The organism is Larkinella fluvii, assembly GCF_051857545.1.
Taxonomy (GTDB): Bacteria; Bacteroidota; Bacteroidia; order Cytophagales; family Spirosomataceae; genus Larkinella.
In genome coordinates, this window is the sequence record NZ_JBPZHB010000003.1 from 57,672 (window position 1) to 115,342 (window position 57,671).

The window sequence follows — 57,671 nt, forward strand, 5'->3', positions numbered from 1 at the left end:
GTCGAAGCGTTCGAGGAGTTGGTAGTCGGTCTGCGTGGGGTCGAAGGCGGCATAAATGGTTCCGCAGACCAGCAGTTCGAGGCTACAGGCAACCAGGGTAATCCACTTATAAACGTTTTTCCGGCTGTCGGGCAAAAGAACCACGAGCAGCGACCCGAGCAAGGGAATGAATAGGAGTGATGACAGCATAATAGTTTGTCAGGAACCGCCAACGCGGCTGCCGACTAGATCAAAAACCAGAGAATTACTAATAAACCCACCACCGCACTGGCAATGTAGGATTGCACCCGGCCGTTTTGCACCGATCGCGTCAGGTTGCCCAGCCGATGCGTCAGCCACGACGCCCCGTTGACGAGCCCATCGACAATCATGCGATCCGCCCAGCCGATCATGTGTGCCAGCACGACGGTGCCGATGCCGATGAAATCAACCAGCTTGTCGATGACCCGGCGGTCGAAACCGTATGAAAGATACGCCAGCCGAACAAAGGGTCGAACAATCAGCCGTTTATAGAAGCCATCGAGGTACCAGTTGTGTTCCGACAACCGGCTCAGAGAGGTTGATTTCGTCAAAACCGGCATTCGCCAGCCCAGCCACAACCCAACCGCAACGACTGAAATGGAAAGCAGCGCAATCCAAAGATGACCTCCGTGATTGTCCAAGGCGGGAAATAGGTGAAAAAACCAGCTCTGTTCCGCCGAAAACGGGTTTCCGGCAAACACAAAACCGATGGATAAAACCGCCAGCATCAGGACCGGAACCGTCAGCAGCCGATCCGATTCGTGCGCCCGATTTTCCGGGTTTCGGGCGTCACCAAAGAACACCAGCCGACCTTGCCGGGCCATGTAACAGGCTGTTAAGCCAGACGATAAAATCGCCAGGATGGGAATGACATAGGCCAAACCGCCCTGCGCGCCAGCCCAGTCGAATGCGCCGGTCAGAATGGTTTCTTTCGACAGAAAACCGGAGAAAAAGGGAATGCCGGCCAGCGCAGCCGCGCAAACCGCCCAACCAATGAAGGTGAGGGGCATGGCTTTGCGTAAACCGCCCATCTGCCGCATGTCCTGCGTATGAACGCCGTGAATGACCGACCCGGCCGCCAGAAACAGCCCGGCTTTGAAAAAGGCGTGGGTCGTTAGGTGAAAAAGCGCTCCGGTTACGTTGCCGGTTCCCATCCCGATTACCATCAGACCGAGTTGCGAGACGGTAGAATAGGCCAGTACTTTTTTAATATCGGTTTGATAGAGCGCCGAATAAGCCGCCATCACCATGGTGATCGTGCCGACGATGGTGATGAGCAGCAGGGCGTCGGGTGTCAGTAAGAAGTGGATGCGGGCGAGCAGGAAAATACCGGCGGCTACCATCGTGGCGGCATGAATCAGGGCCGAAACCGGCGTTGGCCCTTCCATCGCGTCGGGGAGCCAGGTCGTGAGCGGAAACTGGGCCGACTTGCCAATACAGCCGCAAAAGAGACAAAAACCGGTCAGCGTCGCCAGCGGCCCGTTGGAAACAAACAGATCCGGGAGTTCGGCCAGGTCGGTGGTTCCCGATTGAAAAAGCAACAGAAAAATACCGAGGAGAAAACCCGCATCGCCAATGCGGTTCATGATAAACGCCTTTTTAGCAGCAGCAGCCGCAGCCGGTTTTTGAAACCAGAAACCGATGAGCAGATACGACGACAGGCCAACCAGCTCCCAGAAGGCATACAGAACGATTAGATTGCCCGCCAGAACAATGCCGAGCATGGAACCGATGAAAAGACTCAAAAAACCAAAATACCGGTAGCGGTCGCGTTCGTCGTGCAGATAGGAAATGGAATAAAGCTGGACCAGCAGGGCAATGAAATGCACAATGACCAGCATCAGTAAGGTGAGCGCGTCGAGCCGGAAAGTGATGGGAACCGCCCGACCCGGGATCAGAAGCCAGTCTGTGCGGAGAGTCAGAACATCGGTGCCGGTTTGGGTGGCCACGAAGACCGACAAACCCAGCCCGGCCAGCGTCAGGACTGCGGCTGCACCCCCGGCCCAGAGATTGATTCGCCGACCCGCCAACAGGCTCAGGGTGCCACTCAGAAAGGGCAGAACGATGAGAAGCCAGAGAAGTGTATGGATGGTATTTTCGTCGAACATCGCGCAAGATAACGCCGGACGTTTGCCGGGGCAAATATCCTGAATAAACCAACCAATAAAAATAATTAATTACTTTTATGGCATCGTAAGTGACGTGCTAATCAATAGCGTTATAAATTTGGTTCACACCCTTAATCCTCTTTATTCCGATGGCCGTGGCAACCTCACAATCTACCGAAAATTACAGCATGAATCTTCCGTGGACGGAGTCTCCTTTTTTTCGTTCCGAATTAAAAAAGGCGAATTTAAGTCCCGAAATGGAACGCATTGTAACGCAGTTTTCAGAAGGCGGTTTTGTGGTTTTCGATCCCGATATTGACGAATCGATTCTGAACACGGCCCTGGAAAAGCTGGAGCCTAAACACCTGGCAGTCAAGGATGACCGGATTCAGGATGCCTGGCGGGATGTCGACGCCGTGCGGCAGATTGCCATCGCTCCGAAGGTGCTGGACGTGCTGCGAACGCTGTATCGCCGGGAGCCAATTCCGTTTCAGACCCTGAACTTTAAACTGGGTACGCAGCAACGGACACACAGCGATTCGATGCACTTTCATTCGATTCCGCAGCGGTTCATGTGCGGGGTCTGGGTGGCGCTGGAGGACGTCCGCGACGACAACGGTCCGCTACACTATTATCCGGGTAGTCACAAGCTGCCATTTTATGATTTGTCAGACATTGGAATTCGGGCCACGTCGGCCAAAAGCCTGGATGAAGCCTACGGGAAGACCTATCCCAAATACGCTGATTTTCTGAGCGATATGATTGAGGCTCAGGATCTGAAGAAGGCGATTCTGAATATGAAAAAGGGTCATGCCATCATTTGGGCCGCCAATTTACTCCACGGTGGCGAGAAGATTCTGACCCCCGGTTCGACCCGCTACAGCCAGGTAACGCATTACTTCTTTCAGGATTGCGTGTATTACACGCCGTTACAATCGGACATGCCGTTGGATAAATTGTATCTGCGCCAGATTACCAACATCATCACCGGCGAAAAGGTCGCCAACAAATACATCGACGAGTACATCAAACAGGACAACGAAGGCTACGCGATGCGCATCACGATTCCAACGTCGGTGCGCCGGATCGGGGGGCTGATTCTGAAACCGTTCCGGAAGTTGCTGGGGCGATAGGGCCGCGCTGGTTGGGTCAAATTAATCGTATGCCGTTCGTTCGGATTTCACCCCGACTTCCACCTGTTCAAAACTCCTTCTCCCCAAATTCGCTGGCCGGCAGCCGGGCCTTTTTGGCCGTCTGGTTAAAGGTGTAACTGAGGTTCAGCAGGAAAATGTCGGTTTCCTGGATGTAATTGGTCGTGGTGTAAAAATTCCGGCCAAAGGTCGTGATGCGTTGCTGGTTGGTGCCCAGTAAACCCAGGTCAATGTTTTGCCATTGCAGGGTGGCCGTCATCCGGCCCTTTAAAAAGGTCTTTTTGGCCGACGCACCCGGAATGATAAACCGGGAATCCTCGCCCTGGGCCGTGATCCGTTTCGAGAGGTAATTCAGGGTGGCCTGAACCTGAAACGTGGGCGACAACCGGACCGTCGTATTGGCGTTGATGGAATAAACCACACTCGACGTGTTCACGATCACGGCGTTGTTGAACAGCGCCCCCTTGATCTGGTAGCGGTACACATTTCCGCCCGCATACACCTGCCAGGCTTTCGTTAGATTCAAAGTCGTTCCGGCTTCCAGTCCCCAGGACGTGGCCAGCCCGGCATTCGTATAAATCCGGTTCAGAATCGTGTCGTTGTAAACGCTGTTGACGCGGTTGACCACATTTTTAATCCGCTGGTTGTAGAGCGTTACGAAGAGGTTTCCCTTATCAAAATCCTTGATCAGTCCGATTTCCGACAGGTCGATGAACTCCGGCAGAATGTTGGGATCGCCGGATTCGAGGGTTTCGGAGTGTTCGCGCTCCGGGAATGGATTCAGCTCGTTGTTGGTCGAGCGTTGCACCCGTTTGCTGTATCCGGCTTTGGCCCGCAGGGTTTTGCTGATGGCGTACTGGACATTCAGGGACGGGAAAAGGTTGGATAAATTCAGGTTACGGGTTTCCTGATTCCCCGCCGTAAACGCCCGCGTGGCGTATTCATACCGCAGCCCGCCGATGTATTCCAGCTTACTGGTTTTGGCCGAATACTGCCCATACACCGAATGAATCTCGTTGAGAACTTTCGTCGTGCTGCTGAACTGGGGAACGGCAACAAACGCACCGGTTTCCAGATTCTGGTCGAGGTACTGAAAATTGCCTTTCTGAACCTGGTTGCGGTATTGGTAACCGGTTTCGAGTTTGCCCTTGCCCAGCGTGACGGCGTAATCGGCCTTCAACCGGTACGCATTCAGCGGATTCTGGCTGGGGTTGCGGGTGTTCTGCAAAACCGTCTGCCGGTCGGGCATCCGCAGGTTCGCATTGGTCGTTAACCCGTCCAGATCCGCCTTTTCGAAAAGGCCGGAAACCGTAAGAAGGGATTTGTTGGAAAAAGTGTGGCTGTAATCCAGATTGCCGAGCGTAATGGCGCTGGTCTTGCGGGCAATGTTCGAATTAAAATACGAAATCCGGCCGATGACATCCCCCGTAACCAGGTCGGTTTTGGTATTGTCGTAAACGATGTCGGCCCGGCGCGACTGCGAACGAAAACCGGTGTAGAACCCCGCCGAAAACGCGTTGTTTTCGTTGGGCGTATAGGTAGCCGAAGCCCGGCCTGTGTAGTTATACCGGATAAAACTCCGTTCGCCCACCGAGGGGAAGGCCGTGTAGCGGTTGCCAATGGTGGTGTTGACGTCGCCCACCCGCCGACCGGCAATGTCGTTGCGGAAATAATTCCCGCTGACGGTTACATCCCACTTGGCCGACTTCATACTGAACGTGGCATCGGCCCCAAACCGGACGGGCTTGTTCAGGTTGTCATAGGTATACAGCGAAGGCAAACCGCCCTGAATATTGGCCGAAAAAGACCGCTGGCCGACCTGTGCGGTTTTCGTCGTAATGTTGATGATACCGCCCTTGCCGTCCGGGTCGAACCGGGCCGAGGGGGAAGTGATCACTTCGACGTTTTCAATCGAATTGGCAGGAATCTGGTTTAAAATCAGGGCCGGATCGGTTTGAACCGGTTTTCCGTTGACCAGCACCAGAAAACCCGACGACCCCCGGAGCGTAATGCCACCTTCGCTGTCGACTGTGACGGAAGGCGTGTTTTTCAGGACGTCGATGGCCGTTCCGCCCTGGCTGCCGATGAATTTATCCGCCCGGTAGACCTGCCGGTCAATTTTGTTTTCGACGGTTTGCCGTTCGCCCTGGACGTTCACCTGCTGAAGTGTCTGCGTATCAGCCTGTAATGCGATGGTTTGGGGAGCGGGTGACTGGCCCGAGACCGGAAAGCTGAACCGTTTTTTGCGGTAGCCGATGTACTGGGCTTCCACGTAGTAGGGCGCAGCGGGCACGTTATCGAATCTGAAATTTCCCGCGTCGTCCGTCAGGGTGCCATTTACCAGGGTCGAATCCTGGCTTTTGTAAAGTGCTACCGAGCCAAAAGGCAAGGGGCGGCTGGTTTCCTGATCGACCATTTTACCGGTAATTGATCCGGAATTTTGGGCGTGAACGAACGGGATCGCCAGAAATGTGGCCAGCAGGGTTACAAAAAATTTCATTGGAAGTATACCTTCGCCTGTTGAGTTAGTCAGGGGCAAAGGTATCTCCCGCTATGTCAGGCGGTTTTGTAGATTACAGCCGTAAACTGGTACATTCAGGAAATTCCCTTCCGGTAGATGCTCGGCAAAACGCCCGTCTGGCGTTTAAAGAACTTGTTAAAATGGGAGGGGTCCGTAAAACCCAGTTCATACGTCACTTCCTTCAAGGTTTGGAAGGAATACAAAAGCAGTTTTTTCGATTCGGTCGTCAGCCGTTCGTCGATGATTTCGCCCGCCGTTCGGTTCACGATTTTCCGGCAGGTGTTGTTGAGCGTTTTAGACGTAACATTCAATTGTCGCGCGTAGTCGCCCACCTCGCGGTTGGTTCTGAATTGCGCATCGACCAGCGCGAAGAACTCTTTTAAAAGGGTTGGAAGTACCTGGCTTTCATCCGATTTAATTTCCCTTTTCAGCAGGTTGAGCAGCAACTGGAGATAGGTCTGAATGATGGCCTGGTAGTTACTGTTCTGCTGTTCATATTCGACCTCGATGCTTCGGAACAGCTCTACGATGGTTGGATGGATATGGCTCAGGTCAAAACCGCTCGGAAAAGCCAGCGGAAACGTTTGAAACAGCGCTTCGTAAAAAGGATGATCCAGCAAAAAGTCCTTCTGCACCATCACCACGTACCCCTTCGGAATCTCGGTCAGTTCCCAGCTATGGATCTGGCCCGGCATCACCAGATACAGGCTATGCGGTTTTACGGTAAACCGGTTGAAATCAATCTGATGCGTACCGGCACCGGCGTCGAGGTAAATGATTTCGAGGTAGTCTTTGTGACCATGCGGATTCGTGGTTTTAATCACCTCCTTCATCCGTTTGATTCGGAACAGTTCGCGCTGGTTCAGCTTGTTTTTGATGGTAATCTGCATGGGTTAAGGGTCGTATACAGGTAGAAATGCTGGAACCGGCTGTCGGTTTTGTTCTGTTTTCATAACCGCCACCCGGCCACCTTTGCGTCACAACAATCGCTAAAATTACAATGAAATTTGCAACGTTGATTCTGGCCTGTCTCAGCCCTGATGAGTAGTTGCGGTCAAATCCCGGTGCTAAAAACTGCTGAATGTTACGCTGGACTTGAAAAGATGCAAGATGGATTGTAAGTTGAGAATGCGTATTTCTAATTTTCCTACTCTTTCCCTCAGAAAATGCCAGTGGCAATCAACTCTAATTGCTGCTAGTGTTGGCCTGACGGTTTTTTTCGAAAACGGTATGCCTTATTTTATAGAAAACTCAGAAATTTATTATGATTTTAATGATAACCTCAACCACTTTCAGGGGGTAACGTGTGAATTAAATTTTAAGCCTCACCAGCGACGCCGAATTATTAAACAGGCCAACCAACAATCTAAAGAAGCTTTTCAGAGATTCAAAAACCAGATTGATCCGTATTTGGAAAAATATATTTTAGCATCCAGCGAATATGATAAATTTTTAGATTTTAGATATCAGAGAAGACACGGGGCTGATTACGACGAAGTTTTGGCTTATTGGTCTAGCCTAAAAGATATAATCGATGGTATAAAAAGTAAGTGCTTTTATGGCTTTTTCTGGACTTCACCCTCGCCACGATATTTTTCATCATCTTTTCACGTAATGAAAAGAATATTGGTAGATGCTTATGATGAGAAACACGTAATTAGACTTAATGATGCAGATTTGCTTCCACGACGAACAACACAATGGAATACACAAGAAAAATTATTTACATTTCTATTGGCTCGTAAAAGTTATTTTTTTTACTGTTTTCGATACTTAAATAAGTATGTATATAGTTTTCATTCTTCTGATAGCTTTGTATTATCAGAAGAAGGGCTTAGGATTTTAATAATTTTTTTAATTGACAACTCTTATGTTAAAAGCTCCGATGAGAGGTCTTTATATTTTTTATTTAAAGGACATGGAAGATGCCACGGAATTACTTGGTTAAAGTCAAAAATTGAATTAGCCTTCCTTATATATGATTTAGATAAAACCACCCGAATGCAGAATCGATATAATTTTAACAGAACGAAGACAGTAGATATCATTACTTCTAGTTTTCAAGATAAATACGGCTTAAAATTTAATAGGAGTACATTTAGCCAGTACTTGAATCAATTGAATGACCCAGCGGGTGCTTACAGCGAAAACTCCAAAATCATAATAATAAAAAACTTTCTCGAACATATAAAAACTGAAAAATGATATAAGTGGTTTATAATCAACTGATTGTCTATTTTGTATTTTGTTTTTTGTGACAGGTTAATTCGTTGATAGTCAATGTATTGAGGGATTTTAAAAACTCCCTAATTTTGTTAATGTATTGACTTACAGTATTTTAATCTATCTACCACACTATGAAGTTTTTAGTATGTTTTTTAATATTCTTTTGTGCTTCACCAAACTTAACATCCCAATGGCGAAGCACCGTCCCCTTACTGAAAATAAACCAGATCGTTACATAACCCGCCGTGAAGCCGCTCATCAATTAGGAATTACGCGTTTAGAGCTATGGAATAGAACCCGAAGAGGGGAAATCCGGGGCTATCGGCTGGGTGGCTGTATCTATTATAAATTAATCGATGTTGAAAACCTGCCGGAAGAATGATAAAATTAGTCTGTATTGTACTAATTTGCTGCTTTCCTATTCCTGAATCATGATGACCACTTCCCGCAGAAAATTTCTTCAGAAATCGTCCCAAATCGCCACCGGTGTCGGTCTGACGACGGCCTTGACCGACCTCGTTGCAGCACCCGTAAAAACCGCCCCGACCGATGAAGTGGTGGTGGCCCTGATCGGCTGCAACAGCATGGGCTGGTCCGACCTCAACTCGATGCTCAAACAGCCGGGTGTGCGGTGTGCCGCCTTGTGCGATATCGACAGCAACGTGCTGAACAAACGCGCGGCTGAACTGGAAAAATCGTCGGGTAAAAAACCGGTTCTGTACAGCGACTTTCGAAAACTGCTGGAAAACAAGGACATCGACGCCGTGATCATCGGCACACCCGACCACTGGCATTGCCTTCAAACCGTCTACGCCTGTCAGGCTGGCAAGGATGTGTATGTGGAAAAACCGCTCGCCAATTCCATCGAAGAATGTAATCTGATGGTGGATGCCGCCCGAAAACACAACCGCATTGTGCAGGTGGGGCAGTGGCAACGCAGCGGTCTGCATTGGAATGCGGCTCTGGATTTTGTGCGTTCGGGAAAAATCGGCCGGATTCGTTCGGTGAAAACCTGGGCGTATATGCCGTACGGGAAAAGTTTTCCGGTTATGCCAGACGGCCCCGTTCCGTCGGGTGTCGATTACGACTTCTGGCTGGGACCGGCTCCGAAACGCCCGTTCAACCCGAACCGGTTTCATCGGAGTTTTCGTTATTTCTGGGATTATGCAGGGGGGCTGATGACCGACTGGGGTGCTCACATGATCGACATCGGGCTGGCGGGCATGAACGTCAGTTCGCCCAAAACCGTCGTGGCCCTGGGGGGCAAATACGGTTTTCCGGATCACGCCAGCGAAACGCCCGATACGATGCAGGTGGTATATGATTACGGGAATTTCACGCTGCTCTGGGATCAGTCACTCGGTACGGGGCGCGGCCCGTTCGACCGTGAACACGGCGTGGCTTTCGTCGGAAACCTGGGAACCGTCGTGATCGATCGTTCCAAATGGGAGCTTTTTCCGGAAACCGACGCGGGGAATTACCTCGTTCCGGCCATGCCGCCGAAATTCGGGAATGGAAAGGATCTGGACAACCATACACAGAACTTTGTGACCTGCGTCCGGACCCGGCAGAAGCCCAACTGTCCGGTGGAAGTGGGCCGGGATGTGGCCCTTCACGCGCACCTGGGCAATATTGCCTACCGAACCGGTGAGAAGCTGGTCTGGGATGCTGAGAAAAAACAGATTGTTGGCAATGAGAAAGCCAACCTGCTGGCTCAGGCCCATTATCACGGCAACTGGGTTGTTCCCCGCTCGTAGCGAACGCCTTTCAATCATTTTTGCCCTTCAAAATAGTGACTTTCGGGAACAAAAAACTTCTAAAGTAGTATGTTTGTACAATAAAAAAATGAACACACCGAAAGACCGCCTATGAAAACGACTACGCGCCTGATGAAGGTTTTGCGAAACGCTTCTTTGATCCTGGGATTGGGACTGTTGGGAGCCCGTGTGACGGTGGCGCAATGCACCCATAAAAATGCGAAGGATCAGACTGTTGACTTTCGGTTGACATACGATAAAGCCACCCAGCGCATCACCGCCTGGTACGTGCCTTCCATATCGAGTACGCACCGGCTGGTAACCGCCCAGTTTAGCATCATTACCCCCAACGGCTTTACGGCCCCGGAAGCCGGTTCGGGGCGGGATTCGCAATTCGAAATCACGAATATAAACGGCACTTGGCAGGATTTTGTGCTTGATAATGAGTTATTTACGTCAAAGTCCTATTCCCCCATGGCGTCGATGGAGAATGTGGCGGTTCATCAGGTGGGCATGGCTCCGCAGGCCACGGATGTCGGGGCGGTGACGGCAGGTGTTCCGGTGCCACTCTTTTCCTTTGTTTCAACCCAACAGGAAGGTGTAGTGCGGATTGCGGAAACCGGAGAAAAAATTCAAAAGGATATTCTGAGCAAATTCGGAAGCAACATCAGCAATGAAATGGCCATTCAATCGCCGGTCAAAGCCTTTGTCCGGGCCGAAGAGCGGTATTGCAAAAACGACGTTCAGAAAAAAATCGAGTTTACAAAACCGGTTCTGATCGACCCGAGCGCGGCCACAACCGTCAAACCAACGGCGGGCGTGCAAACCGTAGGCGTGGCCGGAACGGATGAGTTGCTGGGCAATGAACAACTGATGGTGACGCCGAATCCGGCCACGGTCGAAGTAACGGTGTTGTACCAACTGCTGTCGGCCGGCAATGCCGGGATTGATCTGGTGGATGGGCAGGGCCGGATCATTCAGACGCTGGTGGCCCGCAAACACCACGCGATTGGCAAATACCACCTGAAAGTGACCTTGCAGGATGTGGCCGCCGGACTGTATTTCTGTTCCCTGAAAGGCGAAAATGTTCAAAAAGCCGTGAAAGTGATCATTGCAAAATAGTAAAAAATGCCCCTGAAAGTAAAAAGCCGGAAACTGCCTCGTTTCCGGCTTTTTTGTTTGGGCAATCGTATCCTGGGTCTTCGACCGTTTCCGACATTTTCTGGTCATTCCGTCTTTGCAACCGCTGACAGGGTTTCATCGTGTCCGTTTCAGGACGTAAACTGTCCGCATTTGGACACTCCCCCGGTGGGAATACGCTGAAATAGAGCTACAAGAGTGCATTGGCTGGTTTGGCAAAGGATTTGTACGATAAAATAGAGACTAATGCCGGAACCCGATGCGTCGTACTTATTTAGGAGAGTTTGAAGAGATCGTTTTGTTGATGGTGGCCATTCTCGACGGGGATGCCTATGGCGTAACCGTCAGCCAGGAGATTGAGCAGCATACGGGCCGCCAGGTGACGTTCGGAACCGTTCACAACACGCTCATCCGTCTGGAAGAAAAAGGCTTTGTGACGTCCCTGCTCGGCGGGTCCACCGCCGAACGCGGTGGCCGGCGGAAGCGGCTGTTCAAGGTCACGGCACTGGGCAGCCGGGCGTTGCAGGATATTCAGCAACTCAGGAATGAACTCTGGCAACTGCTTCCTCCCAACACCCTGAAACTCGGCGGCTCATGAAGAAGACTCCTCTACCTATCCGCCCACAACCGCCCCGCTGGGCACAGCGGCTTCTGGCTTGGCTTCATCCGTCGGAAACGCTGGAGGAAGTCGAGGGCGATCTGGATGAATTATACGTCTACTGGCACCAGCGGGCGGGCAAAACCGAGGCTACGGTGCGCTATGTGCTCAATGTCGTATCGGTGTTACCGCCGTTTGTGCGCCGTCGGCAACGCAAAGAAGTGCATCAAACTCCCTCAAACTTTCACCCTGCCATGTTGCGGAGCTACTACAAAATTGCATTCAGACATCTGATCAAAAACCGGGTGTATTCGTTCATCAACATCGGCGGGTTGGCCCTCGGCATGGCCTGCTGCCTGCTAATTTCTCTTTATGTAAATGATGAACTGAGCTACGACCGATTCAACACCCACTACGAGCACATTTACCGCCTGGTTGAAAAGCAGCAGCAGCCGGGCGGAATTTATGACGTAGCCGCCACCCCCGGTCCGTTGGCGGCCACCCTCACGAAAGATTTTCCGGACGTGCAGCAGGTCACCCGCGTCGGGCGGTGGTCGGGTTTGCTGAGCCGGGACCGTCAGTCGGTAGAATCGAATCAGATGCTGGTGGTCGATCCCGGTTTTTTCAGGCTATTCAGTTACCGGCTTCTTGTGGGAAATCCCCTGACGGTTTTCCGGGCGCCCAATGAAGTGATTTTCAGCGAGGCCATGGCCGAACGGTTTTTCGGGGCCAACTGGCGGCAGCAGAGCGTGCTGGGGCAGTCGGTCAAACTCAACAATGAGCAAACACTCATGCTGGTGGGCGTGGCGGAAAATCCGCCGGTTCAGTCGCACATTGAGTTTGACGTCCTGCTGCCCTTCAAGTGGCTCGAACGGAACGATGAATGGAGTATGAAATGGAACAGCAACAGCTACCATACGTACGTTCAGCTCAAACCCGATCCGTCGGGCGGCCCCGCCGACCCAACCGCGTTTGGGGATAAAGTTCGCCACCAGCTCAAACGGTATGATGCGGGCAACGAAACGCCCCTGTTGCTGCAACCGCTGTCGGAAATCTATTTATACTCCAAATTTGCGTTCGAAACCGATCACGGCCGACGCAGTGATATCGCCTACATCCGCATTTTCGTCACGGTGGGGCTGATTGTGTTGCTCATTGCGGTGATCAATTTCATCAACCTGGCCACGGCGCGGGCTTCGCAGCGGGCCAGAGAAGTGGGCGTTCGGAAAAGTGTCGGGGCGCAGCGGGGGAGTCTGGTGACGCAATTTCTGGGCGAAGCACTGCTGATGACCGTTCTGGCCGTGGCGGTATCGCTGGCACTGGCTCAATTGCTGTTGCCGTTGTTCAACGATCTGGCGAACAAAAACCTGGAGATTCCGTATCAACTGCCGGTTTTCTGGCTCACCTTGGCCGGATTCACTGTGTTTGTCAGTTTGTTGACGGGCCTCTACCCGGCTTTTTTTCTCTCCTCTTTCCGGCCCATCCGGGTGCTCAAAGTCGGCGTTGCGGGCCATTTTTCGAATGTCAAAGCCGGGCGGGGTTTTCGGCAAACGCTGGTGATCGGGCAATTTGTGTTGTCCATTGCACTGGCGATCAGTACCATCGTGATCTATCGGCAGTTGTCCTACATGCAGAATACCAAATTGGGATTCGATCAATCGCAGTTGTTGTACGTGCGGCTCAAAGGCGATTTGCGCGGGAAGTCGCAGCTACTCAAAAGGGAAGTGGAACAGTTGCCGGGGGTTGAACAGGTATCGACTGCGACGAGCAATCTGGTCAATATGAACAACAGCTCGACGATTGAATGGGAAGGGCAGGTTCCGAAAGATGAGTTTCTGATTACCAACATGAATGTGGATGCCGATTTTGTGAAAACCGTCGGTATGTCACTGGTTGCGGGGCGGAATTTTTCGACCCGAATCACCAGCGACACCTTGTCTACACTGGGGGCTTACCTCATCAACGAAACAGCCGCCAAACGCATGGGATGGACACCCGTTCGTGCCGTGGGAAAACGGGTCAAATTCTGGGGGACGAACGGGACTATCGTTGGCGTGGTGAAAGATTTCCATTTCCGGCCTTTGCACGTCGGTATCGAGCCCTTCATTTTTCGCTTCCGGCCCAAAGAGTTCTATTTTACGCTGCTGGTGAAAACCAAACCCGGTCTGGTGGCGCGAACGCTGAGCGACATCACGCAGGTGTATAAAAAGATCGACCCCGATCACCCCATCAGCTACGGTTTTGTGGACCAGGATCTGGATGCGCAATACCGCTCCGAACAACGGATCGGGCGCATTATTCTCTGCTTTGCCATTCTGACCATTCTGGTGTCGTGTCTCGGTTTGTTTGGTCTCACGGCGTTTACGGCGGAGCAGCGTACCAAAGAAATTGGCGTTCGGAAAGTGTTGGGCGCATCCGTCGCCAGCATTGTGGCCCTGCTTTCCAAAGATTTTCTGAAACTGGTGGTGATTGCGCTGGTGATTGCCAGCCCGCTGGCCTGGTACGCCATGAATTACTGGCTGGAAAGTTTCGTCTACCGAATCGAAATGCAGTGGTGGATTTTCGCCTTGGCCGCATTTCTGGCCGTCGGCGTTGCGCTCCTGACCGTCAGTTACCAAAGCGTGAAAGCCGCGCTGATGAATCCGGTGAAGACGCTACGAAGCGAGTGAAAAAGAAAGGAATGATAAAGACCAAATGATAAATGCCAAATGTAAAAGTCGAACGTATATAAGGCCATTTTATCATTCATCATTTTGTATTTATCAGTTGACATTAAAAAATTTCAGATGACCTCCACAAATCCCCCAAATCCTCCCCGCTGGGCGCAGCGGCTTTTGGCCTGGCTTCATCCAGCGGAAACGTTGGAGGAAGTCGAGGGCGATCTGGACGAATTGTATACGTATTGGTATAACCGAGCGGGGGAAACTCAGGCGGTTTTACGGTATTTGCTCAATGTGCTGTCAGTTTTGCCGCCGTTTGTGCGCCGACGACATCGTAAACATCACTACAGTAACCCTTCAAACCTGCGTATTTCTATGATTCGGAATTATCTAAAAATCACCTTTCGCAACCTGAAACGACAAAAAGTTTCCACGGGCATCAACATAGTGGGGTTAGCCATCGGATTGGCTACCTGCATACTAATTATGCTATACGTGCAGGATGAATTATCCTACGACCGGTACAATGAGAAAGCAGATCGGATTTTCCGGGTCAGACTCAACTTGCGGTTGAACGGTAAGGACCTTGGTGGAGACGGTTTAGGCCAGAATGCCGCCCGAAATTTGAAACAGGAATTCCCCGAAGTAGTAAACGCAACGCGTATCCGCGGGGGAAGTGAGTTTGTCAGCTATGGAACCACCTCATTCCGACAAGATAACCTGCTGCTTGCCGACTCCTCTTTTTTCGAAGTATTCACCATTCCGTTCCTGAAAGGGAATCCGAAGCGGGCGTTGACAGAGCCAAACACGGTGGTATTGACCGAAGAAACCGCCAGGAAATACTTCGGTAATCAGGAGCCGATCGGAAAAATCCTGTCATTCGGCAGCGACAAGACGCCCTATCGGGTTACAGGCGTGGTCCGAAATGTACCGACGAACTCTCATTTTCAGTTCGATATGCTAGCGACGCTGGTCGGTCGTGACGAAATCATTGATGGGTCGGGCTGGTTGTATAACATGAGCTATCAAACCTATCTGCTTCTGCCCGAGCGCTACGATTATAAACGGCTGGAGGCCAAACTTCCCCAACTCGCCGAAAAACAGATTGGGAGTGAAATACAGCAATTCCTGAAACTGACCCCGAAACAGTTTCGCGAGCGGGGTGATGATTTCGGCGTTTTACTGCAACCACTCACCGAAATCCATTTGTATTCCAGGACCGAATCGAACAAGGGTGGGAATATCATGTACATATACGTGCTGACAGCCATCGCCGGCTTTATGTTGCTGATTGCTTGTGTAAACTTCATGAATCTGTCGACGGCCACGGCGGTCCGTCGTTCGCGTGAGGTTGGGGTACGTAAGGTGATGGGGTCGGTGAAAGGACAACTGCAGCAACAGTTTCTGCTCGAATCGGTTCTGTTGGCGCTGTTGGCACTGTTGGTTGGTTTGCTGGTTGTTGGTATAGCACTTCCCTACTTTAATCAACTCACTGACAAGACCCTGACAATCCATTTATTGACCGAGCCTTACATAGCGGCTGGTTTGGTAGCGGGAACGGTATTGGTGGGACTGCTCGCCGGTAGCTACCCGGCTTTTTACCTGTCTTCCTTTAAGCCGGTTTTGGTCTTGAAAGGGCGGTTTACAGCCGGAAGAGGGAGTTTCAACCTGCGAAGCGGTTTGGTGGTCTTTCAATTTTTCATCACCATTTCAATGATTATTGCTACCGTTACCGCAGATCGACAACTGCGCTACATGCAAAGCCAGAAAGTGGGTTTTAATCGCGAACAGGTACTGGTGATTCATGATTCGAACATGCTTCGAAGCAACGAAGCCGTATTTCGCGATCAGATCATCCGATCTCCGCAAGTCGTCATGGGGAGTATTTCGGGGCAGGTTCCTGTCGGGAAAACCAACCTGGATAACACCACCGTCAGGGCTAAGGAAAATCCGGATCAGGGCGTCATGACCCGGTTCTACTTTGTTGATCCGGAGTACATTCCTACTTTGGGAATGCATATGGTCCAGGGGCGCAATTTCTCAAAACAGTTTCCTACTGATGCTTCAGGGGTTATTCTGAATGAAACCGCTGTTCAGGCATTGGGCTGGCAGAAGAATCCGATTGGAAGGGAGTTGATCGGCTCCACGGACGATAAGGGCGCATATGTAATTTACCGGGTAGTTGGCGTGGTAAGTGATTTCCATTTCGAATCCCTGCGGCAGAAAATCGGGCCATTGGCCATGTTTTTGGGTAGAAATTCCGGCAACATTCTGGTCAAAACCCGTACAGATAACCTTCCGCAGCTTCTCACTTCCTTAAAGCAGCAATGGGAGGTATTTTCGCCCGCAGCCCCTTTTTCCTATTCGTTTCTGGACGACCGGTTTGAACAGGTTTATGTCGGTGAGCAAAAAATAGAACAAGTATTAACTCTCTTCTCCAGCCTGACGATCTTCATCGCTTGTTTAGGGCTATTCGGATTGGCAACCTACAACGCCGAACAACGTACGAAAGAGATTGGCGTTCGGAAAGTGCTGGGCGCATCCGTGGGCAGCATTGTCGCCCTGTTGTCGAAAGACTTCCTGAAACTCGTGGGGATCGCCATCGTCATTGCTGCACCCATTGCCTGGTATGCGGTTTCGACCTGGCTGGATGACTTTGCCTATAAAATTGATCTGTCCTGGTGGATTTTCGCCGTGGCTGGTATCCTGGCCGTCGGAATTGCCCTGCTGACTGTGAGCTTTCAAAGCATCAAAGCCGCGTTGATGAATCCGGTGAAGACACTGCGTTCGGAGTGAACGGATATTAAATCGAATAACGAATAATAAATGCCGAATATCGAATAACGAAGTTTGACGGCGGTTTTTTTGGTTTTTTGGATAAAAATGGCTGATTGGGCGAATTTGGCACAGGATCAACAGCATTTGGCACAGGATTAACAGGCTATCTGATATAAGGGTCGGAACTTTGGGTACATTTAGAAACCCAACTCCCGCTCTCATGAAAAGATACGCTACCTTATTTTTGAGTATTGGTCTGTATGTCATCAGCGTGGTTAGTTGGTCGCAAACGCCACAACTTCGCTTGCAGACCGTTGCGACGGGACTAACCAAACCGGTCGATGTCGTCAGTGCCGGTACAAATCGGTTGTTTGTCGCCGAAATGGGTGGTAAAATCAAAATTATCGAGTCGACCGGTACGGTTTTTTCAACGCCTTTTCTCCATATTCCAGCCGATCGACTGATTGATGTCGAATTCAATGGGGTTTACAGCATCGCTTTCCATCCCAATTTTGCCAGCAATGGCTATTTCTACGTCTTTTATAATCAGAAAGACGGACAAGGTGTTCTTTCCCGGTTTTCCCGGAATGGCAGCAATCCGAATGTCGCGGATTTGGCGAGTGAGCGGGTGCTCATGACCTTTCCTTTTCCGGATCAAGGCCATCGGGGGGGCAAAATCCTGTTTGGACCCGACGGCTATCTGTACATTTTTGTCGGCGATGATGGAAACGTGGGCCGGGGGCAAATGGGCGATGTGCTGGGCAACGCGCAGAATCTTCAGAAATGGTACGGAAAGATTCTGCGCATCGACGTCAACAGCGGGTCACCATACCGCATTCCGCCGACCAACCCGTATTTGACTCCCGGCGATGGGATTCCGGACGAAATCTGGGCCCGCGGTCTGCGCAATCCCTGGCGGTGTAGTTTTGACCGGGAAACGGGTGACCTCTGGCTGGGCGACAATGGGCAGGACGGGTATGAAGAAGTTGACTTTGTGGCGGCTACTACTGGTAAAAGCGTGCCTGCGGCCCAGAATTTCGGGTGGCGTTGCTACGAAGGCGCGCATCCGTATGCAACGGCCGACTGTAACCCGGCGCAAAGTCTGGTGATGCCCCTGCACGAATACGCCGGTTTTTCCAACAATGGCAACCAGTCGGCTTCGGTGGTGGGGGGCTACGTCTACCGGGGCAATGCCTATCCATCCCTGCGGGGTTGGTATGTATATGGGGACTATGCGCAGGGAAAATTGTGGCTGTTGCGCCGGGAGGCCAACAACACGTACCAGACGATTCTGCAAACGCCAGCCTTGGTGAATCCCATTGGTTTTGGCGAAGGGGCGGATGGCGAACTCTACGTTCTGACGCTCAACGAGGGTTCGTTGTACCGGATCACAACGACCGAATCACCGGTGGCGACGAATCGTCCGCCCGTAGCGCCTTCCCCGCCTGCACTGGCCGCAACGGTTGGTCAGGTTTTCACAACCACCCTGCCGGTTTTTACCGATTCGGATGCTGACCCCTTAACCTATGCGCTGACAAGCTTGCCTGCGGGGCTGACCTTCAACGCCGGTAGCCGCCAGATCAGCGGGACGCCTACCCGGTCAGGCACGTTTCCGCTGGTTTATTCAGCAACCGACGGTTTCCTGAAAACCGACTTGTCGATTTCTTTGACGGTGGCTGCGGGCGGTGCGTTCGTCACCGGCAATTTTGAAGGCTTTCTGGATGTGGTCAATTGCAGTACCATTTCCGGCTGGGTCTGGAACCGGGACAAACCCAATTTGCCCCTTCCCGTCGAGTTTCTGGACGGTGCCACGAGTGCCACGGCGGTTTTGATCGGGTCGACGCTGGCGAATATCTACCGGCAGGATCTTAAAAATGCCAACAAAGGCAATGGCGAACACGGGTATAGTTTTGTTGTACCGGAAAGCCTGAAGGACAACCAGACGCACACGATCTGGGGGCGGGTACAAGGCTCGACGTACATTTTGAAGTGGGCTCCCAAAACCATCAACTGCGTAGGCACCGGTCTCCCGCCGACCAATGCGGCCCCGGTGGCACCGGCGGTTTCAGCCCTGACGGCTCCGGTCAACGTGGCCTACACTTCGGCCGCCCTGCCTGCTTTCTCGGATGCCGAAAGTGATCCATTGTCGTATTCCCTAACGAGCCTGCCGTCGGGCCTGAGTTTCAATGCCGTTACCCGGGTGATCAGCGGGATGCCCACGCAGCCCGGGACTTTCAACCTGACGTATGCGGCCACGGACGGTAAACACACGCCGGTTTCGACTACGCTGACCCTGACCGTCAATGGAACGGTTGCTCCTCCGCCGGTTGTGACCGGTAATTTTGAAGGGTATTTGTCGGTGGTGAACTGTCAGGAAATGCGGGGCTGGGTCTGGGATCGAAACAAACCGAACACGCCCCTGACCGTCGAGTTCTTTGCGGATGGCAACGCGATCGGAACCGTCGAAGCCAAAAATTACCGGCAGGATTTGAAAGATGCCGGCAAGGGCAATGGCGAACACGGGTACGTCTTTCAAACGCCTTCGGCGGTGCGGGATAACGTCAATCACCAGATCAGTGCGAAGGTGAAGAACAGCATCTACACGCTCAAAGGCTCCCCGATAGCGTTACAATGTGCGCCTTCTGCCCGGTTGTCGGCATTCACCGAAGAGCTTGGGCTGGAGGTGATTATTCGGGGAAATCCCGTCACCGGCGATGAACTGGTGGTGGAAGTTCGGGGAGCCGCCGGTCAGCCGCTGCGTCTGCAACTGAACGACCTGAACGGGCGACTCATCAGCGAGCGACAACTGGAGCAAGCGCAGGAAGTGGAGCGTCACGCGCTGGGCTTGAATCATCACCCGGCGGGTCTGCTTTTGCTCCGGATCAGTACGCCGACCCGGAGCAAAACGGTTAAAGTCGTGAAACTAAACTAACCGGTTTGGGAATCAGGCTTCGGCCCGCAACACTTCCAGGGGCGGCCGCACCAGCACCCCGCGGCTGTTGAGCAAACCGATGACGATGGTCAGACTGGTGACAATGCCCACAACCGCCAGCAAGGGCGCGAAATTGGGGCTGAACGGCACTTCGAAGACGAAGTAAGCCAGTGCCCAGGTGCCGAACAGCGATAAGACAATCCCCGAAAAAGCTGCCAGCAGACCCAGAAACAGGTATTCGATCAGGGTAATGAGCAGAATCTGACGGCGGTTGGCACCCAGCGTTCGGAGCAAAACGCTCTCCTGAATTCGCTGGTATTTGCTGATAATCACCGAACTGCTCAATACCAGCAAACCGGTAATGATGCTGAACAGCGCCATAAACCGGATCACGAACGAGACTTTTTCCAGCACTTCATCGATCGTTTGCAGAATCAATCCCAGGTCGATGGCCGAGACATTCGGGAAATTAGTGACCAGATCCCTCTGGAACGTTGCCGATTGCTGGGTGTCGCCAACGCGCGTCATCAACACATGAAACTGCGGTGCCTGATCGAGCACGCCTTTGGGGAAAACAATCAGGAAATTGGTCTGAATGCGGTTCCAGTCCACCTCACGGGTTCCGCCCACGATGGTCGGCACGATCAAACCCTGCACGTTGAACGTCAGTTTATCGCCCAGCTTCAGTTTCATTCGTTCCAGATATCCTTTTTCCACCGAAATGTAGACCTGGTCATTGGTCTGGTAAGGTGCTTTTCCGGCGGTTAATTTTTCCGAACTGATCAGTGAATCGCGGTAGGTCACGCGGTATTCGCGGGTCAATGCCCAGTCGGGAATTTTGGCACTCGTATCTTTTTGAATGGCTTCCACCGTCCGCCCGTTGATTTCGGTCAGCCGCATGGTGACCACCGGAACGTTCTGAAGAACCGGCAAACGGTGGTTTTTGACCAGTTGCTGAACCCCGGCTTTCTGCTCATTCTGAATATCGAACAGCACCATATTGGCCTGATTTCCACTAGACGAGAGTTGCACCCGGCTCAACAACAGCGTCTGCGTCAGGTACAGCGTGGCAATCAAAAATGCCCCTAGCCCAATCGAAATTACCAGAATAAGTGTCTGATTCTGTGGTCGATACAAATTTGCCAGACTTTGCCGCCAGATGTAACTCCACGAAACCGGGAAAAACCGGCGTACCAGAACCATCAACAATTGGGCAATGCCGGTCAAGACACCAAAGGCAAAAGCCAAACCAGCCGTAAAACCGACGGCCATCTTCCAGTCGCGGATCTGCCAGTAGGCAAAACCGGTAATCGACAGCACAATCAGGAAATAAACCGCCCACTGAAGCGGATCACGGCCGGTCACATCGTCGTCGTACGAACTGCGGAGCGTGCGTAGGGGCGACACCTTCCGGATCACCAGCAACGGCAGCAGCGCGAACAAAATGGCAATGATCAAGCCCGCGCCGACGCCCTGGGCCACGGCTTTCCAGGATATTTCAGTAACCACATCGACCGGCAGAAAACTCCCGAAAACCGCAGGCAACATCAGTTGCACCACCGAACCCAGAAGCGCCCCGACGATGGCACCCAGCAGACCCATCAGCGAGGTTTGGATGAGGTAAATCAAAAACGCCTGCCGACCCGTGGCACCCAGACAACGCAGCACGGCCACCGAAGCCACTTTCTCTTTCACGTAGAGATGCACGGCACTGGCCACGCCCACGCAGCCCAGCAACAGGGCGACAAAAGCGACCAGATTCAGGAACTTGGTCAAGTCCGCGAAAGCCCGCCCGGTTTGCTCTTTGCGCTCCGTCACCGTGTCGGAATTGATGCCCAGTTTGTCGAGCCGGGACGAAATCGTTTTGAGGTATTTGTCAACATCGGTACCGGGGGCAAACTGGTAATACGACCGGTAGGTCGCCCGGCTGCCGCGTTGCAGCAGGCCCGTTTCCGGCAGAAAACCGTACGGAATAAAAACCGTCGGCGCCACCGTAGTCGTAACCGCCGACTGCCCCGGAATTTTCATCACCCGACCGGCCACGTAAAACATCAGTTTGCCAACTTTCACCGAATCGCCGGGTTTGGCATTCAGTTGCACGAGCAGCGCATCATCGACCAGCGCAACCCGCTGCCGGTTTTGGTTCGCTTTCCGAAAGAGCGCAACCGCATCGGCGGGCTGGGTGTCCCAGGCCCCGTAATACGGAAATTTGCCCTGAATGGCTTTCACCTGTGCCAGCCGGACGCCCTGGGAACGCGGAAACAGAACCATCGACGGAAACGCCACCTCCCGGCTGCGTTCCGGGCTGATTTTGGCCAGAAACTGCTCCGTGCTTTTATTGATTTCTTTGTTGGACGACAGCACCAGATCGGCACCGATCAGTTCGCGGGCCTGCTCATCGACGCTGCGCGAGAGGTTGTCGCCGAACGAATTGATGGCGACCAGGGCTGCAATGCCGAGCACAATGGCCGACATGAATAAAAACAGCCGTTGCCGGCTCCGGCGACTGTCGCGCCAGGCCATTTTCCACAGCCAGGGATCGAAAATCGAGGCCGCCTGCGGTTTTATGTTGGGAATTTCACGATCCATCAGTTGGTAGCGATACGGTTTCCGGTTAATGTATCCGACACCAGATTGCCGCCTTTGATGCGGATGATGCGCTGGGTGCGGGAGGCCAGTTCGAGGTCGTGTGTCACCAGTACCAAAGTCGTTCCGGCTTCGCGGTTGAGTTCGAAAATCAGGTCGACCACCGTGGCGCTGGTATCGGTGTCCAGATTGCCCGTTGGCTCATCGGCAAACAGGATTTTGGGCCGGTTGGCAAAGGCCCGCGCCAGCGAAACCCGTTGCTGTTCGCCCCCCGACAGTTGGGTGGGGTAGTGGTGACCGCGCTGGCCCAAACCCACCCGTTCCAGCAGCTCCTGAGCGGTTTTGCCCGCCCGTTTTTCACCCCGCAATTCCAGCGGAACCATGACGTTTTCGAGGGCCGTCAGGGTGGGCAGCAACTGAAAATTCTGGAAAATAAAGCCGACGTATTGGTTGCGAACGGCAGCGCGTTCGTCTTCGCTGAGGGTATCTAATTTGATATTATTCAGGTAGATGCTGCCCGAAGAGGCTCGGTCCAGACCAGCACACAGGCCGAGGAGGGTGGTTTTACCGCTGCCCGAGGGACCCACGATGGAAAAGGTATCACCAGGCTGTATTTCGAAACTCACGGAATTCAGAACGGTTAGTGTTCGACCTCCGCTCTGGTAGGTTTTTGTCAGATTCTCGGCACGCAGAATACTCATAAGTCAGTAGCTTAACGGAATGTTTAGATAACCAATTCGTTGCCGTTTTATTCACCGCGAGGGACGGAATATTTGATAAAGGGTAAGAAATGGGTCTAAATGGATAAAATACCCTTATTTTTGTTGGTAATCGGCTGAAACTTCATCCTGAAAATTGCGTAAACAATGAATTTATTGAAAACCATACCGAATTACAAGGTCTGGATAGCCGGTTTGTCGTTGCTGGCGTCGTTGGTGGGCTGTAATTCCAAAACCGAAACCAGCCAGACGCAGGAAGAAAAACCGGCTGCGGCTGACAGCACCCAACCGGCAGAAAGTCAGAAGAAAACGATTTTGTTCTTCGGGAACAGCCTGACGGCGGGCTACGGCCTGGACCCGGCGGAAGCCTTTCCGGCCCTGGTTGGCGAAAAAGCCAAAGCAGCGGGCTATGACTACCAGGTTATTAACGCCGGGGTGAGTGGTGAGACCACGGCGGGTGGTAAAAGCCGCATTAGTTGGGTGTTGCGAAAACCGGTCGATGTGTTTGTGTTGGAACTGGGGGCCAACGACGGGCTGCGCGGTATTCCGCTGGCGGATTCGCGCAAAAATTTACAGGCCATCATCGATACCGTTCGGCTGAAAAGCCCGCAGGCGCAGATCGTGATTGCCGGGATGCGCATTCCGCCGAATCTCGGACCCGACTACGGCGAGCAATTTTACCGGATTTTTACGGACATTTCCGCCAAAAACAAGGCTGCATTAATTCCGTTTCTGCTCGAAAATGTAGGTGGAATCCGGAAATTGAATCAATCTGACGGCATTCATCCCACGGCGGAAGGCCATAAAATCGTGGCCGAAAACGTCTGGAAAGTGTTGGAACCGGTGCTTCAGAAACAATCCTTGTGAGTGAATGAATCTATAGACCAATCTATAAACCCGTTAGGTTTTAAAAACCTAACGGGTTCCCTCCCCCAACCTTTTTCATAAACCTACCCTGCTGTGCGCAAACTTCTAAACAACCTGACTTTTCGCGTTCTGGTCGCCATTACACTCGGGATTCTGATCGGTCACTTTTTCCCCACTACGGCGGCTAAACTCAAACCGCTGGGTGATCTGTTCATCAATCTGATCAAGATGGTGATTGCACCCATCATTTTCCTGACCATCGTGTTGGGAATCAGTAATATGGGTGATTTAAAGAAGGTGGGCCGGGTAGGGGGTAAAGCACTTCTGTACTTTGAAATCGTGACGACCGTCGCGCTCGTGATCGGGATTGTCATTGCCAACTGGGTGAAACCGGGGGCCGGGGTGGATGCGTCTTCGGTGCAGGGCGGTGATATTTCGGCGTATGCATCGCAGGGAAAAGACCTGGACTGGGTCAAGTTTTTCATGCACATCGTTCCCGACAACGCCATCAAAGCCTTCGCCGAGGGTGAAATTTTGCAGGTACTGGTTTTTTCCGTGTTTTTCGGGATTGGGCTGACGCGCATGGGCGAGCGGGGGCATTCACTGATTGTGACCTTCGAAAAACTGTCGCGGGTGTTTTTCAATATCCTGAACGTGGTCATGACGCTGGCTCCGCTGGGCGCGCTGGGCGGTATGGCCTACACCATCGGCAAATTCGGCCTGGCCACGTTGCTGCCACTGGCTAAATTGATGGGGACGGTTTATCTGACCATGTTCCTGTTCATCTTCGTGATTCTGAACCTGATTCTGCGCTATTACCGCGTCAGTTTGTGGAGCGTTTTGAAATACATCAAGGAAGAGTTGCTGATCGTTTTCGGGACGTCGTCATCGGAGTCGGCCTTGCCGCAGGTGATGGATAAACTGGAAAACATGGGCTGTTCGCGGTCGGTGGTGGGGCTGGTGATTCCGGCGGGCTACTCGTTCAATCTGGACGGCACGACCATCTACCTGTCGATGGCGACGATTTTTCTGGCGCAGGTTTTCAGTGTGGATCTGACGCTGGGGCAGGAACTGACCATCATCGGCATTCTGATGATTACGTCGAAAGGAGCCGCGGGCGTGACGGGCAGCGGTTTTATCGTACTGGCCTCTACCCTGGCAGCGGTGCGGGTGATCCCGGTCGAAGGGCTGGCGCTGCTGCTGGGCGTCGACCGGTTTATGTCGGAAGCCCGTTCCATTACCAACATCATCGGCAATACGGTTGCCACGATTTTCATCGCCAATAACGAGAAAGAATTTGACCGGACCAAAATGCAGAAAGCCTTCGGTAAAATGGAAAAAGAAGAGCTGACGGATTACAAATACTGACAAATGCCCCCAACCCCCTAAAGGGGACTTCAGTCATCCGACAAAAGTCCCCTTTAGGGGGTTGGGGGCGAAATACTGACGGTACGATAAAAAAGCCCTGCGGTGTCAGGAGAAAAAATGTATTTTTGCTTTATTCAGTGCAAAAAACAGTTCAGGAGCGCGTCAGTGCATATCAACGTAATGGAATGAGAGTTTCGGGAATTTGGGCGGGAATTATTGCCATTTGTATTATCGTCGGGTGCGATTCGAGTGAAGAGAAAAAGTTGAAGCGTTCGGCGAATGCCATGCATAATTGCGCCGAGGAACAGACCCTGAGTTCGGCGGAGGAGCGTGCCATCCGGCAGCAAATCGGGGCCGATGCAAAAATTGAAAAAATCGAAGCCATCATTCGCGGCAAGGTGCGGGCGGGTTTCAACGGAAACGTTTTGATCGCGCAAAAAGGTGTAATTCTTTACAAAAACACGTTTGGGCTGGCCCATTTCGAAAGCTCTTCCCGCGACTCGCTCAACGAAAACTCCAAATTTCAGTTGGCGTCGCTTTCCAAAACCTTCACGGCGGTGGCTACGCTCAAACTGATCGAAGCCGGGAAGCTGAAGCTGAACGACACGATTCAAAAATTCTTTCCGGATTTTCCATACCACGGTATTTCAGTCGAAAACCTGCTGTCGCACCGGAGCGGTTTGCCGAACTATGCCTATGCTTTTGAAGACAGCATGCGGACAAATTTTTACAAGTTCGAAAAACCGTATCCGACCAATTCCGAAATCATGTACTGGTTCGCCAATGTGCATCCTACACCCCAGCGCTACAACATTCCGGGCCGCACGTTCAGCTACAGCAACACCAACTACTGCGTGCTGGCGGCCATCATCGAGAAAATTACGGGCATGTCGTTCGACCAGTTTGCCAAGAAAAACATCTTCGAACCGCTGGGCATGAAGAATACTTGGGTAGCCACCACCCGCAACGACTCCATCAACCAGTTTCGCACGGCGGGTTACCAGTGGAACCGCCGGATTCCGAAGGATTATTACGATAACGTGGTGGGCGACAAGGGAATCTATTCGACCGTTGGCGATTTGTTCAAGTGGTATCGTGCCCTTAACGGCGACTGTCTGATGCGGAAATCCCTGCTGGCCGAAGCCTTTTTGCCCCGCAGTTTCGAACGTAAAGGCACGAAAAATTACGGATACGGTTTCCGGATGTACGTCAATAACCAGAACCAGCCGGAATACATTTACCACACCGGCTGGTGGAAAGGCTACAACAGCCTGTTCTGGTTCAGCCCGAAAGACGATTTCGTCATTATCCTGCTGGGCAACCGCTACAATAAGTCGATTTATCAGGTCAAGGAACTGCTCGAAGTGCTGCACGGCCACCCGTCCAACGCCGAACCGGAAGCCGAAACCGGCGAGGTCGACGTTTAAACGGTTTCTTTCTCGATATCTTGGTTAAAATGCAGTCCGCGGTTGTCGTGCCGGGCCATGGCGGCTTTGATTACCAGATACGCCACTTCGATCATATTCCGCAGCTCGCAGATCCGGTTCGAGACTTTCGACTGCCGGTAGAGTTCTTCGTGTTCGAGATAAATCAGTTCCAGCCGGTCCATCGCCCGTTTCATCCGCCGGTTGGTGCGAACAATCCCGACGTAGTTCGACATGATCGACTCCAGTTCGCGCTGCATTTCCGTCACCAGCACGAGTTCTTCGGGGTGCGTCGTTCCGGCATCGTTCCATTCCGGCAAATTATCCGGGATCGCGGCTTCGTTGAAGTTCTCGACGGTTTTCAGATACGCCCGGTGGCCGAACACGACCGCTTCGAGTAAGGAGTTGGAAGCCAGTCGGTTGGCTCCGTGCAAACCAGTGCAGGAACATTCTCCGGCGGCATATAGGAAATTGATATTCGTCTGGCCGTATTCGTTCACCTTGATGCCTCCGCAGAGGTAATGCTGCGCCGGAACGACGGGAATGTAATCTTTACGGATGTCGATGCCCAGATTATCCTGGCAATAGGCTGTAATGTTGGGAAAATGCTCGACAAATTTCTCGAAATCGCAGTGCGTCACGTCCAGATAAACGTGCGGATCACCGGATTTTTTCATCTCGGAGTCGATGGCGCGGGCCACAATGTCGCGCGGAGCCAGCGACAGACGCTCATCGTAGTGTTCCATGAACGTCTCGCCCTTGATCGTTTTCAGAATACCGCCAAAACCGCGCACAGCTTCCGAAATCAGAAAGCTCGGTTTTTTGCCCGGTTCATACAGGGCCGTCGGGTGGAACTGGATGAATTCCATGTCCTTGCAGATCGACTTGGCGCGGTAGGCCATCGCAATGCCGTCGCCCGTGGCAATGGTCGGGTTGGTGGTGCTTTGGTAGACGTTACCAATGCCGCCCGTCGCCAGCAGTGTGGTTTTCGCCAGAAACATTTCCACCTGACCGGTGTGCGTATTCAGCACGTAAGCCCCGAAACAGCGGTTGTCGTTGTCATACCGGTGGACGGTTTCGCCGAGGTGGTGGCGCGTAATGAGGTCAACGGCGTAGTAATGCGTGAAAATCTCAATGGACGGCAGCGACTGGGTTTTTTCCAGCAATGCCCGCTCGATTTCGGCCCCGGTGATGTCTTTGAAGTGCAGAATCCGGTGGTCGGAGTGGCCGCCTTCGCGGGCGAGGTCGTAGTCGCCGTCGTCTTCCTTGTCGAACCGGGTGCCGTAGTCAATCAGCTCGCGAATCCGCTCGGGGGCTTCGCGCACCACGATTTCAACCACCTCGCGTTTGCTCAGGAAGTCGCCCGCAATCATCGTATCCTCGATGTGTTTTTCGAACGAATCCTCCTCGGCCCACACGGCGGCAATGCCACCCTGGGCATACTTGGTGTTGGTCTCGTCGGCCCGGACTTTGGTAATGACGGCAATCCGGACGGGCTGGCCGGTTTCTTCAAAATGAATCGCCAGTTTGGTGGCGTAGCTGAGTCCGGCAATTCCGGAACCAATCACGAGGAAATCGAAGTGTTGGGGCATGGAAAACTTATTTATTCGTAATATCTAAAGCACAGAATGAAATTTGATCTTCAAGATTCTGAAATTCATCGCTCCATAAGCCGTTAGCCTGAAAAAGAGACTTAATCTCTTGATAACATTCTTCGTTCAATAGGACAGTCGCAACTGTTGCACTGTATTCATACTCCTCAGTTCCTTCAATCATTAAACCTCGTAGCCTTGAAATCAAGCGATTCCGACGAATTATTGTTCGAGGAACGACTGAGAAAAAATTATGCGCTTGGTCTAAAATAGCCTCAAGTAGTTCAATAACATATTTTCCAATCTCAAATCTAGGTGTTACCCACATGGTCCAATCATTCAACCCAACTACATCAATGGTCCTTTTTCCTAAATTAGTTTTGGCATAAAACCGATAGGCTTTGAAATAAAGGTGTTCTTTTGGATCATCGAAGCGAGGATTGATAATAGGCTCCGCTTTAGTGTCGTGATCGCCTTTAGCAATGTTGCATGCTTTGTTAATTGGCAGCAAATTATCCCAATTAACTACCTCATCTGGATATAAACTTTTTGGATGAAAATGTTCTACTTCATCATACTTACCTTCTTCATTCAATTTGCATTCGGAAAAGCAACACTTTCCGTGTGTCATGTGAAGGAGAGGGTCACCGATAAAATCTTTCTGCCAAACAGCTTTATCAGTTGCTTTGTATTCATCAGTCAAAGCTTTTACTCGTTCTTCAGTTAATTCCGCAGGGGCGGGAACAGAGCGGAGTTTAATCATGCTGGAACTAAAGTAGAAAGTTGAATACTCAGAAGTTTACGCTGACTACTAGCTGGATGCAAAATCTTATCAAGCTTATCATAAGCCAATTTTGCTTTATTATAACTCCCTTCATCTAACCCATTTTCAAACTCTTTTAATAAATCAAGAAAACGATCCGAGCGGGTTTTTTCACCTAAGTCCATTAACTCTCGTAATATTTCTTCAATAGTCCAACCTTGAAAAGGACCAAATTTCTGACGGATGTTAATGCTTCCTGTTTCTTCATCTTTCTCAAGCATTACTAGATTTATGTTTTCAGCAGATTGAACAATTAGGGGGCTATGAGCAGTAACAATAAATTGTATGTTAGGGAATAGATCACTCAAGTATCTGATGATTTTCCTTTGCCATTCTGGATGTAAATGTAAATCTATCTCATCAATTAAGACAACAGCCGGACCATGCAAAGGATTGTCCAAAGCCGAATAACGGTCAAACATCCGTTTTGATAAATCGGTAAGCCAAGCTATCGTAGCTTGATAACCATAGCCCAAATCCTTAATCCTTACCCAAGATGGGCCTGACTTAACTTCAACAAATGACTGTAGATTTTCTGTAGAATTTGCTCTAATATCTTTTAAGTCTGGTAATATTTGGCTTTGGATAATTATTTCTTTGATTTTTTTTAACTGAATCTCCGCCTTTTTTCTAGTTTCCTCATTACCAAGTTTCGTAGCATAATCTGTTTGAAGAAACCATTCCTCAAAATTTAATAAATCAGTATCTTCAAATAAATTAGATGTCGATGGGATCAAACTATCATCTGAAATGCCTGTATCTGATATTTTCCTATGTATTCCATATCCAAATATTATTAGACTTTCTGAATATTCTTTTAATAAGTTAAATGTGTACTCAGATTCTAAAGTGAAATTTTGCCTATTAAGACTTTCTAAATCGACTAGATTATTAGAATTTTTAACTCGCTTTACAAAAAAAGAAAAATCAAAAAAAGGAAAGAATAGATTTGGGCCTATCATTATATTCCCTTCACCAATATTTAACCATTTAAAAACACCTTGAGATTCTATTCTTTCTTTCTTTCTTTTATCAGTATTACTTAATTCGTAAAATGGCAGCCTATATTTTTGTCGATATTTGTCTGTATAACCTGACAAAATATTAGGATAAGAAATGGAAGCTAAGAGTTTAAGAATAGTAGTTTTTCCTGTATTATTATTGCCTAATAATACAGTCCATTGGACAGGATTGTTGGACTTATTCCTGAAATAAATCTCAAAGTCTCCAATAAAGCCCTTAATATCCTTTATATAAAGTCCTCGGAAATATATAGCTGTTTTATTCCTATTTGTGAGCATATTTAATTAGGAACTGAAAAGTGGTATAGAATTTAATTTATTCCCGTTTCAGCAAAGATATAATGTATAGATGATTTAAAAATTAATATAATCCTTGAAATCGTCTAGAGGGGCGTCAAAGTCGTCGGCCATGTAGGTAACAAGACCTTTCATCGTGCCAAGCTTCCTTTCTTTACCAGTCCCCTGCGGTTCCAACGTTGTTTCTGTAAACAATACGGTTTGTAAAGCCTGCTTCTCCTTCGGCGAAAGTTTCTTGACGGCCTGAAGTAATTCTTCAAAACCAACTTGAACCGTTAATTCCATATTTTCGATGGTTTACAATACCTTACTCATGGCTGGTGTCAATTACCATTCGCTTGGTTTCCAATTGTCAATTTGATCCTTAGCTTCCAAAATTGGAGTAAGATCCTGATCTGACCAAACCGATACGGATAGTATTTTCTTTCGGTAAGCGTCCATATCGAACTGAACGGTTTTTTCCTGCTTATGCAGTAAAAAGTTAACGAAGTCAATCACCTCTTTTTGATGTTCGTCGCTTAACTGTGTATATTTTCCCAGTAAGTCTTTCATAGCTGGTTAATTTACAATCCCTTACTCATTTCCAGCATCCGCAAAACCGACGCTTCCGCTTTCACGCGAATGTCTTCAGGGACAAAAATCTCCGGTTTTTCGTAATATAACGTATTGTACAGCTTTTCGAGCGTGTTCATTTTCATGTATGGACATTCCGAACAGGCGCAGGTGTTGTTTTCGCTCGCCGGGGCCGGAATGATTTTCTTGTTCGGAACCGACTGCTTCATCTTGTGCAAAATACCGGCTTCGGTGCCGACAATGAACACCTCGTCGGGCTGCTCCGTCACGTATTTCAGCAGGGCCGTAGTCGAACCCACAAAATCGGCCTGACTCAGGATGTGTTCCTGGCATTCGGGGTGGGCAATGAACTTGGCTTCGGGGTATTTCTGGCGCAGAGCCGTCAGTTTTTCCAGCGAAATATCGATGTGGACAATGCAGGCCCCATCCCACAGCACCATTTCCCGACCGGTTTTCTTGGCCACAAACCGCCCCAGGTTGGCATCCGGCGCGAAAATGATTTTCTGGTCTTTCGGCAGACTTTCGACAATCTTCACCGCGTTCGACGACGTGCAGATGATGTCCGACAAGGCCTTGATTTCCGCCGAGCAGTTGATGTAACTGATCACGATGTGATCCGGGTGCTGGGCCTTGAAAGCCGCAAACTGATCGGCCGGGGCCGAGTCGGCCAGCGAACAACCGGCGTTCATGTCGGGAATGACGACTTTCTTGTGGGGTGACAGGATTTTGGCGGTTTCGCCCATGAAATGCACCCCGCAGAACACAATCATCTCGGCACTGGTGGCGGCTGCCTGCTGCGACAGACCGAGGCTGTCACCGATGTAGTCGGCCAGGTCCTGAATGTCGCTGTCGACGTAGTAATGGGCCAGAATCACGGCGTTCTTTTCCTTCTTCATCCGCCGGATTTCGTCCATCAAAACGTCTTTTTCTTTCGGCGTGGAACGGCTGATATAACCGATTTGCCGGATTTCTTCATCTAAAGTGAGTGGGATCGTTGCCATAGTGTATAAAAAACTACCTCTGATTACCTCTGATGTTCTCTGATCAACTCTGTGTAATAGTTAAATTTGTTACACAGAGTTGATCAGAGAACATCAGAGGTAATCAGAGCGTTAATATGCTTTTAAACTCATATCTAAACTTTTGACCTGGTGCGTCAGGGCGCCGGACGAAATGTAATCGACGCCGGAATCCGCGTAGTCGCGCAGGTTGGTTTCGTTGATCCCGCCCGATGCTTCCGTAATCATCCGCCCGTCGATCAGTTCCACCATCCGTTTCAGTTCCGCCGGGGCAAAGTTGTCCAGCAACATCCGGTCGATCTGCCCGATGCGCAGCACTTCTTCCACTTCCTTCTGATTCCGCACTTCCACTTCAATCGGCAGGGTGCGGCCGGTGGTTTTCAGATACTGAACGGCTTTGGTAACGGCGGCTTCGATACCGCCCGCGTAGTCGAGGTGGTTGTCTTTGATCAGAATCATGTCGAACAGGCCGAAACGGTGGTTGATGGCACCGCCAATCTTTACCGCCATTTTTTCGCAAATCCGGAAGTTCGGCGTTGTTTTTCGCGTATCCAGCAGCCTGGTTTTGGTGCCTTCCAGCATGTTTACCATCGTCCGGGTGTGGGTGGCAATCCCGCTCATGCGCTGCATGCAGTTCAGTACCAGCCGCTCCGCTTGCAGAATTGACTGCGCCCGGCCGCTGACCGTCAGCACAATATCGCCGTAATGAATGGCCGAGCCATCCTGGATGTTGACATGAACCTGCAAGTCCGGGTCCACTTCCCGAAAAACCGCTTCGGCCACTTCAACACCCGCCAGCACGCCGTCCTGCTTCACCAAAAGCCGGGCGCGCTTCTGGGCATCGGCCGGAATGGTCGAGAGCGAGGTATGATCGCCATCGCCGATATCTTCGGCTAGGGCCAGTTTGATAAACTCCTGTAATGTCATTTTTAATTATTTCGGCGAAAGTTAGTGGACTTCTTGAAAAAATACCCGAAAAAAACCGATTTGCTTTCTTGCCGAACTATCACGAAATTTGTTCCCCTCGTTCCGGCGAACCATTTTAAACGTCCATGAAGCAACAGCGTAACGATTATATTCGTTTGATGAGCCTCTTCCTGACCGGCTTGCTACTCCTGGTGGCATCGGGCGGGCCTTCGTGGTTGTCTGTTGAACAACTGTCGGCAAAGCAAACTGTTCAAACGCCGAAGAAGGAGAAGAAAGCCGCCGATGCCCAGCAGGTTGTCGTTCAGGCGACCTCGTTTGATGCTGTTGTCACGCCCGCGCTGACGTTTGGCTTCGCGCAGGCGGTTTATCTGCTGCCACCGCCCGTCTTGTTTTTTGTCCTCAAACAAACGGTTATTCCCCGGTATTCGGAAGTTCCTTACTTTTATTTCTCGTTTTTTCGCTACGTTTTCGGGCATCATATCGCCATCAATGCGCCCTGATTTTTTTCAGAAGTGAGAAGTTAGACAAGAGAGTAAAGACAAAAACCACCTTTCACCAGGTTGCGATGTCATTTCTTCCTCTTTCTCACACTGCTATTTTCTTCATTCTTTAATCTCATCTCTTTTTTCTATTTCAATGCAAAACCGAGTCGGAATACTCATTCTGACGGGTGTAGTTGCGCTTTTGTGCATTTACTATCTGTCGTTTACGTTCGTGTCGAACAGCATCAAAAATGACGCGACCACCTATGCCACCAACACGAAGGGTGATGTGGATATCACCAAAAAACAGCATTACATCGATTCACTCTGGAAAGAACCGGTTTATCTGGGCAACACGCTGGAAGAAGTAACCACCCGCGAATTGGGCCTGGGTCTTGACTTACAGGGCGGTATGCACGTTGTGCTGGAAGTGTCGCCCTCCGAAATCCTGCGCGGTCTGGCCGGTGGCACCCGTGATCCGAAATTCGAACAGGCGCTGAAAAAAGCGACCGAAGCCCAGAAATCGGGGCAATCGAAATTTGTGGATAATTTTATCAGCGCCTACAAAGAGGTGGCACCCAACACGAAACTGGCGACGATTTTTGCCAACAGCACCAACCGGGGCAAAATCAACTTCCAGTCGTCGGATGCCGAAGTTCGCAAACTGATCAACGACGAAGTCGACGGTTCCATCAGCCGGGCGTTCCAGATCATTCAGGCGCGGGTCGATAAGTTTGGGGTTGCCAACCCGAACATTCAGCGGTTGCCGGGTTCGGGCCGGATTCTGATCGAATTACCGGGTGTCGATAATCCTGAGCGTGTTCGTCGTCTGTTGTCGGGGGCTGCCAAACTGGAATTTGCCGAAGTCTATACCCTGAGCGATGTGGCCGGTGGGCTGGATCAACTGGGTGCGTACCTCGTCCAGATGGAAGCCGAACGCAAGATCGCGGCTACCCAAAAACCAGCTTCAACGACAGCAACCACGGACACGACGAAAAAAGACAACTCGCTGGCGGCTCAGCTAGCGCAGAAAAACCAGACTGCCAAAGGCGATAGTGCCAAGTCGGATACCTCGGCAACAGCGGCCCAGAACGCAGCCCTGACGAGTCTGTTCGTGCCGATGTCGCAGAACCAACTGGGTGTTTATTTGAAAGATACGGCTCGTGCCAACGACATTCTGAACCGTGCCAATGTAAAAGCGCTGTTTCCGGCGGATGCCGTTCTGATGTGGGATCGGAAAGCCATCGTTACCAACGACAACAAGGAGATTCTTCCTTTGTATTTCATTCGTAAACCGGCGGGCAGAGCACCGCTGGAAGGCGATGTGATCGTCGATGCCACCAACGACTACGACGACCGGGGTCGTCCGGAAGTGACCATGCGGATGAACGCGGAAGGTGCCCGCAAATGGCGTGCATTGACGGCGGCCAACATCAACCGTCCGGTTGCCATCATCCTTGATAACCTGGTGTATACTGCGCCAACGGTGCAGAACGAAATTCCAAACGGTAGTTCCAGCATTTCAGGGAACTTCACCGTGGAAGAAACCAAGGATATGTCCAATATTCTGAAAGCCGGTAAGTTACCTGCGCCTACCAACATTGTGGAAGAAGCGGTCGTCGGTGCCACCCTGGGTTCGGAAGCGGTTTCGGCGGGGGTTCTTTCGTCGGTTGTGGGGTTGATCATCGTCCTGATTTTTGTGGTAGCCTACTACGGCAGCGCCGGTTTTATTGCCGACCTTGCCCTGTTTGTCAACCTGTTTTTCCTGCTGGGCATCATGGCTTCGCTGGGGGCGGTTTTGACCATGCCCGGTATCGCCGGTATCGTGTTGACGATCGGTATGGCCGTCGATGCCAACGTGCTGATTTTTGAGCGGATCAAGGAGGAACTGGCCTTGGGAAAACCGTTCAAACAGGCGATTTCCGACGGTTTCTCGAACGCTTATTCGTCCATCATCGACTCGAACGTAACGACGCTCTTAACCGGTGTGATCCTGTTTATCTTCGGAACGGGTCTGATTCTGGGTTTTGCTACCACGCTCGTCATCGGTATTCTGACGTCGCTGTTTGCCGCCATCTTCATCACCCGGATTATCCTGGAACAATACGTGAAGAACGGTAAAACGCTGGCTTTCGGAACGAGCTGGTCGAGAAACCTCTTCAAAGATTCGGCGTTCGACTTCGTATCGCGCCGGAAATTATACTACACGATTTCGTCGGTCATCATCGGTTTGGGTATCATTTCGGTCATCTTCAAAGGCTTCGGTCTGGGTGTCGATTTCAAAGGCGGACGCTCGTATGTCGTTCGTTTCGAAAACAGCGTCAGTACCGACGACGTGCGGAATGCACTGGAAAATGAATTGCCCGGTTCGCTCGAAGTAAAAACGTATGGTGGTACTGGCATTGGAGCGGCTAATCAAGTCAAGATTACGACCAGCTACCTGGCCGACGCCACCACACCGGAAGCCGACAAACAGACGGAATCAAAATTACTCGCCGGTCTGGGCAAAATTCAGGGCAACAAAAGCTCCGTTGAAAGTTCGCAGAAAGTAGGCCCGGCCATTGCCAATGACCTGATCTATTCGGCACTCTGGTCGATTTTGCTGGCCGTTGCCGTGGTATTCTGTTACATTCTGATCCGGTTTAAGAAGCTGGCTTTTGGTTACGGTGCCGTTGTTGCGTTGTTCCATGACGTGCTGATTATCCTGGCTATTTTCTCGATTGGTAATGGCTGGTTGCCGTTCTCACTGGATGTCGATCAGGCGTTCATCGGAGCCTTGCTGACCATCATGGGGTATTCGATGAACGATACCGTTGTTGTCTTTGACCGCGTTCGTGAATACCTGAACGATACGAAAGGCCGCAAGGAAAGCATTCCGGTGATTATCAACAACGCCTTGAACAGCACCCTGAGCCGCACCGCCGTAACGGGTCTTTCCACCATGCTGGTGTTGATCGTGCTGTTCTTCTTCGGTGGCGAAACCATCCGCGGTTTCTCGTTCGCGATGCTGATCGGGGTCATTGTCGGAACGTATTCGTCGCTGTTTGTCGCGACGCCGATTGTGGTCGATGCCCTGAGCCGCGACCAGCTCAACGAAGTTGCCGCCACGCCGGAACCGCCGGCAACCGGCAAAGCTGCCCGCGCCAAAGCCTAAGGGTGATGCATGAAAAAAGGGATAAGGACTATGATCGTCTTTATCCCTTTTTTATATTTCGGTTTTCTTGTATTGACTACAACCACAAAAGCCTTATTTTGCAAAACATTTAATCCGTAAAATTTTATTCGGTTCTATATGGAGTCTACCAAAGCATCAACCCAAACTAAAAATCAACTCTGGGCCAAGAAGTCGATCAGCAAGCTCATGGAAGAGACGGCTGCCGAGCCCAACAGTCTGGATCCAATTAGTCAGGAGGGAACTTTAAAACGCACCTTAAGCTCAACCAACCTGATTGCCCTCGGGATTGGGGCCATCATCGGTGCCGGTTTATTTGTTCGAACCGCAGCCGCGGCTGGCGGTCATGCCGGGCCGGGGGTTACCATCTCGTTTGCCATTGCGGCTTTTGCCTGTGCGCTCGCCGGGTTGTGCTATGCGGAGTTTGCGTCGATGATTCCCATTGCAGGTAGTGCCTACACCTATAGTTATACCACAATGGGCGAATTTATCGCCTGGATTATTGGATGGGATTTGGTGCTGGAATATGCGTTGGGTGCGGCCACGGTTTCGATTGGCTGGTCGCAATACCTCAATGCGCTATTCTATGACTTCTTCAAGTTTCACATACCCTATCAATGGTGTCACTCTCCCTTTCAGATCAGCGACGGGCTGGGTATGTACGCCGGAGAAGCGGGTGTACACGGGATTATCAACCTGCCCGCTGTCTTTATTCTGCTGATGTTGAGTCTGTTATTGATCCGGGGGACGCAGGAGTCGGCGACGTTCAACAACATCATTGTGATTGTGAAAGTGAGCATTGTTTTGCTGATCATCGCTCTCGCCTGGAAATTCATCAACCCCGCCAACCACGTGCCGTATCTGATTCCGGCCGATGCGGGAACAGCTACGCTGAGCACTGGTCAGATTCACAACTATGCCGATCCGCTCAACCACGGCTGGCTGGGTGTGCTGCGGGGCGCCGGTATCGTGTTCTTTGCGTTCATTGGTTTCGATGCGGTTTCAACAGCCGCGCAGGAAGCCAAGAATCCGCAGAAGGATATGCCCGTCGGTATCCTGGTTTCGCTGGCGATCTGTACGTTCCTGTACATTCTGTTTTCGCACGTTCTGACCGGTTTGGCACCCTACAAAGAGTTCATGGGCCACGGGGGAGAAGCGTCGGTCGTTTATGCCATTACGAACTACATGCCCGGTTATGAATGGCTGGCTTCGATGGTGACGGTAGCAATTCTGGCCGGTTTTTCTTCGGTGATTCTGGTGATGTTGCTGGGACAAACCCGCGTTTTCTACACCATGAGCAAGGATGGGCTGGTGCCGGCGATTTTCTCAAAATTGCACCCGAAATACAAAACGCCATACCGTTCGCAGTGGGTGTTTTTTGTATTTGTTTCCATCTTTGCCGCCTTCATTCCCGATAGCGTCGTAGGTGACATGACCAGCATCGGAACGCTGTTTGCCTTCGTGCTGGTGTGTCTGGGCATCATGATTCTGCGCAAAACTGACCCGAACCTGGTTCGTCCGTTCAAAACGCCTTTCTACATGATCGTTTGTCCGCTTGGTGCGCTCATCTGTCTGGCCATGATCCTGAGTCTGGGCTGGGAAAACTGGACCCGTCTGCTCGTCTGGATGGCCATTGGGTTGTTGATTTACTTTGTCTACGGACGGTACCATAGTAAGCTGAGAGCTAAATAATTATAAATGTAAAATGCTGAATATTAAATGTAAAAGTGCTGTCTTGTGTTGTCCTTTTACATTTAATATTCAGCATTTTACATTTATAATTCGATGTCAAAAGCGCCTAAAACTCGACTGAGTTTTAGGCGCTTTTATTAAATGACCCCTGGCTTTGCCAAAGTTTCCCCAACTTTGGGCATGAGTACAATTGAACCGAATCGTGATGATCATCGAACAACTCTATACCGGATGCCTGGCTCAGGGCGCTTATTATATTGAAAGTGAGGGCGAAGCTGCTGTGATCGACCCTTTGCGCGAAACCGCCCCTTACCAGAAAAAAGCCGAACAGAATGGTGCCCGGATCAAATACGTGTTTGAGACGCATTTTCACGCCGATTTTGTTTCCGGACATCTGGATCTGGCCAAAAAGACGGGCGCGACGATTGTCTACGGCCCAACCGCACAAACCAGTTTTGAGTCCCACTGTGCGCAGGATGGCGAAGCGTTCAAGCTCGGGAAACTGACCATCAAAGCCTTGCACACACCGGGCCACACGCCGGAATCGACAACGTATCTGCTGGTGGATGAAAACGGCAAAAACCACGCGATTTTTACCGGCGATACGCTGTTCATCGGCGATGTGGGTCGCCCGGATCTGGCCATCAAAGGCAATCTGACCGAGCAGGATCTGGCCGGTATGCTGTACGACAGCCTGCATGCGAAGATTATGCCGCTGGAAGATGACGTCATCGTGTATCCGGCGCACGGGGCTGGGTCGGCCTGCGGGAAGAACATGAGCAAGGAAACAACGGATATGCTCGGCAACCAGAAGCGGTTTAATTACGCACTGCGGGCGCAAACGAAGGAGGAGTTTATCAAGGCCGTACTCGACGGACTAACCAAAGCACCGGCGTATTTTGCGGAGAATGCCCGGCTGAACAAGGAAGGTTATGAAGCCATCGACGAGGTCATGGAGCGCGGTCACCAGGCTCTGTCGCCGGAGGCTTTTGAAGCGGCTGTCAACGAAACTGGTGCGCTGGTGCTCGACGTCCGCGACGCGCCGGACTTTGCAAAAGGCTTTATTCCCAACGCGATCAATATTGGGCTGCACGGCCAGTTTGCCCCCTGGGTGGGCGCGTTGATTCCGGATTTGAAGCAACCCATTGCGCTCGTCACCGCCGTTGGTGAAGAAGAAGAAGCCGTTCGGCGACTGGCCCGCGTGGGCTACGATCACAGCATTGGCTACCTGGAAGGCGGTTTTTCGTCGTGGCAAAAAGCTGGAAAAGAAGTGGATGCCATCGACTCCGTCTCAGCCGATGCGTTTGCCAAACAGCATGGCGAAGGAACCGTCGTGGATGTTCGCCGGCCCGACGAGTTTGCCGTCGAACACGTTCGGGATGCCAGGAACTGGCCGCTGGATACGCTGAATGAGCACCTGACCGCAGTGGACAAAACCGAGCGGTTATACATCCACTGCGCGGGTGGTTACCGCTCGATGGTGGCGGCTTCGATCCTGAAAGCCAGAGGGTTCGATAACCTGGTAAATGTAGAAGGGGGAATCGCTGCGATGAAGAAGACTACGGTACCGACGGATTAACGGGAACGGTTGTCCGTGGTATGAGTTCGGGCGTGCTCGCCGAACTTCTGGTTTTCTTCCTTCCATTCACCCGCAACACCGTTCAGTGAGCAGTCTCAGATCTGCCTCTTCCTAAAATCTCTCATTTTTTTCGATAAAGCTGTTACAATTCCTTAGTCTACGTGAATAATCAACTGTAAAAAGCTTAGGCCAAGATTTCCGGTTCCTCCATGCCCTTCAATTTGTGCCTGGCTCTATGCTAATTGGAGCCAGGTTTTTTAAATCATTTAATCTGATTTTTGACTACTTGTAGGGCTTACTTTTAACTATGAATCGAACGCTATTTCTGTATTTGCGAATCACCGCCAGGCTGTTCTTTTCGCAAACCCGTTGCCAATACCTGAGCCCGACAGCTATGAATCGTTTACTTATCACCACACTTCTTTTGCATCTATTTCTGGCTCCTTTTGCCTATGCCCAGAAGCCGGAGTTGGTGGTGCCGGTTGGGCATACGAGCACAATTAACTCTGTAGCCATTTCACCAAATGGAAAATATGCGATATCAGGATCGAGAGATAAAACGGTGCGTTTATGGGAAGTTGAAACGGGCCGTGAAATACATCGATTTGAAGGACACACTGATGGCGTAACAACAGTTGCCTTCTCCCCCGACGGTCGCTATATCATCTCTGGCGGAAGCCTGAAGGATAATAGCATCATACTATGGGATATGACAACTGGTCGGGAAATACGTAGGTTTAGAGACGACAAAGGATTTACGAACCGAGAACGTAGTCGTCTTTATACGAAAATGGGTAAATACCCAGGAAATGGGAGAATGAGTTACGTTTCATCTTTAGCTTTCTCTCGGGATGGGGACTATATTTTATCAGGCTCCTGGGACAACACGTTAAGACTGTGGAAAACTAGTACTGGCAAGCTAGTTCGTAAGTTTAAGGGGCATACTGGTGAGGGGGGCTCTTATGTTAAATCTGTCGATATTTCACCAGATGGCCAGTATGCCCTTTCAGGAGCAGGATGTAGTGGTTCAAACTGTGGAACTAACCAAGACAACACAATACGATTATGGAATGTGGCTACTGGTGAGGAAATTCGTCGGTTTGAAGGCCACACAGACGGAGTCTACTCGGTCACCTTTTCGCCTGATAGTCTTTCTATTATTTCAGGATCTGAGGATAAAACGGTAAGGTTATGGAACGTAAATAGTGGACGCGAAATTCAACAATTTAATGGGCATCTTGACGCTCTTTCCCCTGATGGTAAATATATTATCTCTTCTGACCATAGGATACTATTATGGGACGTCGCTCGTTGGCGAGAAATCCGCCAATTCCCGGGTCGTATTATGTCTGTCGCGTTTTCGCCTGACGGCAACTATATTCTAGGTTCGTCTGATGATTTAAAATTATGGGATATTAAAACAGGGCTAGTCGCTCGACGTTTTCATCAAAATCCGAGTGATAGAAAACCCCATTTTGCTTTAGCGCCTGATGGCGATTATTTTATATTGTCTTCTTATCTGGAGCCTCTTCAAAGATGGGGCTTTACCGATAGCCAGGATTTTCGCTGTTTGGGATATGGGGATGATCTAAGATGGATGACTGGGATCGCTTTGTCGCCTAATGAGAAATATATTTTATCCAGAAGATCGTTTAATAACACGTTCAGGCTTCACGATGCTACAACAGGTAAAGTAATTCATCGTATTCCAGTAGGTCCTGATTTCCTCGATGTCGATTGTATTGGCTTTTCTCCGGACAATGGTTATATCTTTTCAGGAGGCAGTTATTTACATCAATGGGACATTGTGAGTGGCAAATTAATCCGTGAGCTTAAAGGGCATAAGAGACGCGTTAACTCCATCGCATTTTCCTCTGATAGTTTACAAGTTATTTCGACGAGCATGGACTCGACAATTCGGTTGTGGAACATACATAGTGGGCAACAACTCCACCAATTTAAGGGGCATACTGGTGGAGTTGAGTCTGCTGCTTTTTCCCCTAATAACAAGTACATCGTTTCAGGCTCCTGGGACAAGACTGTACGATTATGGGACGCAGTCAGCAAGCAGGAAATCTACCAATTTGAAGGGCATACAGGAACCGTCAACTCGGTCGCCTTTTCGCCCGATGGTCAGTATATTGTTTCAGGATCTGATGACAATCAAATTATAGTGTGGAATATTACTACGAAAGAAAAAAAAATATTCAAAGGACATACTGATAGAGTTACGCAAGTCAGCTTCTTACATAATGGGCAAAAGATGCTGTCAAGCTCGTTTGACAATACGATAAAAGCCTGGGATACGAATACCGGTAAAGAAATCGCTACCCTCATTGCCGTTGATTCTACCAATTGGGTCGTAACCACCCCCTCCGGCCTGTTCGATGCCTCGCCGGGAGCCATGAAACTGATGTATTACGTGGTGAACGACCCCACCGACCACGATGAGCCTTGGAAAGTGATTGAGTTGGATCAGCTCAAACAACGTTATTACCAGCCGGGTCTGCTGCCCATTCTGATGGGATCTAGAAACGAGCCGCTCCGTCAGGTGCCCGCTTTTGAGAACGTCACCCTGCCTCCGGGTATCAAGCTTTCGATTCAGAGCGATAAACTGATTGTTCAACTTAACAATCGAAAAGGCGGTATTGGCCCGGTCTCCGTTTTTATTAACGGCGCAGAAATAGTGGAGGATTTACGCCGGGACCCGAAGGGAGATAGCAACCAGAATACGCTCTCGCTTGAGTTGCCATTGGCTTCCTTCACGAATCATTTCTATACGGATGCGCAAAATAGTATCCGAGTGGTGGCGCAAAATGGGGAAGGCTGGCTCCGCAGCAACCCGGTAGAAATCAGCTATAAACCGTCCATCACTGCCCGTGGTGGTGTGCCTGAGAAAACACCGTCATCCGTTGATCGCAAAACCGTACGCTTTCGGGCCGTGGCCGTCGGAACATCCAACATTGGGCTTCATTTTGCCCATTCCGATGCCGAGCAAATCGCCAACGGGCTTACGCTGGCTGCCAGTGAGCTATTCGGTCCGGCCAATGTGACTGTACAATTGCTGGTCACCAAACCCGGCGGCCTTGCCCAGTCTACCAAAGCCGCCATTGTGAAGGCATTGGTAGAGGCTCAACAGACGAAGGCTGAGGATGTTTTCGTGTTACACCTCTCTGGTCATGCCGTCAATTATGGTGGACAGGATGGGGATTTGTATTTTATCCTGGCCGGAGCCAAATCAGCCGATGTGAGCTATCTGAACGACCCCGCCATTCGTCAGGAATACGCACTATCGAGTCAGGAACTTATTGGTTACCTCCGGAAAATACCCGCCAAGAAAAAAGTGTTGATTCTGGATGTCTGTTCGGCCGGGAAAGGAGCCGAAAAAATTCTGGCGGCCCGCGATGTTCCCGGTAGTCAAATTCGTGCGCTGGACCGGTTGCAGGAACGAATGGGGCTGTACGTACTGGCCGGTTCGGCTGCCGATGCCGTAAGCTACGAAGCCAACCTATATGGGCAAGGGTTAGTCACTTATGCCCTGCTACAGGGCATAAAAGGCGCAGCGCTACGGCGTGACGGAGAGGAATTTTTAGATGTAGCCACCTGGTTTACGCATGTGGAAAACCAGGTTCCCATTCTGGCTAAAGGCGTTGGTGGTATTCAAAAACCGTTTTATGGAAAGGGCAGTCATTTGGGAGGTTCCGTTCCGGGGCAAGCTACGGAAGGGAGTTTCGACATTGGCAAAGTCACCGAATCAGTAAAAGCTAAGATTCACATTGCCGAACCCAAGCCCGTGTTACTGGTCAAAAATTTTCAGGAAGTTACCGAAATCGACGATGTACTTGATCTGAAAAGCAAGGTCGAAAGTGCTTTAAATGATTTCATCGCCACGCGGGGAAGCGATGCGCCTATGCTGACGATGGAAGCGAAAGACTATCCGGGGGCCTATACCCTGAATGGTCTTTATACGCTACAGGGTGAAGCCTTATCCGTATCGTGTAAAGTAAAAAAGGGCTCAGTGTCAGTAGGAGATTTTGTTGTAACCGGAACCAAAAGCAAGCTGACCGATCTGGTACAAGCAGTGTTGGCTAAAGCGAAGGAGTTCGTGAAACCATAAGATCCTCGGCTATCGGGTTATCGTATACCCGTTGAAACGGATTGCACAGGCGTGCAATCCGTTTCTGTTTTTAGCGGAAAACGGAGGTAAAAGGAAATAAAAAAAAATCCGGAAAGGGTGTTACATCCTGCCTCATTCCCGGAATATCCGTTTGAAGCAACTAACGATCTCACCAAGTCCCATGCAAAAACAAGTCATTTCCGCTCTGTGGTTGGGCACAGACACGTTCCATCCAAAATCACCTTTTAACGTTTACACCTTTTTCAATTCACTTTTTATGAACCTGTTCTCCATTCATTCAATCCGCAATCTGCTGGTGGTTTTCACCACCATCCTGCTGTTTTCATCTTGTAGTAAAGACGAGCCTGACCCACTTGACCAGTATGTGGGTACATGGACAGAGACCAATGCGCCGGCCGGTAATGGTCTTAAAATTACCATTAGTAAATCAGAAAATACCTTAACGCTGGCTGATTTCGCGCCCAATGGCAGTCTCACCGCTACGGTTAGTGGTTCAGGATTTCAGGCTGATAACAAAAATATTGCGACTGGCATACCGCAAACTTTCCCTGATAACAGCCAGGGGCAATTTTATCTGCAGAATCTGGGTGGCAGCCTATCGGGTGGCAATCTGACGCTCACCTATACTCTCTTCAGCCAATCTCCTACGATGTACTATAAGCAAGACATTACGAAGGTTTTTGCAAAAAAATAAACCGTTGGTCTGGAGGCAAGTGTTTCTGCCTTCAGACCAACTCAAAATACCGCCATTAATCTTAAAACTTCCCCAATGATCAGGCATGAGCACATACGCTCCACTGATTACTGTAGCCAACACCACTCTGATAGAAAACCATTCAAATCAAGTAGAAAGCCAAACTCATTATTTCCAATGAAATCAGTTGTTTTTACCATCGGATGCCTGCTTAGTGCCCTGGCCAGCCTGGCCCAGACCCGGGAGATTTACACGAATGCCAATTTCAGGAATATTGCCCAGAATCATAAGGTGCTGGCCATTTTACCCTTCAAAACGAAACTACAACTCCGGCCCAAAGAAGTCGAAAAAAACGGTGGCGCAACCGGGGTGGCTGTGCTGGAAAAGCGGGAGGGGCTAGCGGTGCAGAGTGCCATGCACTCGTACTTCCTGAAACGCCAGGAATCAAGAGACTTATTTATTGATGTGCAAGACCCGAACCGCACAAATTCTCTTCTTCAACGCAACGGCGTTACTGACGAAACGCAAAGCGGTTTTACCCCCGAAGAATTAGCCAAAATGCTGGGCGTCGATGGTATTATTTCCGGCACCTTTGAAAGCACCCAGCCTATGTCAAACGGTGCAGCCATAGCCCTTGGGATGTTGGGCGGTTTCGGTGGGGCTACCAACACCGGCAAAATGATGATTAACATTAACGATGGAAAAACCGGTGAACTTCTCTGGAAATATGACAAAACACTTTCCCGTGGCTTCGGAAGCGATACGGGTTCGATTGTCACAACCATCATGCGGAAGGCTTCAAGACAACTGCCGTATGACAAAGATTTTCGGGATTAGCGCCGGTGTGTAGCCGGTTGATTGCCAGTTCATCCTTGATTTAAACATGATGGAAATGATCCGTAGTACAGAAATAAGGCCGGTTACTTCTTCAACTCATTCATCTCATCGAGTTGAACCGTGTTGTAATGGTGGTATACCTGCAAAATAATCGCCAGCGCGATGGCGGCTTCGGCGGCTGCGACAATCATGACAAACAGGCTGAAGAGCTGCCCCTGCAACCGAACCGGGTCGTGTTGACTGAACGCAATCAGGTTCAGGTTCACCGCATTCAGCATCAGTTCGATGCCCATCAGAACCATAATCGCGTGGCGTTTCAGGATCACAATCGCCAGCCCAATGCTGAACAAGGCGGCTCCTACGAGCAGAAACAGGCCGGAATTAATTTCCATCGGTTCGTTATTTAGTTCGGGATGAAGCCGCAATGGTCGTGGCACCAATCAGAGCCACCAGCAGCAGGACGCCCGCTATTTCGAAAGGAATGAGGTATTCGGTCATCAACTGCCGACCAATCGTGTCGACCGTCGATCGGTATGAAGGTTCGCCCTGATTCAGCAGGACGAAATTTCCCCGCACCAGCGCCCGGTACAACACGCTAAAAATACCGCCCGCCACCAGCAAGGCCCACAGCCAGCTCCGGTGTTTGGTCAGAATGAAGTTCGGTTCGGTATAATCGGTTTTGGCGGTATCGGTTTTGTGCGTCAGCATGACCCCGAAAATGATCAGTACCAGTACACCGCCCACGTAAATCATGATTTGCGAAACGGCCAGAAAATCGGCACCGGCCAGCACGAACAGCCCCGCAACGCCCAGCAACGTCAGCAGCAGAAAAAAGGCGGCATACAACACATTTTTGGTCAGCAAAACCGCCAGGGCCGATCCGAGCGTGAAGAGGACGAATAAATAAAAAACGATCTGAACCACTGATTTAGCTGATTTTCTTGATGACTAGGACTCGTCTTTCGGCGGTAGTTTTGGTTTCAGCGTCGGCCGAAAAACCGGTCGGGGCTTTGGTGCTCCGTCCGGTTTTTGCGCGTCCACGGGCGGTTCTGGCTCTTCCGGTTGTGGTTGTATTTCGGCAACGGGTTCTGCCGGTTTGGGATCTTCTACAGGCGGAGCCGACGCGGTTTTCGGCCGCATGGTTGGCCGGAACGCCGGTTTGGCGGCAACGTTTTTTTGTTCCTCCGCAACCGTTTGGTCAATCTTCGCGGGTTCCGTTGGTTTGGGGTCTTCAACGGTTTTTGATTCCGCAGCCGTCGGGGCGGTTTTCGGTTTCAGCGTCGGTCGAAAAACCGGCCTGGCGACAACGGGTTTCGTTCCTTCAACGGCAGGTTGCTCCGACGAAACCGCTTCCGCCGGTTTGACTTCTTCGGCTGACGGTACGGTTTTCGGTTTTAAAGTCGGCCGGAAAACAGGCTTGGCTGCGACGGGTTTGGCTTCTTCGATCGGTTTTTCCAGGCCTTCCATCGCAATCTTCTCCGCTTCGTCCGGCGTTACATCCGTGAGCGGGTGTTCAGCCGCCGAACCCGCCGAATTTTGTTCCGTCAACGGTTTTGTCTCCTCCTTCGGCGGTTGAGAAGGCTTTTTCAGCGTCGGCCGGAAAACCGGTCGTGGTCTTGGCGTTGGCGTTTCTGCCACCGGAGCGGTTTCAGCCGCTTCCATAGCCGGTTCCGGTGCGACGGTTGGCTCAACGGGTGGTTCGGCCGGTTTGGGAGCGGGCTTCATACCGGGCCGGAAGACCGGTTTTTTCGGCGTGTCCAGCGTCGGCGAAGGGGCCGGAGCGGCTTTGGCAGCGGCCTGCTGCGCCTTCATGGCTTCTTTCTCCAGCACAAACTGTTCGTACAACCGCCGTTTTTCATCCGCCTGTTCGGGCGTCAGGTTGGCGTAGTGATACGTCATGTTGCCCAACTCAAACTCGCTGAAGTCGTAGGTCTTCGTCATGGTCAGGCATTCGGTCGGGCAAACCGTTGTGCAAAGACCGCAGTAGCAGCACTTGGCCATGTCGATGTCGAACTTGCCTGCATACAACCGAATCGGTGAACCATCCGACGCCTTTCCGACTTCCTCAGTCGCCTTGATCGCATCGATGGTGATGCAATCGACCGGACACACTTTGACGCACTTGTCGCAGACGATGCAGTCATCCATTTCATTGTGCAGCCGGTAGCGGCCATTGTCCGGCACCTGAAGCGTCTCAAACGGGTATTGCAGCGTGACAATGCCCGTGTCCTGCCCGAAATAATCCGTCTGCTGGACGTTGATCGGTTTCCGGCTCTGGCGGGCATCCAGCAAATGCCGGAACGTGAGCTTCAGCCCCGTTAGCGTCGTTTGGATGCCTTCCTGTATATCTTTGAAATACTGGCTCATTTCGTGCTGGAAGAAAGAAGTTAGAATAGAGAATAAAGACTTTGACGCTAAGCAATCTGCTCTTTCTTCTTTATTCTAACCTCTTTTCTCTCCATATAATTTCGGAAAACGGGCCGGTTCGGCTTCGTTCATCAATTCATACACCACATCAAAAACATCTTCGGCACTGGGTTTGGAGAAATAATCGCCGTCGGAACCGTAGGCCGGGCGGTGCGCCTTGGCCGACAGCGTCCGGGGAGCCGAATCGAGATAGCGGTAAGCATTTTGTTTTTCAATCACTTCCTGCATCATGTAGGCCGAACCGCCACCCGGAAAATCTTCGTCGGCAAACAGCACTCGGCTGGTTTTTTTGATGGACTCCACAATGGCATTTGACCGATCGAACGGCAGCAAGGTTTGCACGTCGATGACTTCGACGTCAATGTCAAACTGGCGAAGCTGTTCGGCAGCTTCCAGCACAATCCGGCACATGGACCCGTAGGTCACAATGGTAACGTCGGAACCTTCGCGCAGGATGTCGGGAACGCCGAGCGGCAGGCAAAATTCGTCCAGGTTCTCCGGCAACCGTTCTTTCAGCCGGTAGCCGTTCAGGCATTCGACCACCAGGGCCGGATCGTCGCCTTTGATGAGGGTATTGTAAAAACCGGCGGCCTGGGTCATGTTGCGGGGCACCAGAATGTGTAAACCGCGCAAACTGTTGACCATCGCGCTCATGGGTGAGCCCGAATGCCAGATGCCTTCGAGCCGGTGGCCGCGCGTCCGAATGATCAGGGGCGCTTTCTGACCACCTTTGGTGCGGTAATGCAGCGTGGCCAGATCGTCGGTGAGCGTGGCCAGGGCGTAAAATATATAATCGAAATACTGAATCTCAACGATGGGTTTCAGACCCCGCATGGCCATGCCGATGCCTTGCCCGATGATGCTGGTTTCGCGAATCCCGGTGTCGGTGATGCGCAGTTCGCCGTATTTTTCCTGCAAACCGGCAAAGCCCTGGTTCACATCGCCGATTAGCCCGACGTCTTCGCCCAGGGCCACCACGCGCGGGTCGCGGCCGAAGAGGCTGTCAAAATACCGTTGCATCAACTGGTAGCCGTCGATCAGCGGACTTTCATCCGTATAACGGGCTTCTACCGGCGTCACGTTCAGCGGAGAATCCGGCGACTGACTGTATAAATGCGAACTATAGCGTTCCTCGTTTTCGGCGGTGGTGCGTTCCAGCCAGGCCAGCAGGCCCTGTTTGGCTTCCGACTCGTCGGTTCGCAAATACCGCAAGGCCCGTTTTACCGCCGTCGTCGCATCCCGCCGGACCGGCACGTGGGTGGTGCGCAACTGGTCGCGGATCTGGGCAATCGGCTCACCTTGCCGGGCGGTTTCGGCGGCCTGTTGCAGCAGTAGCATAGCCTCGTCAAAATCGCCTTTTAAGGAGGCTAAATAGGCACTCCAGGCTTCCTGACGGGCGGCTTTGGTGACCCGGGTGGCTTCGCGCTCGATGGTATCCAGCTCGTCGTGACTGGCGTATCCGTTTTCGAGAATCCACTGGCGAAACTGCCGGTTGCAATCATGCTGGCGTTCCCATTCCAGGCGTTCGGGGGTTTTGTAGCGTTCGTGCGAACCGGACGTGGAATGGCCTTGTGGTTGGGTAACTTCCTGAACATGAACCAATACCGGAACGTGTTCTTCCCGGCAAATGCGGGCGGCTTTCTGGTAGGTTTCCACCAGAGCCGGATAGTCCCAGCCTTTCACGGTCAGAATTTCGATGCCTTTCTCGGTATCGGTTCGTTGAAAACCGGCCAGGGCTTTGGAGATGCTGGCTTTGGTGGTCTGGTATTCCACCGGAACGGAAATTCCGTAGCCATCGTCCCAGACCGACATCAGCAGGGGAACCTGCAAAACTCCGGCGGCATTCATCGTTTCGAAGAACATGCCCTGCGAAGTTGACGCATCTCCGATGGTTCCGAAAATAATTTCGTTACCATTTCGGGAAAACGTCGTCAAAAGATGTAGATGGGAATTCTGACGATACAGCCGCGATGCGTAGGCCAGCCCAATTGATCTTGGAATCTGGCCTGCCGTCGGGGCAATATCACCAACGGAATTGTAAAGTTCGGTTTGATTGCGCCAAAGACCTTTTTCATCGAGCCAGCGGGTGGCATAATGGCCGTTCATCTGGCGGCCCGCCGAGTTAGGGTCAGCTTCGATGTCGGTATGAGCGTAGAGCTGGGCGAAGAATTCGGTCCACCGGAGTTCGCCGAGTGCCGTCACGAAGGTTTGGTCCCGGTAGTAACCGGAACGAAAGTCACCGGCTTTGAAAGCATGAGCGGCTGCAAGCTGGGCAATTTCCTTGCCGTCGCCGAAGATGCCGAATTTGGCTCGTCCACCCATCACCTCGCGTCGGCCTAAGAGGCTGGCGTGGCGGCTTTCACAAGCCAGTCGATAATCTTGCAGGATTTTTTCCTGCGTCAGCGTATCGGTCGTATTCAATTGTTCGTTTGCAATCACAGAACGGCCACAGTTTTAGAGGTTCCAGTTAGCTCGATTAATTGCCTGTTCAAGGGTTTGTTGGTGGTTTTCAGGATGATATCTAAAACCGATGATCATTGAACAAACAAAGTAACTCCGGCGATCGGAGTAAAAATAATATAAAGTTTGGCAGCTTTCAAAAAAACGATTTTTTGACTTTCTTTGTTAAGCGAACATATGCCGTAATTTGCCTGGCAAACTTTTATTTGGCAAACCTTTTGTAGTATATACCTAGGATTGTAACGTAGTTTACCCGTTTGTTTGTAACTAAATTTTAAAAAGAAATGAAAAAGGCTTTTTCACTAATCGTGGTATTTTTTGCCATTACGACCATTGCTTTCGCTCAGAAAGGCGTTATTAAATTCACCAAAGAGTCGCATGACTTCGGCAAGGTTCCCCAGGGTACGCCCGTTACCTACACGTTTGAGTTTACCAACACCGGTACTGACCCCGTGGTGATCTCGAACGCCCAACCTTCCTGTGGTTGTACAACGCCTGACTGGACCAAGAGCGCCGTTTTGCCCGGTCAGAAAGGATTTGTGAAAGCCACGTACAATGCGGCTTCGATGGGTTCATTCAACAAGAACGTGACCGTGGTGAGCAACGCAGAACGGGCATCGATTCCCCTGAATCTGACGGGTGAAGTAACCGCCAAAGAAGGTGCTTCTACCGCTGCCGCGACACCGGCTGCCGCTCCTGCCGCAGAAAAAAGCAAGAAGAAAAGCTCGAAGACTTCGCGCTAATACGCAAACGAAGGCCATTCGATACTGCCAAAAAAGGCATCCTGCAAACGCAGGATGCCTTTTTTGGCTTTCATAAAACCGGTTTCCTAGTAGTTGATCGAGGTGCCCCGGCGACGGCTGAGTTTCAGATCCTGGAGAATCGCCGACTTCACGCGGAGATCGAACGAGTAGAAATTGGACCGATACCGGTTGCCGGAAAACGGCGTGTAGCTAAAGTTCATGTCCCAGCAATGCAGATCGCGGTGCAGCGTGATCGTGGTCAGCGAAGGGGCTTTGGCCGCAAAGTCGAAACCGGTCTGGAGGGAAAACTTCCATTTGGGCGTCAGGCTCAAATCGCCCGTTACCTGCAACGTTTGCAAAATCTGGCTTTCGATGGGCGTGAACTTCGTGAGACTAAATGTATAGCTGAGGTTGACAGTCCAAGGTATGTTAAAATCGACGTAGTCTTCCGGATTCCGGTTCATATGCCGCAATTCAGCCGCTTCAGTAGGCGTCTTGGCGTTGGGCGCCACCTTCGGTTTTTTCGAGTCCTTGGGGGCAAATTGCGTGCTGAGGTAGAAGTTCAGGTTCTGCAAATGCGCCAGCCCCTGCCCCTGGGTGATCGCCAGCTTGTCGATTTTATTGATCCGGAACGTATTGATATACGGACCAGTCTGGTAGAACTCCGATTGGTTCGGTACATAATAAACACCGGTTGGGGTTTTAACATCAGCCGAGTACGCGTACGGGTCGAAAACCGCCGAGAAGTTGAAACTGACTTTTTTCAGAATCTGCGTATTGGCGCTGAAATTTACCTGCGAAAACTTGAACTGGGGAGCGTAGGGGTTGTAGGAACCCGACAAACTGATGTTGTCGAAGAGCGACACTTTCTCAAATTCTTCCTTGGCGGAATCGCTCCGTGCCCGGACTTTCATTTCGATCTGGTTGACAATGTTATAGCTGATGGCAGCCGCCCGGCCCGTAAAACTGGAGGCCCCCGCCGTACCGCCCAACCCCCGGTAGCGCGAAATCTTGAGTACTTTTGTGGTATCGTACGGGTCGCGGAACTGCGACAGGGTGGTCGTAAACGCACTGGACAAATCCGGCGTGTAGCTGACCGAAATCGAGGGCGCAATGGTGTGCCTGATGGCTTCCAGCCGCCCCGCCCGTATGAAGAAGGTACCGTAGGCCCGGGTGTTCATCGAGGCACTGAAAGAGAGAAAATACGTCGCAGAAATACCACTTGCAGTATCCACCTTCACGGCTTTACGATCCGGCAAGTAGGTATATTGCAGGCTTTTGGTGTAAACATCACCGCTCAGCGACACCCCCGGCGTAAAGTTGAGGTACCGGGCCAGCTTGAAGTTGGGTAACGAAATCGGGATCGAATACCGGCTTTGTACCTGCGCGTTCTTCAGAATGGTCGGCAGGTTTTCAACGGTCATCGGAATCAGGTTGGAGTTGGTATAAATCTCCTGATTCGCCACGGCTGCCAGACTATCCCGCAGCCGTTGCAAGGTATCCCCCCGAATTGTCAGTGAGGTCACCACCGGGAAGCCCAGGTTGGTGATATCCACGGTTCGGAGGGTATTGTTGACGGTGGCCTGGGCGTTGAAATCCAGCCCCAGCCGGAAACTTTCGAACCATCGTCCGGTGCCGCCTTTCAGGGCAAAGGGCGCAATCTGGGCCACGCCGAGGTTAAAGCCCGACGAAATGTTGGTTTGCCCGCTCTCGCGCAGGTTGGTAACCGGATTGTATTTCCCGAAGTTCTGGCTGACGTTGATATTGGCCGAGCTGGTCACATACTGCCCAAACTTGTGACTGTAGTTGACGCCGGAGTTGGCCGCATTGGAAACGTAGCGGCCCGACGTCAGCGAGGTGTTCAACTGGTTGTAGCTGTTGCTGCTGACGTTGACGTTAGCCGAAAACTGCGAGTTGCCGCGGGGTCGGGGCGAATGCGACCAGACGATGCTGAAGTCGTTGCGCGGCTTCGTGGCTGTATCGACGAGCGATGTGGTCCGGTTGCGGGCGTAGGAAAGGGCGAAGTTGCCGCCAAAGCGATACCGTTTCAGGTATTCCGACGAAAGGCCGAGCCCCCAGCTACCGTTGGAGTAGATCTGCCCCCGAAGACTCATGCTGATGTACTGGCTGATGGCGAAGTAATAACCGCCGTCGCGGAGGTAGAAACCGCGTCCGTTGGGTTCCTCACCGTATTGGGGAAAAATCAGCCCCGAGGTGCCGATTTCGTTTTTCTTGGGAATCGGGAAAAAGCCGAACGGGAGCGCTAAAGGGGTCGGAATGTCGTTAATAACTAAGTTGAAAGGCCCGGAGATGAGCTGTTTATTATGAACAACCTTGATCTTGCTGGCGTTGATGTGAAAGTGGGGCGTAGTCAGGTTACAGGTCGTGTAAATGGCATTTCGGATGTATAAATTGTCTTCAGCGTCTTTTTTGACGGTTTTTCCCCGAACATTGCCTTCGCCCTGGGCCGTAATGACGCCCTTGATAAAGCCTTTTTTGGTCTTGAAATTGAAGCGGATTTCCTGCGTATCGTACCGGCCGCTCGCATCCTGAAAAATAGGCAGACCGACCATTTTTTTGGCAGTCGAATCGTAGCGGCCTTTGGCAAACACCTCGTTGGTGGTCCAGTTCAGTTTGATGTAGGCTGCCGTTAAGTGGATATCGCCGTAGTCGACCTTGGCATCGCCGAAAAGTTCGACAATCTGGCCCGTTGCATCAAAGAGCGTGGAATCTTTGGCTGAATAGTTGACGGTTGTTTGTAAATTACTGCCGCTATCGACTGAATCCGGGCGGCTCACCGTTCCCCGCGTCGTATCGACCACCACCGAATTGCCGGTGACGGTAGCGGAAGAGGGAGTTGCCGAGCGCGGGTTAAAAGCCGGAACGGTACGACGCGCCGGTTGTTGCTGACCGTGAACCACCAGTGGAAAGAGGGCGATCAGGCAGCAAACCAGATTCCGGATAATAAAGTATGGATTTTTCAGTTTTATCAAAAAAATTATATTTGCTCACAATCCAGCGCTGGCTTCCGCTGTCAGCCCGTCCGGTCGAATGGCCAAGAGGGTTCCGGCCTACTCCGGTTTACAAAGTTAGTCGCTAACTTCATTCCAATACTGCCTTGAAACGGTTAAACCTGTTAAAAATTATTAAACTATTCCGGACGGCCCCGAAAACGACTGACCGGACCCTGTTGCCTGCTTCTTCTTTGGTGGTCGCCATTCTGTGTCTGCTGGCGTTGCCGGGTATGACCCCGGTTTTACCGCAGGATAATCCAAAACAGGAGCAGGCAGAGGCCCGGCCCGGTCGGCTACGAACGGTCGTTCTCGACCCCGGCCACGGCGGAAAAGACCCCGGCACCATGACCAAACGCAACCGCGAATCGCGGATTGTGTTGAAAATTGCGCTGGAACTGGGTCGGCGAATCAAGGAGGAATTGCCGGACGTCAAAGTGATTTACACCCGATCAACGGATGTGTTTATTGAACTGAATGAACGCTCGGCCATTGCCAACCGCAACAAAGCTGACCTGTTTATCTCGATCCACGTCAACGCCAGCCCATCGTCCAGCCGCGTCAACGGCACGGAAACCTACACCATGGGGCTGCACAAAACCACTGGGAATCTGGATGTTGCCAAACGCGAGAACGCGGTTATTTTGAAAGAAAGGAATTACAAAGAGAACTACCAGGGCTTTGATCCGGACTCGCCACTGGCCCATATCATGCTGGCCAACTACCAACATGCCTTCATGAACAGCAGCGTCGATTTTGCCCAGAAAGTGGAGTGGAGTTTCAAGAAAAATGCCGAGCGGCCCAGCCGGGGTGTCAAGCAGGCGGGTTTCATTGTGCTGTGGCGAACCACGATGCCCAGTGTGCTGGTTGAAACCGGTTATATCACCAATCCCGACGAAGAACGGTATTTAGCTTCGGAAGAAGGGCAGGACGAAATGGCAAATGCCATTTTCCGGGCTTTTAAGGCGTATAAAGACGAAGTAGATGCAGTAGAGTAAGCAAGTTGTTGTTAACTTCGCAACGGTTTTTATTGTTGAATGGATGAATGGTTAAATGGTTTTTATGGTTAAATGGTTATCCAACCATTTTATCTATTTAACCATCGTTAACCATCTGCCCATTCATCCATTCACACTCCGCATGAAAATTTCAAAAGAAGCAAAGGTGGGCATTCTGGCAGTGGTAACATTGGCGGTGCTTTATTTCGGATTCAATTACCTCAAAGGTGCCGATATCTTTTCCCGATCGAATAAATACGTAGTCGTTTATGATAATGTCGATGGGCTGACGCCCTCAAATCCGGTGCAACTCAACGGCCTGAATGTCGGGCGGGTGGATCGGATCGATATTATGCAACAGCAGGGCAACCGCTTGCTGGTTACGCTGGACATCGACAAACGGATTCTGGTGGGTAAAGGCTCCAAAGCCATTCTGGCCGATGCCGGCGTATTGGGCGGCAAACTCATCATCCTGCAAATCAATCAGTCGGAGGGTGAGCTAGCCAAAGGCGACACGCTGGTCAGCGGCAAGGAAGCGGGTCTGACGGCCTTGATCAAGGAGAAAACCCTGCCGGTTTTGAATACCGTCGATTCCCTGACCATCAACCTGAACCGGATCGTCAAGCAGTTCGACCGCACGGGTCTGGTGCTGACCCGGACGCTGGAAGGCGTGGAAGCAACCACCGGAACCCTGCAACTCACCATCGGCGAAAACCGCGAAGGCATCAAGCGGCTGATGACCAATCTCGGCACCCTGTCGGCGTCGCTGGCCGAAACCGAAAAAGAAATCAAACCGCTGCTGTCGAAAGCCAGTACCTTTGCTGATTCGCTCAACGCCCTGAAACTGAGCCAGACGCTGGCCAGCGCCAACCAATCCATCGCAACCCTGCAACAGATGCTGGCCGATATCAACAGCGGCAAAGGCACGCTGGGCAAGCTGAAAGGCGACGAGGCCCTGTATAAAAACGTCAACAACGCCACCGCCAGTCTGGATAAATTGCTGACCGATTTCCGCGAGCATCCGAAGCGGTACGTGCATTTTTCGCTGTTCGGCAAGAAGGAGAAGGCGGTTACCACACCGGCCCAGAGCGCCACCATCGTGGTGCCGCTTTCGGATTCGACCAAAAACTAGTTTACGGTATACAGTTTTCCGTTTACGGTTTTCAGTATACCGTAAACGGAAAACCGTAAACCATCTAACCGCCTGACCACGATGACTCCGCTTCTGGACGAATTACACCGTAAATCTGCCATTACGCAACTGGGTGGTGGCCCGAAGAAAATCGAGGATCAGCACCGGAAAGGTAAACTGACCGCCCGTGAACGCATTGCTTATCTGATCGATCCGGATTCTTCCTTTATTGAAATCGGATTGTTCGTCGGGGATGGCATGTACGCCGATCACGGTGGCTGTCCGTCGGGGGGCGTGGTGGTCGGTTTGGGCTACGTGTCGGGAAGGCAGTGCGTCATTGTGGCGAATGACGCGACGGTGAAAGCCGGGGCCTGGTTTCCGATTACGGCCAAAAAGAACCTCCGGGCGCAGGAAATAGCGATGGAAAACCGCCTGCCGATCATTTACCTGGTCGATAGTGCGGGCGTTTATCTGCCGCTTCAGGACGACGTTTTTGCCGATAAAGAACATTTCGGCCGGATTTTTCGCAACAACGCCCAGATGTCGGCGATGGGTATTGTCCAGATTGCGGCCATTATGGGCAGTTGTGTGGCCGGGGGAGCGTATTTGCCGATCATGTCGGACGAAGCCCTGATTGTGGAAGGCACCGGATCGATTTTTCTGGCCGGTCCCTATCTGGTCAAGGCGTCGGTGGGCGAGGACGTCGATGCCGAGACCCTCGGCGGAGCCAGCACCCACAGCGAGATTTCGGGCGTAACGGACAACAAATACCCCGACGAAAAAAGTTGCCTGGACGCCATCCGGCGCAGTTTTGATAAACTAGGGGAACCCGAAAAAGCCGGTTTTAGCTACACGGAACCGGTTTTGCCCGCCAAAAATCCGGAGGAACTGTATGACCTGATTCCGGTCGATCGCGTCAAACCGTACGACATGCGCGAAGTGATTGCGCGGCTGGTGGACAATTCCGAATTTGATGAATACAAGGAGCTGTATGGCCAGACGATCTTATGCGGCTACGCGCGGATCAACGGCTGGGCGGTCGGCATTGTGGCCAACCAGCGGAAAGTCGTGAAGGCAAAAGGCCGGACGGGGGCGGGGGGCACTTCCGGACCGGGCGAAATGCAGATGGGCGGAGTCATTTATTCCGACTCAGCCGACAAAGCCGCGCGGTTTATCATGAACTGCAACCAGAAAAAA

The 57,671-nt window shown here is 51.3% G+C and carries 41 protein-coding genes (2 of these 41 cut by a window edge); 23 read left to right on the plus strand and 18 right to left on the minus strand.

Annotated features, from left to right (window positions below):
* On the minus strand, window positions 1-189 hold the 5' end (the start) of the coding sequence (locus ACS5NO_RS07815; protein WP_439414620.1) for a complex I subunit 4 family protein. 1,473 nt of this gene lie to the left of the window's left edge; 189 of the gene's 1,662 nt are visible here — the first part of the coding sequence; it begins with the start codon at window positions 187-189; its stop codon lies off the left edge, out of view.
* A gap of 35 nt (window positions 190-224) precedes the next feature.
* Entirely contained in the window at window positions 225-2,129 is a 1,905-nt protein-coding gene (gene nuoL / locus ACS5NO_RS07820; RefSeq protein ID WP_439414621.1) for an NADH-quinone oxidoreductase subunit L, read from the minus strand.
* 257 nt (window positions 2,130-2,386) lie between these two features.
* Here nuoL and ACS5NO_RS07825 point away from each other — a divergent pair, with 257 nt between their 5' ends.
* On the plus strand, window positions 2,387-3,262 hold the full coding sequence (locus ACS5NO_RS07825) for a phytanoyl-CoA dioxygenase family protein (protein WP_439414622.1): 876 nt from the start codon (window positions 2,387-2,389) through the stop codon (window positions 3,260-3,262).
* 67 nt (window positions 3,263-3,329) lie between these two features.
* Here the strand turns inward: ACS5NO_RS07825 and ACS5NO_RS07830 are convergent, their stop codons facing one another.
* Window positions 3,330-5,780, minus strand: a complete 2,451-nt coding sequence (locus tag ACS5NO_RS07830; protein WP_439414623.1) for a TonB-dependent receptor — start codon at window positions 5,778-5,780, stop codon at window positions 3,330-3,332.
* Between the two features lie 95 nt (window positions 5,781-5,875).
* Window positions 5,876-6,691: a helix-turn-helix domain-containing protein gene (locus ACS5NO_RS07835; RefSeq protein WP_439414624.1), complete on the minus strand. Its 816-nt coding sequence runs from the start codon at window positions 6,689-6,691 to the stop codon at window positions 5,876-5,878.
* A 238-nt stretch (window positions 6,692-6,929) separates the two neighbouring features.
* Here ACS5NO_RS07835 and ACS5NO_RS07840 point away from each other — a divergent pair, with 238 nt between their 5' ends.
* From ACS5NO_RS07840 to ACS5NO_RS07875, 8 genes are all read left to right on the plus strand, one after another.
* On the plus strand, window positions 6,930-8,006 hold the full coding sequence (locus ACS5NO_RS07840; protein ID WP_439414625.1) for a hypothetical protein: 1,077 nt from the start codon (window positions 6,930-6,932) through the stop codon (window positions 8,004-8,006).
* Between the two features lie 211 nt (window positions 8,007-8,217).
* Window positions 8,218-8,409 (plus strand): hypothetical protein, encoded by a 192-nt coding sequence (locus tag ACS5NO_RS07845; protein WP_439414626.1) that lies wholly within the window; start codon window positions 8,218-8,220, stop codon window positions 8,407-8,409.
* A 49-nt stretch (window positions 8,410-8,458) separates the two neighbouring features.
* Window positions 8,459-9,784, plus strand: coding sequence for a Gfo/Idh/MocA family protein (locus tag ACS5NO_RS07850; protein WP_439414627.1), 1,326 nt, complete (start codon window positions 8,459-8,461; stop codon window positions 9,782-9,784).
* Between the two features lie 111 nt (window positions 9,785-9,895).
* A complete protein-coding gene (locus ACS5NO_RS07855) occupies window positions 9,896-10,906 on the plus strand; it encodes a T9SS type A sorting domain-containing protein (protein WP_439414628.1) in 1,011 nt (336 codons plus the stop codon).
* Window positions 10,907-11,183: 277 nt separating this feature from the next.
* On the plus strand, window positions 11,184-11,522 hold the full coding sequence (locus ACS5NO_RS07860) for a PadR family transcriptional regulator (RefSeq protein WP_114408301.1): 339 nt from the start codon (window positions 11,184-11,186) through the stop codon (window positions 11,520-11,522).
* Window positions 11,519-14,191 carry an ABC transporter permease gene (locus ACS5NO_RS07865; protein WP_439414629.1) on the plus strand — a complete coding sequence of 891 codons (2,673 nt, stop codon included), beginning with the start codon at window positions 11,519-11,521 and terminating at the stop codon, window positions 14,189-14,191. The genes ACS5NO_RS07860 and ACS5NO_RS07865 overlap by 4 nt, the downstream gene beginning before the upstream one ends.
* Before the next feature lie 117 nt (window positions 14,192-14,308).
* The gene (locus ACS5NO_RS07870; RefSeq protein ID WP_439414630.1) at window positions 14,309-16,978 is read left to right on the plus strand and encodes an ABC transporter permease; all 2,670 of its coding nucleotides are present in this window, start codon (window positions 14,309-14,311) and stop codon (window positions 16,976-16,978) included.
* A 202-nt stretch (window positions 16,979-17,180) separates the two neighbouring features.
* Window positions 17,181-19,892, plus strand: a complete 2,712-nt coding sequence (locus ACS5NO_RS07875) for a PQQ-dependent sugar dehydrogenase (protein WP_439414631.1) — start codon at window positions 17,181-17,183, stop codon at window positions 19,890-19,892.
* A gap of 12 nt (window positions 19,893-19,904) precedes the next feature.
* On the opposite strand, the gene ACS5NO_RS07880 is transcribed toward ACS5NO_RS07875, so the two are convergent.
* The gene (locus tag ACS5NO_RS07880; protein ID WP_439415073.1) at window positions 19,905-22,415 is read right to left on the minus strand and encodes an ABC transporter permease; all 2,511 of its coding nucleotides are present in this window, start codon (window positions 22,413-22,415) and stop codon (window positions 19,905-19,907) included.
* A 65-nt stretch (window positions 22,416-22,480) separates the two neighbouring features.
* Window positions 22,481-23,179 carry an ABC transporter ATP-binding protein gene (locus ACS5NO_RS07885; protein ID WP_138994553.1) on the minus strand — a complete coding sequence of 233 codons (699 nt, stop codon included), beginning with the start codon at window positions 23,177-23,179 and terminating at the stop codon, window positions 22,481-22,483.
* A gap of 165 nt (window positions 23,180-23,344) precedes the next feature.
* On the opposite strand from ACS5NO_RS07885, the gene ACS5NO_RS07890 reads away from it, so the two are divergent.
* The 3 genes from ACS5NO_RS07890 (at window position 23,345) to ACS5NO_RS07900 (ending at window position 26,859) form a co-directional block, all read left to right on the plus strand.
* Window positions 23,345-24,064 carry an arylesterase gene (locus tag ACS5NO_RS07890; RefSeq protein ID WP_439414632.1) on the plus strand — a complete coding sequence of 240 codons (720 nt, stop codon included), beginning with the start codon at window positions 23,345-23,347 and terminating at the stop codon, window positions 24,062-24,064.
* A gap of 93 nt (window positions 24,065-24,157) precedes the next feature.
* On the plus strand, window positions 24,158-25,432 hold the full coding sequence (locus ACS5NO_RS07895; RefSeq protein WP_114408297.1) for a dicarboxylate/amino acid:cation symporter: 1,275 nt from the start codon (window positions 24,158-24,160) through the stop codon (window positions 25,430-25,432).
* 185 nt (window positions 25,433-25,617) lie between these two features.
* Window positions 25,618-26,859, plus strand: a complete 1,242-nt coding sequence (locus tag ACS5NO_RS07900; RefSeq protein WP_439414633.1) for a serine hydrolase domain-containing protein — start codon at window positions 25,618-25,620, stop codon at window positions 26,857-26,859.
* Here the strand turns inward: ACS5NO_RS07900 and nadB are convergent.
* From nadB to nadC, 7 genes are all read right to left on the minus strand, one after another.
* Window positions 26,856-28,448, minus strand: a complete 1,593-nt coding sequence (gene nadB / locus ACS5NO_RS07905; RefSeq protein WP_439414634.1) for an L-aspartate oxidase — start codon at window positions 28,446-28,448, stop codon at window positions 26,856-26,858. The genes ACS5NO_RS07900 and nadB overlap by 4 nt on opposite strands.
* Window positions 28,449-28,455: 7 nt before the next feature.
* Window positions 28,456-29,211, minus strand: a complete 756-nt coding sequence (locus ACS5NO_RS07910) for an HNH endonuclease family protein (protein WP_439414635.1) — start codon at window positions 29,209-29,211, stop codon at window positions 28,456-28,458.
* Complete coding sequence (locus ACS5NO_RS07915) at window positions 29,208-30,572, minus strand: AAA family ATPase (RefSeq protein WP_439414636.1); 1,365 nt, start codon at window positions 30,570-30,572, stop codon at window positions 29,208-29,210. Before ACS5NO_RS07915 ends, ACS5NO_RS07910 begins: the two co-directional genes overlap by 4 nt.
* A gap of 75 nt (window positions 30,573-30,647) precedes the next feature.
* On the minus strand, window positions 30,648-30,875 hold the full coding sequence (locus tag ACS5NO_RS07920) for a DUF2281 domain-containing protein (protein ID WP_439414637.1): 228 nt from the start codon (window positions 30,873-30,875) through the stop codon (window positions 30,648-30,650).
* A 42-nt stretch (window positions 30,876-30,917) separates the two neighbouring features.
* Entirely contained in the window at window positions 30,918-31,142 is a 225-nt protein-coding gene (locus tag ACS5NO_RS07925; protein WP_439414638.1) for a hypothetical protein, read from the minus strand.
* An 11-nt stretch (window positions 31,143-31,153) separates the two neighbouring features.
* Window positions 31,154-32,077 carry a quinolinate synthase NadA gene (nadA, locus tag ACS5NO_RS07930; RefSeq protein WP_439415074.1) on the minus strand — a complete coding sequence of 308 codons (924 nt, stop codon included), beginning with the start codon at window positions 32,075-32,077 and terminating at the stop codon, window positions 31,154-31,156.
* Window positions 32,078-32,275: 198 nt separating this feature from the next.
* Complete coding sequence (gene nadC / locus ACS5NO_RS07935) at window positions 32,276-33,109, minus strand: carboxylating nicotinate-nucleotide diphosphorylase (protein ID WP_439414639.1); 834 nt, start codon at window positions 33,107-33,109, stop codon at window positions 32,276-32,278.
* 125 nt (window positions 33,110-33,234) lie between these two features.
* Between nadC and ACS5NO_RS07940 the strand changes: the two genes are divergently transcribed.
* The 7 genes from ACS5NO_RS07940 to ACS5NO_RS07970 all read left to right on the plus strand — a co-directional run bounded on the left by ACS5NO_RS07940 (window position 33,235) and on the right by ACS5NO_RS07970 (window position 45,703).
* Window positions 33,235-33,609, plus strand: a complete 375-nt coding sequence (locus ACS5NO_RS07940; RefSeq protein WP_439414640.1) for a hypothetical protein — start codon at window positions 33,235-33,237, stop codon at window positions 33,607-33,609.
* 136 nt (window positions 33,610-33,745) lie between these two features.
* Window positions 33,746-36,745, plus strand: a complete 3,000-nt coding sequence (gene secDF / locus ACS5NO_RS07945) for a protein translocase subunit SecDF (RefSeq protein ID WP_439414641.1) — start codon at window positions 33,746-33,748, stop codon at window positions 36,743-36,745.
* A 138-nt stretch (window positions 36,746-36,883) separates the two neighbouring features.
* The gene (locus ACS5NO_RS07950) at window positions 36,884-38,455 is read left to right on the plus strand and encodes an amino acid permease (protein ID WP_439414642.1); all 1,572 of its coding nucleotides are present in this window, start codon (window positions 36,884-36,886) and stop codon (window positions 38,453-38,455) included.
* Window positions 38,456-38,660: 205 nt separating this feature from the next.
* Window positions 38,661-40,034 (plus strand): MBL fold metallo-hydrolase, encoded by a 1,374-nt coding sequence (locus ACS5NO_RS07955; protein WP_439414643.1) that lies wholly within the window; start codon window positions 38,661-38,663, stop codon window positions 40,032-40,034.
* Window positions 40,035-40,341: 307 nt separating this feature from the next.
* Window positions 40,342-44,151, plus strand: a complete 3,810-nt coding sequence (locus ACS5NO_RS07960; RefSeq protein ID WP_439414644.1) for an eIF2A-related protein — start codon at window positions 40,342-40,344, stop codon at window positions 44,149-44,151.
* 181 nt (window positions 44,152-44,332) lie between these two features.
* A complete protein-coding gene (locus ACS5NO_RS07965; RefSeq protein ID WP_439414645.1) occupies window positions 44,333-44,866 on the plus strand; it encodes a hypothetical protein in 534 nt (177 codons plus the stop codon).
* A 177-nt stretch (window positions 44,867-45,043) separates the two neighbouring features.
* Window positions 45,044-45,703 carry a hypothetical protein gene (locus tag ACS5NO_RS07970; protein WP_439414646.1) on the plus strand — a complete coding sequence of 220 codons (660 nt, stop codon included), beginning with the start codon at window positions 45,044-45,046 and terminating at the stop codon, window positions 45,701-45,703.
* Between the two features lie 83 nt (window positions 45,704-45,786).
* On the opposite strand, the gene nuoK is transcribed toward ACS5NO_RS07970, so the two are convergent.
* The 4 genes from nuoK to ACS5NO_RS07990 all read right to left on the minus strand — a co-directional run bounded on the left by nuoK (window position 45,787) and on the right by ACS5NO_RS07990 (window position 50,569).
* Window positions 45,787-46,095 (minus strand): NADH-quinone oxidoreductase subunit NuoK, encoded by a 309-nt coding sequence (nuoK, locus tag ACS5NO_RS07975; RefSeq protein ID WP_439414647.1) that lies wholly within the window; start codon window positions 46,093-46,095, stop codon window positions 45,787-45,789.
* 7 nt (window positions 46,096-46,102) lie between these two features.
* Window positions 46,103-46,627, minus strand: a complete 525-nt coding sequence (locus ACS5NO_RS07980; protein WP_138994566.1) for an NADH-quinone oxidoreductase subunit J family protein — start codon at window positions 46,625-46,627, stop codon at window positions 46,103-46,105.
* A gap of 24 nt (window positions 46,628-46,651) precedes the next feature.
* Window positions 46,652-48,070, minus strand: a complete 1,419-nt coding sequence (locus ACS5NO_RS07985; RefSeq protein ID WP_439414648.1) for a 4Fe-4S binding protein — start codon at window positions 48,068-48,070, stop codon at window positions 46,652-46,654.
* A gap of 75 nt (window positions 48,071-48,145) precedes the next feature.
* Window positions 48,146-50,569 carry an alpha-ketoacid dehydrogenase subunit alpha/beta gene (locus ACS5NO_RS07990; protein WP_439414649.1) on the minus strand — a complete coding sequence of 808 codons (2,424 nt, stop codon included), beginning with the start codon at window positions 50,567-50,569 and terminating at the stop codon, window positions 48,146-48,148.
* Window positions 50,570-50,874: 305 nt separating this feature from the next.
* Here ACS5NO_RS07990 and ACS5NO_RS07995 point away from each other — a divergent pair, with 305 nt between their 5' ends.
* A complete protein-coding gene (locus tag ACS5NO_RS07995) occupies window positions 50,875-51,333 on the plus strand; it encodes a DUF1573 domain-containing protein (RefSeq protein WP_114408280.1) in 459 nt (152 codons plus the stop codon).
* Between the two features lie 86 nt (window positions 51,334-51,419).
* On the opposite strand, the gene ACS5NO_RS08000 is transcribed toward ACS5NO_RS07995, so the two are convergent.
* The gene (locus ACS5NO_RS08000) at window positions 51,420-54,326 is read right to left on the minus strand and encodes a putative LPS assembly protein LptD (RefSeq protein ID WP_439414650.1); all 2,907 of its coding nucleotides are present in this window, start codon (window positions 54,324-54,326) and stop codon (window positions 51,420-51,422) included.
* A 251-nt stretch (window positions 54,327-54,577) separates the two neighbouring features.
* On the opposite strand from ACS5NO_RS08000, the gene ACS5NO_RS08005 reads away from it, so the two are divergent.
* From ACS5NO_RS08005 to ACS5NO_RS08015, 3 genes are all read left to right on the plus strand, one after another.
* Window positions 54,578-55,342 carry an N-acetylmuramoyl-L-alanine amidase family protein gene (locus ACS5NO_RS08005; protein ID WP_138994636.1) on the plus strand — a complete coding sequence of 255 codons (765 nt, stop codon included), beginning with the start codon at window positions 54,578-54,580 and terminating at the stop codon, window positions 55,340-55,342.
* 142 nt (window positions 55,343-55,484) lie between these two features.
* Entirely contained in the window at window positions 55,485-56,474 is a 990-nt protein-coding gene (locus tag ACS5NO_RS08010; protein WP_439414651.1) for an MlaD family protein, read from the plus strand.
* A gap of 81 nt (window positions 56,475-56,555) precedes the next feature.
* Window positions 56,556-57,671 carry the 5' portion of an acyl-CoA carboxylase subunit beta gene (locus ACS5NO_RS08015; RefSeq protein WP_439414652.1) on the plus strand. Its footprint extends 510 nt past the window's final position, so only the first 1,116 of its 1,626 coding nucleotides appear in the window; its start codon is at window positions 56,556-56,558; its stop codon lies beyond the right edge, outside the window.

Excerpts from the sequence above, each read along its gene's own strand:
- ACS5NO_RS07950 (WP_439414642.1), top strand. The coding sequence starts at position 36,884 with ATGGAGTCTACCAAAGCATCAACCCAAACTAAAAATCAACTCTGGGCC.
- ACS5NO_RS07890 (WP_439414632.1), top strand. The coding sequence starts at position 23,345 with ATGAATTTATTGAAAACCATACCGAATTACAAGGTCTGGATAGCCGGT.
- ACS5NO_RS07985 (WP_439414648.1), bottom strand. The coding sequence starts at position 48,070 with ATGAGCCAGTATTTCAAAGATATACAGGAAGGCATCCAAACGACGCTA.
- ACS5NO_RS07955 (WP_439414643.1), top strand. The coding sequence starts at position 38,661 with ATGATCATCGAACAACTCTATACCGGATGCCTGGCTCAGGGCGCTTAT.
- ACS5NO_RS07900 (WP_439414633.1), top strand. The coding sequence starts at position 25,618 with ATGAGAGTTTCGGGAATTTGGGCGGGAATTATTGCCATTTGTATTATC.
- ACS5NO_RS07995 (WP_114408280.1), top strand. The coding sequence starts at position 50,875 with ATGAAAAAGGCTTTTTCACTAATCGTGGTATTTTTTGCCATTACGACC.
- nadA (WP_439415074.1), bottom strand. The coding sequence starts at position 32,077 with ATGGACGAAATCCGGCGGATGAAGAAGGAAAAGAACGCCGTGATTCTG.
- ACS5NO_RS07860 (WP_114408301.1), top strand. The coding sequence starts at position 11,184 with ATGCGTCGTACTTATTTAGGAGAGTTTGAAGAGATCGTTTTGTTGATG.
- ACS5NO_RS07875 (WP_439414631.1), top strand. The coding sequence starts at position 17,181 with ATGAAAAGATACGCTACCTTATTTTTGAGTATTGGTCTGTATGTCATC.
- ACS5NO_RS07840 (WP_439414625.1), top strand. The coding sequence starts at position 6,930 with ATGCGTATTTCTAATTTTCCTACTCTTTCCCTCAGAAAATGCCAGTGG.
- ACS5NO_RS07870 (WP_439414630.1), top strand. The coding sequence starts at position 14,309 with ATGACCTCCACAAATCCCCCAAATCCTCCCCGCTGGGCGCAGCGGCTT.
- ACS5NO_RS08010 (WP_439414651.1), top strand. The coding sequence starts at position 55,485 with ATGAAAATTTCAAAAGAAGCAAAGGTGGGCATTCTGGCAGTGGTAACA.
- ACS5NO_RS07850 (WP_439414627.1), top strand. The coding sequence starts at position 8,459 with ATGATGACCACTTCCCGCAGAAAATTTCTTCAGAAATCGTCCCAAATC.
- ACS5NO_RS07940 (WP_439414640.1), top strand. The coding sequence starts at position 33,235 with ATGAAGCAACAGCGTAACGATTATATTCGTTTGATGAGCCTCTTCCTG.
- ACS5NO_RS07865 (WP_439414629.1), top strand. The coding sequence starts at position 11,519 with ATGAAGAAGACTCCTCTACCTATCCGCCCACAACCGCCCCGCTGGGCA.
- secDF (WP_439414641.1), top strand. The coding sequence starts at position 33,746 with ATGCAAAACCGAGTCGGAATACTCATTCTGACGGGTGTAGTTGCGCTT.
- ACS5NO_RS07925 (WP_439414638.1), bottom strand. The coding sequence starts at position 31,142 with ATGAAAGACTTACTGGGAAAATATACACAGTTAAGCGACGAACATCAA.
- ACS5NO_RS07970 (WP_439414646.1), top strand. The coding sequence starts at position 45,044 with ATGAAATCAGTTGTTTTTACCATCGGATGCCTGCTTAGTGCCCTGGCC.
- ACS5NO_RS07910 (WP_439414635.1), bottom strand. The coding sequence starts at position 29,211 with ATGATTAAACTCCGCTCTGTTCCCGCCCCTGCGGAATTAACTGAAGAA.
- ACS5NO_RS07965 (WP_439414645.1), top strand. The coding sequence starts at position 44,333 with ATGCAAAAACAAGTCATTTCCGCTCTGTGGTTGGGCACAGACACGTTC.
- ACS5NO_RS07915 (WP_439414636.1), bottom strand. The coding sequence starts at position 30,572 with ATGCTCACAAATAGGAATAAAACAGCTATATATTTCCGAGGACTTTAT.
- ACS5NO_RS07885 (WP_138994553.1), bottom strand. The coding sequence starts at position 23,179 with ATGAGTATTCTGCGTGCCGAGAATCTGACAAAAACCTACCAGAGCGGA.
- ACS5NO_RS07960 (WP_439414644.1), top strand. The coding sequence starts at position 40,342 with ATGAATCGAACGCTATTTCTGTATTTGCGAATCACCGCCAGGCTGTTC.
- ACS5NO_RS08005 (WP_138994636.1), top strand. The coding sequence starts at position 54,578 with ATGACCCCGGTTTTACCGCAGGATAATCCAAAACAGGAGCAGGCAGAG.
- nuoL (WP_439414621.1), bottom strand. The coding sequence starts at position 2,129 with ATGTTCGACGAAAATACCATCCATACACTTCTCTGGCTTCTCATCGTT.
- ACS5NO_RS07920 (WP_439414637.1), bottom strand. The coding sequence starts at position 30,875 with ATGGAATTAACGGTTCAAGTTGGTTTTGAAGAATTACTTCAGGCCGTC.
- ACS5NO_RS07830 (WP_439414623.1), bottom strand. The coding sequence starts at position 5,780 with ATGAAATTTTTTGTAACCCTGCTGGCCACATTTCTGGCGATCCCGTTC.
- ACS5NO_RS07835 (WP_439414624.1), bottom strand. The coding sequence starts at position 6,691 with ATGCAGATTACCATCAAAAACAAGCTGAACCAGCGCGAACTGTTCCGA.
- ACS5NO_RS07880 (WP_439415073.1), bottom strand. The coding sequence starts at position 22,415 with ATGGCCTGGCGCGACAGTCGCCGGAGCCGGCAACGGCTGTTTTTATTC.
- nadB (WP_439414634.1), bottom strand. The coding sequence starts at position 28,448 with ATGCCCCAACACTTCGATTTCCTCGTGATTGGTTCCGGAATTGCCGGA.
- ACS5NO_RS07845 (WP_439414626.1), top strand. The coding sequence starts at position 8,218 with ATGGCGAAGCACCGTCCCCTTACTGAAAATAAACCAGATCGTTACATA.
- ACS5NO_RS07825 (WP_439414622.1), top strand. The coding sequence starts at position 2,387 with ATGGAACGCATTGTAACGCAGTTTTCAGAAGGCGGTTTTGTGGTTTTC.
- ACS5NO_RS07855 (WP_439414628.1), top strand. The coding sequence starts at position 9,896 with ATGAAAACGACTACGCGCCTGATGAAGGTTTTGCGAAACGCTTCTTTG.
- nadC (WP_439414639.1), bottom strand. The coding sequence starts at position 33,109 with ATGACATTACAGGAGTTTATCAAACTGGCCCTAGCCGAAGATATCGGC.
- nuoK (WP_439414647.1), bottom strand. The coding sequence starts at position 46,095 with ATGGAAATTAATTCCGGCCTGTTTCTGCTCGTAGGAGCCGCCTTGTTC.